This is a genomic window from Gordonia sp. AC31 (assembly GCF_031844505.1).
Taxonomy (GTDB): domain Bacteria; phylum Actinomycetota; class Actinomycetes; order Mycobacteriales; family Mycobacteriaceae; genus Gordonia; species Gordonia hongkongensis.
In genome coordinates this window covers 57,672-115,342 of sequence record NZ_JAUZVK010000015.1, presented here as the reverse complement: position 1 = coordinate 115,342, position 57,671 = coordinate 57,672, and the positions used below count along the sequence as shown (strand labels likewise).

Below are 57,671 nucleotides of genomic sequence, written 5' to 3'. Positions count from 1 at the left end.
TCGACCGCTCGTGCGAGTAGCTGCGTAGCAGGTCGGAGATCAACTGGGATGAGTAGTCGTTCCGCGGTCAACACTGTTCATACACGCGCACAAAGGAGAGATCACGCCGCTGTGGGCTACGTCGTCAACGCAGCCCACAGCGGAAACGGATCTCAGTTGACGGGCTCGCTGCTACCGTCCGCGGAGCCGGTGGAAAGTGTCTCCAGAATCGGTCCGAGGAAATCGATCTCGAGCCTCAGTGGTCCTTCTGCCATGGAAATTCCTCTCTCACGTTCGCACCCCGATTCAGATGCGCGTACCACGAGAGTTTCATTTCGATTGAGGCGCAGATCACATTATGGACCGTTCCTATATCAAATCGTTATGAATGCAAACAAAGCCAGTGAATCTACGCGCGGTCAGATGGCCTCGCCGCAGATCTAGGCCGCGCCGCGGGCACACAGCACCGGTCTCGACAGGTGCTGCCGTTGTCTCCGCATCCCATCGCCGACAGGTCGCCCAAGCCCCCGGCGTAGGACTCCACGAATTCGCCGATCATCGAGATGAACCGCGGATCGGGACCCACGGTGTCGGCGCGGACATAGTCCAGGCCGAGGCGCTCGGCAACCTCCGCGGCCTCGTTGTCGAGATCCCAGATCACCTCGAGATGGTCGGAGATGAACCCGACCGGGTAGACGACCACCCGTCGAACACCCTCCGCGGCAAGGCTCTCCAGATGGTCACAGATGTCCGGCTCCAGCCACGGGATCTGCGGTGGACCCGACCGTGACTGCCAGACCTGATCGAAGTCGGCGACGCCGAGCTCGTCGGCGACCGCCTGCGACGCCGCCAGCACCTGGCGCGAGTACAGCTTCCCGCCGTCGGCCGCCGGACCTGACGCCTCATCGGCCGAGGTCGGGACCGAATGGGCGGTGAACACCAGCCGTGGCGGCTCCTCGCCGGGCCCGAGTGCGTCCAGAGCGCGGCGCACCGCGTCGGCCCCGGCAGCGACGAACGCCGGATGCGACCAGTACTGCGGGAGCTTGCGGAGCACCACCGCACCGTCGGGTTCGCGGCTCGTCGGTTCACGGTCGGCAAGCGCCGTCACCGCCCGGTCGATGTCCTCGTGATACTGCCGGCACCCCGAGTAGCCGCCCCACGCCGAGGTCGGGAACACGAGGATCCGGCGATGACCGGCGCGGTACATCTCGGCCAGGGTGTCCTCGACCATCGGGTGCCAGTTGCGGTTGCCGAAATACACCGGGAGGTCGACACCACGTCGGTCGAGCTCGGCGCGCAGGGCATCGATCATCTCGAGGTTGAGCCGGTTGATGGGTGAGACGCCGCCGAAGTGCAGGTAGTGCTCGGCCACCGACTCGAGCCGTTCGCGCGGGATTCCCCGGCCGCGAGTGACGTTCTCCAGGAATGGCATCACGTCCTCGGGCCCGTCCGGTCCGCCGAACGACAGGAACAGGACGGCATCGAACGGAGCGGGATCGACGGGCGCGGTGTCCCCCGGTGCTGGCGAACTCATGAGCCGGTGGTCATGCCCTCCGGGAACCAGGTGTTGTGGCTGGCGCCACCGTCGACGTAGACGATGGAACCGGTGGTCGCCGGCAGCCAGTCGCTGAGGAGCGCACACACCGACTTCGCGACGACGGTGGGATCGTCGACGTCCCAGCCGATCGGGGACGCGCCGTCCCAGTACTCGTTGAGCATGTTGAGCTGCTTGGCGTCATCGGTCGCGGTACCCGCGATCGCCTTCGCGGCCAGGGTCTTGATCGGGCCGGCGGCCACCAGGTTCGACCGGATGTTCTTCGCGTTGCCCACTTCGCGCGCCACGTACCGGTTCACCGACTCGAGCGCGGCCTTCGCCACACCCATCCAGTTGTAGTACGGCATCGCGGTGCGGGGATCGAAGTCCATGCCCACGATGGAGCCGCCCTCGTTCATGGCGGGGAGCACGGCGCGGGCGAGCGAGGCGTAGCTCCACGCCGAGATCTCGAAGGCCTTGGCGGCGTCGGGGCCCGGCCCCTCCAGGAACGGCTTGGCCTCGGGACCCATCAAGGTGCGCGGCGCGAAGGCGATCGAGTGCATGACGCCGTCGATGCCCTGCGGCGCCAGCTCGGCGAGCTTCCCGGCGAGCGCGCCGAGATCGTCCTCGTTGGTGACGTCGAGCCCGACGGCCGGCGGCACCTCCTTCGGCAACCGCTTGGCGATCCGGTCGATCAACCGGAGCCGTTCCGGGATGCCGGTGATGAGGACCGTGGCGCCCTGCTCCTGCGCCATGGCGGCGGCGTGGAAGGCGATCGACGCATCGGTGATGATGCCCGTGATGAGGACGGTCTTCCCGTCCAGGATTCCGCTCACGAAGATGTGCTCCTGAGTTCGACGTTGATTGACGTGCCTTACGACCGCGCTGTGCGGGTCAGTAGCCGTGCGACCGCGCTCGGCAGTTTCAGTGCCCCATGCCCATTCCGCCGTCGACGGGCAGGACCGCACCGGAGATGTAACCGCCCTCGTCGGAGGCGAGGAAGCTGATGGCCGCCGCGACGTCCTCGGGCTTGCCGGTTCGGCCGAGCGGGATCGCCTGCTTGGCCATCTCGATGTAGCGGTCCTCCATCGACGCGGTCATGTCCGTCTCGATGAACCCGGGCGCCACGACGTTCGCGGTGATGTTGCGCGAGCCGATCTCACGCGCAATCGAGCGCGCCATCCCGATCAGGCCCGCCTTCGAGGCCGCGTAGTTCACCTGGCCCGGGATGCCGGACATCGCGACCACCGAGCCGAGGAAGATCATCCGGCCCCACTTGGCGCGCTGCATCCCCTTGGTGGCGCGCTTGGCGCACCGGAACGCGCCGGTGAGGTTCGCGTCGAGGACCTTCTCGAAGGATTCCTCGGACAGTCGCATGAGGAGCATGTTCTCGGTGATCCCCGCGTTGGCGACGAGGATCTCCACGGGACCCTGATGCGCCTCGACCTCGGCGAAGGCGCGGTCGACCGACTCCGAGTCGGTGACATCGCACTTGACGCCGAACAGTCCGTCCGGGGCTCCGGAACCGCGGTGCGTCACCGCCACCCGGTGACCGTCGGCTGCCAGTCGCTGGGCCACGGCCAGGCCGATTCCGCGGTTGCCGCCGGTCACCAGGACCGAGCGGGAGGGATTCTGCGCTTCGTTGCTAGCTGCCGTCATGGGTGTTCAACTTATCCGTTCTCGTTGCGGGGGTGACACGCGGTCGGCGGGCGGGGCGCACGGCGGCACACCCCGGACACGTCCGCGTCAGGGCAGCCGGCGGTTGATGGCCAGCGCGGCGAACGCCGACACCAGCGCGAACAACGTACCGGCGACCAGCCACGGCTTCGAATTGTCCCCTCGACGGGTTTCGTAACCGATCTCGTCCTGGAGCTGCTCGTAGACCTTGTTCAACTCGTCGAGGCTGGCCGCGGTGAAGAAGTCGCCACCGGACAGGTTGGCGATCTTGCGCAGCGAGTCGTCGTCGACCGGCACCGGCACCCGGTCGCCCTCGAGTTCGACGGTGCCGGTCCGGGTACCGAAGGAGATCGTGGAGACCGGGATCTTCTCCTCCTTGGCCTTCCGGGCCGCGGTGAAGGCACCACGCGGGTCGTCGGGGTCGTCCGGGACGGTCTCCTTACCGTCGGAGAGCAGCACGATCCGCGCGGGTGGTGCGCCCTCGGTCCCGCCGAGCACCGCGTTCAACGTGCTGATCTGCTGCAGGGCCGCGAAGATGCCCTCCCCGGTTGCCGTCTTGTCGTCGAGCCGCAGTTTGTCCACCGCGACCTTGGTGGCGTTGTGGTCCGGCGTCGGCGACACGAGGCTGGCGGCGGTACCGGCGAAGGAGATCAGTCCGAGGTTGATGCCCTCGGTCAGCTCGTCGGCGAACTTCTTCGCCGCCTCCTGCGCCGCGCGGATCCGCGACGGCGACACGTCGGTGGCGTTCATCGACCGCGACACGTCCATCACCAGGACGACGGTCGCCTTGTTGCGCGGCACCTTGCGATCGGCCTGCGGCCCGGACAGCGCGACCGTCAACAGGATCAGCGAGACGATCAGCAGTGCGATCGGCAGGTGCCGCAGACGACTACGGTCCGCGGGCGCGACCGACTTCAGCAGGTCCAGGTTCGCGAAGGTCAGCGCACGCTGCCGCCGCCGGCGCAGCATGTAGACGTACGCGGCGCCGAGCAGCGCCACGACCAGGAGCAGGAGCAACCACCAGGGACTGGACAGCATCGACCTACCCCACCCCCGCCGCGAGGCCGCGGCGGCGTTGTGCGACGAACCTGACGGTGTCGGCGATCCACTCCCGATCCGTGCGCAACGTCAGGATCGCGCCGCCACAGCTGCGCAGGGTGCGGTGGACCCGCTGCTGGTGTGCGCGCGCCGCGGCCGCGAAGTCGCGCCGGAGGTCGTCGGTGATCGTCACGTCGTGGATCTCCCCGGACTCCGCGTCGGCCAGGGTGACCTCCCCGATCGCCGGGAGGTCGAGATCGCGGGGGTCGAGGACCTCGACCGCCAGGAGTTCGTGGTGCGCCCCGATGGCGCGCAGCGAACGCTCCCAGTCGATGGGGCCGAGGAAGTCGCTGATGACGACGGCGAGGCCGCGCCGGCGCTGGGGCCGTCGAAGCGCCTCGATCCCCGCCTTCAGGTCACCCCGGACGCCGGGCGAGCTGCGTCGCGTGGTGGCGATGGTCTTGAGGAGGTTCTGGGCGTGCGCGCGCCCGGCACGGGCCGGTACCCGCACCACGTCGTCACCGGTCACCACCAGCGCGCCGTGCCGGTTGCCGCCGCCGGTCGTGAGGTGGACCAGAGCCGCGGCCGCGGCGACGGCCAGGTCGCGCTTGGTGCAGTCGACGGTGCCGAAGTCGAGGCTGGCCGAGGCGTCGACGACGAGCCAGGTCTCGAGTTCCCGGTCGGCGATCATCTGCCGGACATGCGGCTGGGTCGTGCGTGCGGTGACCGACCACTCCATTCGCCGGACGTCGTCGCCCGGCTGATAGGCCCGCGCCTCCCCTGGTTCCGAACCCGGCCCGGGGATCAGACCCAGGTGCTCGCCCTGGAGCACGCCGTCGAGTTTGCGCCGCACGGTGAGCTCGAGCATCTTCAGCGCCGCCGTCAGCTGCGCCTCGTCGAGCAGCCCGGCGCCGAGACGCGGTAGGTCCCGATTAGCCGCCATACTGAGGTGAATTCCGGTTCGCCGGGGCCGAATTCGGGTCCATCGGACCGGCGGACTGCGGGACCTGCTGTCCCGCATACCCATTCGGCCCGTGTCCGGGATTGGGCGCCTGCTGCTGTCCGGCCGGGTACTGCCCCTGCGGCACCGGCTGCGCGCCGACCTGCGGTAATCCGACGGTCTGCAGGACGCGGGCGATGACCTGGTCGGCATCGATCTCGTCGGCCAGGGCGTCGTAGGACAGCACGAGGCGGTGCCGCAGCACGTCGGGCATGATCTCGACGACGTCCTGCGGGATCACGTAGTCGCGTCCGCGGACCAGCGCCAGGGCGCGGGCAGCGGCCACGATGCCCAGCGTCGCACGAGGCGACGCGCCGTAGGACAGCCACGACGCGACGTCGTTCAGGCCCAGCTCGGCCGGTCGGCGGGTGGCGTTGATGACCCGGACGACGTAGTCGACGAGCGCGTGGTGGACGAAGACGTTCGCCGCGGTCCGCTGCAGGCGCAGCATCGCGGCGGGGTCGAGGACCTGGGAGGCGGTCGGCGGGACGTTGCCCATCCGATAGACGATCTCGCGCTCCTCCTCCACCGACGGGTAGTCGACGAGGACCTTGAACAGGAAGCGGTCCCGCTGCGCCTCGGGCAGCGGGTAGACACCCTCGTTCTCGATCGGGTTCTGCGTCGCCATGACCAGGAACGGATCCGGCATCGAGTACGTCTTGCCGCCGATCGAGACGTGCCGCTCTGCCATCACCTCGAGCAGCGCCGACTGCACCTTCGCGGGTGCGCGGTTGATCTCGTCGGCGAGCAGGAAGTTCGCGACCACCGGGCCGAGCTCGGTGTCGAACTCCTCGCGGCCCTGACGGTAGATACGCGTACCGATCAGGTCGGTGGGCACGAGGTCAGGGGTGAACTGCACTCGCGAGAACGACCCGCCGACGACGCGGGCGAACGTCTCGACAGCGAGCGTCTTCGCGACACCCGGCACGCCTTCGAGCAAGATGTGTCCGCGCGCGAGGAGACCGACGAGAATGCGCTCGACGAGCTGATCCTGGCCGACGATGACGCGCTTGACCTCGTAGATGGCCCGCTCGAGCAGGGCGACGTCGGCGTCGCTCAGCACCGAGCCGTCCGCTCCTGCCGCCGCGGGATCCCCCGTGGCCGCCTTGCCGAGGGAGTGCGATTCGGTCAACCCGTGCTCCTGTTCCTCTGAACTGCTGTTCCGTCGAACCGCGAGGGCCCACGGGCGGCGCGAACGCGCAGCGCGCAGGCGTCGACCCCGCGTGTCTGTGCCAGCCTAGCCGTGCCGGCTGAAAAGGTGCCAAGAAGACTCGGCGGGTGTCGGTCGTTCACAGCTGCCGCCGGAACCACCACGCCTCAGAGCAGACGGACCACGTTCGGCATCGCACCGTTGGTGCGCAGCGGGGACACCTTGACCACGTCACCCGACTGCGGTGCCTCGACCATCTTGTTGTCGCCGAGGTACAGCGCGACGTGCGCACTCGCGTTGGGGCCGTAGAAGATCATGTCGCCGCGTCGCATCTGTGACAGCGGGAACTGCGGCCCCGAGGTGTACTGGTAACCGGTGTAGTGCGGCAGTTCGATCCCGACGCCGGCGAACGCGTAGATCATCAGGCCGGAGCAGTCGAAACCGATCTTGTTGTAGTCGCCGTAGCTGTCGGCCACACCGCCGTCGCGGATTCCCTGCGTCGGGCCGTTCGCGTCGCCACCGCCCCAGGCGTAGGGCACGTTCAGCTGCGAGAGCGCACGGTTGACGGCGATCTCGACGGCTTGCGGACCGCGCAGCCCGGGTCGGACGACGCCGCCCCCGCCCCCGCCGCCGCCGGAGGAACTGCCGAACAGAGAGCCGAGGCTTCCCGAACCGAGTCGCGCACTGAGGGTGTCGCCACCGCTGCTGCCGGTGATGTCCGCACCGCCGATGCCGAGCTCGTTCAGCAACTCGGACTGGGGCAACTGCTGCTGCCCGACCAGACCGGCGAGGATCGACGAACCGACGTCGATGGCGAGGCGCGCCGCGGCCTCCGCCGCGACGGCCAGTGCCTGGTTGTCGGTGGCGGGCGTGGCGGGCAGCGCCTTGAGCGCCCCCTCGGCCGACGGATCCGTCGGGAACAAGTTCGAGAGCAGATCGCTCGTCGACGGCCCCTCGACCGTCTTCTTCGGCACGTATCCGCGAATCGTGTTGAGGCGCTTCTGGACCCGGTCGCGTTCCCCGATCAGGGTGGCCTTGCGCTTCTGCTGCGAAGCGATGGCGGCCTTCGCCTCGGTGACCGCCGCCATGGCGTCGGTCTTGCGCTGTTCGGCGCTCTTGGCCGCGAACGACGCCTGCCGGCGGGTGGCCTCGACGGCGGCGAGTCGGTTGGCCTTCTGGTTGCGGGCCACCTGCAACCGCCGGATCATCTCCTGCTGCTTCTTGCCGACCTGATCGATCAGCTTCATGCGGTCGAGGACGCCCTGCGGGTCTTCGGAGGCAACGTAGTTCGACATCGAACCCTGCTCGGGCCCCTGCTGGTACGCCAAGCGGGCGAACCGGTCGAACTCCTTCTGCGCGTCGACGACGGCCTTGCTCGATCGGTCGAGTTCGGTGCGTGCTCCACGCGCGGCCACCGTGGCGAGGCGCTGCTGCGCGAGCGAGTTCTGGAAGTCGACGATCGATCGGTTCACGTTCTCCTGGCGGGACGCGAGCGCCTGGTCGAGGTCGGCGATGTCCTGGTTGACCGTCGCGATCCGGTTGATCAGACCGGAGATGGGCGACTCGGGCGTCTTCTTGGGCGCCGCGTCGGCATGACCCGCGCCGACCGCGCAGACGAGTGCGACAGCAAGGGCCGCCGAGACGCGCGCCGGCCATGACGCACCAGTTCTTCCTCGCCTCACCTGGAACTCCTCGCGATTCGCGGGGATCTTCCGATCCCCGGTCCGGCGACCGTCCGGGGTGTCTGCACCCGCGGCGATCACGCACTGCACTTCCGCCACATCGGACCCTGTAGAGAACACAGGCATCACACGCGACATCAGAACCGTACGTCACATCAACCACACGAGAAAACCGTGTTCGTGAATTACAAAGGCGTGATTACCTGCGAATATGCCGTGAACTGGCGAAAGATCGAACGGTCGTCAAGGTCTCGAATTGGCAACAGACCGGAAGACACGCCGAGAAGGGTCCCCGCCGCGCGAGAACAAGGTGTCAGCAGCCGGGCCCACCCGCCGCATCGCCGGCCGGCCGAGGCGGCCCGGGCCTGCGTACTACCGGCCGGAAGCGGTCGGCTCGCGACGTGATGCCGACGAGTCATCCGACTCCGCGGCGGTGGCCTGCACGGGTCCCAGCGGGCCGGCGGCCAGGTTCTTGCGGGTGCGGACCTGCCGCAGCCGGGCGAGCACGGCTCCGCCCGCGACGACCAGGATCAGCAGGAGGCCCACGATCGTCCAGTCCACGTTGGGACCGGTCATCGTGTCGATCATCTGTCGCGCCGCACCCGCGGGGTCGGTGAGGGTCAGGCCGTCGGTGGCCTGTTCCTGCACCACCCGGCTGAATTCGGGCGACGAGCTGCCGACCGAGTTGGGGCCGAGCACGATGACGGTGCCGCCGACCTGTTCCTGCAACTGGTTCGCGACGTCGCGGTAGAGAGTGAACCGGGGCTGGACCTGGTCGATGACCACGAAGCTGACGTCATGGCCCTTCGACTGGGCGTATTCGACGACCTCGAGCATGCCGGGCAACTGTTCGGGCGTCGCCCCCGCGACGCCGTCGTCGGCGATGTCCCGCGACAGCTCACCCATGTCGACCCCGACGAGTCCGGTGAGTTCGTTGTTCTCCGCGGGAGCTGCCAGCACCAGCGTCGTCGCCTGCGGACCCATCCGCCACCCCTGCCTCTCGAGATCACCCGGGGTTGCGTGCACGTTGACGGGCGGTATCGCGCCGGCGTCGAGTGTCTCCTCGCCGAACCCCGACCTGCACCGTACGACACAATGGACTCGTCTGGGTATTCCGGTGTCGGCAGGTCCGATCCGGGGTGTCCCGGCCCGAGCTTGGTAACAGTACGCTCGTACTGTTAGACTGGACGACGTTGTCGCGGGTGGCCCTCGCGGACATCCGATGGTGCCGGCGCAGCCCGCCGGTGCAGAACGTCAGCCGGTGCGGCACGACTGCGCCGGATCGACCAGCCCCGCCCGACCGCAAGTGGATCATCGAGTAATCGCCGGCGCAGCCCGCCGGCACACGAGGAGAGTGGATTTAGACGTGAGTATCAATTCCTTCGGCGCCCGCGGCACGCTGGACGTCGGTGACAACAGCTACGAGATCTACCGTCTGAACGCCGTCGAGGGCACCGCCAAGCTCCCCTACGCTCTGAAGGTCCTCGCCGAGAACCTCCTGCGCACCGAGGACGGCGCGAACATCACCAAGGAGCACATCGAGGCCCTGGCGAACTGGGACCCGAACGCCGAACCGAGCGTCGAGATCCAGTTCACGCCTGCCCGCGTGATCATGCAGGACTTCACCGGCGTGCCCTGCATCGTCGACCTCACGACCATGCGCGACGCCGTCAAGGAACTCGGCGGCGACCCGGACAAGGTCAACCCGCTCGCACCGGCCGAGATGGTCATCGACCACTCCGTCATCATCGAGGCCTTCGGCAATGCCCAGGCGTTCGAGCGCAACGTCGAGATCGAGTACCAGCGCAACGAGGAGCGCTACAAGTTCCTCCGCTGGGGTCAGGGCGCCTTCGACGACTTCCGCGTCGTGCCGCCGGGCACCGGCATCGTGCACCAGGTCAACATCGAGCACCTCGCGCGCTCGGTGATGGTCCGTGACGGCGTCGCCTACCCCGACACCTGCATCGGCACCGACTCGCACACCACGATGGAGAACGGCCTCGGCGTCCTGGGCTGGGGCGTCGGCGGCATCGAGGCCGAGGCCGCGATGCTCGGTCAGCCGGTCTCCATGCTCATCCCCCGCGTCGTCGGCTTCAAGCTCACCGGCGCGACCAAGCCGGGCGTCACCGCGACCGACGTGGTCCTCACCATCACCGAGATGCTGCGCAAGCACGGCGTGGTCGGCAAGTTCGTCGAGTTCTACGGCAACGGTGTCGGCGAGGTCCCGCTCGCCAACCGCGCCACCATCGGCAACATGAGCCCCGAGTTCGGCTCGACCTGCGCGATGTTCCCGATCGACGGCGAGACCGTCAACTACCTCCGACTCACCGGGCGCAGCGAGGAGACGCTCGCGCTCGTCGAGGCCTATGCCAAGGAACAGGGCATGTGGCTGGAGAAGGACGCCGAGGAGGCCGTGTACTCGGAGTACCTCGAGCTCGACCTGGCCGACGTCGTCCCGTCGATCGCCGGCCCGAAGCGTCCGCAGGACCGCATCGAGCTGTGGGACGCGAAGAACGCGTTCCGTAAGGACATCCACAACTACGTCGAGAACGGCAACTCCGCTCCGCAGACCAAGCTGGACGAGGCGGTCGAGGAAACCTTCCCGGCGTCCGACCCCGCGACCCTGTCCTTCGCCGACGACGACGCCGAGCCGCTGCACTCGGCCGCCAACGGCGCCGAGGGCCGGCCGACCAATCCGGTCCGGGTGGATTCCGAGGAACGAGGATCGATGATCCTCGACCACGGGATCGTGACCATCGCTTCGATCACCAGCTGCACCAACACCTCCAACCCGTCGGTCATGCTCGGCGCGGCGCTCCTGGCCAAGAAGGCCGTGGAGAAGGGCCTGTCGTCCAAGCCGTGGGTCAAGACGTCGATGGCACCGGGCTCGCAGGTCGTCACCGGTTACTACGACAAGTCCGGTCTCTGGCCGTACCTGGAGAAGCTCGGCTTCTACCTCGTCGGCTACGGCTGCACCACGTGCATCGGCAATTCCGGCCCGCTGCCGGAGGAGATCTCGAAGGCGATCAACGACAACGACCTCACCGCCACCGCGGTGCTGTCGGGCAACCGCAACTTCGAGGGTCGCATCAACCCCGACGTGAAGATGAACTACCTCGCGTCGCCGCCGCTGGTCATCGCCTATGCCCTGGCCGGCACGATGGACTTCGACTTCGAGACCGACGCGCTGGGCAAGGACACCGACGGCAACGACGTGTTCCTCAAGGACATCTGGCCGACCAACGAGGAGATCGAGGCGACCATCGCCTCGTCGATCTCGCCGGAGCAGTACGCCTCGGACTACGCCGACGTCTTCAAGGGTGACGAGCGCTGGCAGAACCTGCCGACCCCGTCGGGCAAGACCTTCGAGTGGGACGACGAGTCCACCTACGTCCGCAAGCCTCCGTACTTCGAGGGCATGCAGCGTGAGCCGTCGCCCGTCTCCGACATCAAGGGCGCACGCGTGCTCGCGAAGCTCGGCGACTCGGTGACCACCGACCACATCTCCCCCGCGTCGACGATCAAGCCCGGCACCCCCGCCGCGCAGTATCTCGATGCCAACGGGGTGGCCCGCAAGGACTACAACTCGCTTGGCGCCCGCCGCGGCAACCATGAGGTGATGATCCGGTCGACCTTCGGCAACATCCGCCTGCAGAACCAGCTGCTGGACGGTGTGACCGGCGGTTACACCCGCGACTTCACCCAGGAGGGTGCACCGCAGTCGTTCATCTACGACGCCGCGCAGAACTACGCCGAGCAGAACATCCCGCTCGTCGTGCTCGGCGGCAAGGAGTACGGCACCGGATCGTCGCGTGACTGGGCGGCCAAGGGCACCAGCCTCCTCGGCGTGAAGGCCGTCATCACCGAGAGCTTCGAGCGCATCCACCGCTCGAACCTCATCGGCATGGGCGTCATCCCGCTGCAGTTCCCGGAGGGCGAGTCGCACAAGTCGCTGGGCCTCGACGGCACCGAGACCTACGACATTGCGGGTATCGAAGAGCTTAACAACGGGACGACGCCGTCGACCGTGCACGTCACCGCCACCAAGGAAGACGGCTCGACGGTGGAGTTCGATGCCAAGGTCCGCATCGACACCCCGGGTGAGGCCGACTACTACCGCAACGGAGGCATCCTGCAGTACGTGCTGCGCAACATGATCAAGAGCTGACAGGAGGCACTCGACGTGCCCAAGGTCAGCGATGACCGGCTTGCCGCGCGTCGTCGGGAGATTCTCGACGGCGCGCGGCATTGCTTCGCGGAGTACGGATACGACGGCGCGACCGTCAAACGGATCGAAGAGTCCACCGGCTTGTCCCGGGGTGCGATCTTCCACCATTACCGGGACAAGGAGGCGCTGTTCCTCGCGCTCGCGCGGGAGGACGCCGAGCGAATGGCCGATGTCGCGGCCGAGCAGGGCCTGGTGCAGGTCATGCGCGACATGCTCACGCGCCCCCAGGATTTCGACTGGCTCGGCACGCGCCTGGAGATCGCGCGGAAACTACGGACGGACAACGGATTCCGTGCGGAGTGGGTGTCCTACGCGGCCGAGGTCGAGCAGGCGACACTCAGCCGGCTGGAGCGGGGTCGGCAGGCGGGGCGCCTGCGCGACGACGTCCCGACCGACGTTCTGCTCAACTACCTCGACCTCGTGCTCGACGGCCTGATCACGCGGTTGGCCACCGGCCAGCCCACCGACGATCTGCACGCGGTGCTCGACCTCGTCGAGGAGTCCGTGCGCGCACACGACTGACCTCAGTCCGGGGCCAGCAGGGACACGACCTCGTCGATCGAACGGTTCGCCGACAACCGGTAGGCCCGCACCGCCTCATCGCCGGTCAGCTGGACAACGGGATCGGCTCTCGTACCTCTCGTCGTCCAGCGTGGCGATCCGGCCACCCCTGACCCCATCGGCCGCAGCTCCGGCACCGGCAAACGGGGGTCGTTCGGGACCGGCGTGAGTCCCTGCACCTGTCGCATACGCATTCCGACGGCCGCGACCAGCCAGCACTCGGCGACGCCGACGGGTCGGATCGACGACAGGACCTGATTCGCCCCGTCGAAGGTCATGGTCATGGTGTCGGCGCGCTGTACCCGCCACATCGAGCCGACCACGTCGAACCGTGCCGTCCGGTCGTTGTGCAGATCGAACTCCGCACCGAAGCCGCGCAGCGCCGCGGTGCACTCGACGGTCAGATACCTTGTCGCCGAATCGCGTTCGCGGCGACGCTCGTCCTCCTCGCGTCGCCGATCACCGATCGGGCGGTACTCGCGTTCGAGGGCGCCCCGGTCCGCCGCGGCCCCCTCGGCGAGGCGCCGATACAGCCACGCCGGGTCGATCTGCAGGAAGTACCGGTAATGAATCCGGCATGGCACGTCGTCCGCGGTCACCGGTCCGTCCCCGACGAGCATCTGCACACCGTGGTCGGCCGACCAGACGGCGGCGACCCGGCCGTCGACGTCGGCCACCCAGGACCAGCCCCGAGCACGGATCCCGGGCGCCGCCGCGGCGAGGACGACACTCAGCGCCGTACCCGGCTCCACAAGGAGTGAATGTGCGTGGGAAGCGACGTCATCCCCCATCGCCACGCTGTCGCGGTCCACCTCGATCTGCAGCGCAGCCGTCACACCCCGGAGCCTAACGTCCCGCGGCCCCGGCCGACTCGCCGATCGCGCACCGCGCCGGACGGCAACACCTTCGCCACGACGACCACCCCGGACAAGCGCGCCGCGTGGTTCGGCAGCCCCGCCGGCGCGAGTGCGGCGAGCGGCCTCCCGGTGGAGCCGTATCCCGGCGTGCTCGACCATGTGATGGGCAACGGCGTCGAGGCCGTGTGCGGCGCAGGCGTCGGCGGCGGGTCGCTCGTGTTCGGCTCCTTCACGCCCGTCCCCCGCCGACAGGACTTCGAGCACATCTCCCGGTGGCCGCCGACTACGCGCAGCTCGCCCAGACCCACTTCCCGCGCGCGAAGGCCGGGCTCGGCGTCTCGCCGCTGCCCGCGGACATCCTCGCGCACCCCGAGTACGTCGGGGCCCGGTCCTGGCTGAAGGTGATCGAGCGCTACGGCGCGTCACCGCACTTCTTCGACTTCGCCATCGACTGGGACATCGTCCGCGACGAACTGGCCGGCCGGGCCACCCCGTCGGTGACCGCGGGCGAACTGAGCTACGGCGTCAACAGCGGCGCCGAGAAGTCTCTCGACCGCAGCTACCTCCTCGCCGCCGAACGGACCGGAAACGTCACCGTCAAGCCGATGCACGAGGTTTTCGACATCCGGCCTCGCTCGCGCCGCGCCGGATTCGTCGTCACCGCACGGGTTCTCGACGAGCAGGGCCGCACGGTACGCACCGTGACCACCGAGGCCGATCACCTCTTCATGGCCGCGGGCTCCTTCCACACCACCCGGCTGCTCGTCGAAGCGCGCGCGCAGGGGCGCCTGCCGCGACTGTCACCGCGAATCGGCGACGGCTTCGGCGTGAACGGCGACTTCCTCACCATCCGGGCGAACCCCCGCGAGGATTTCGGCGCCGTCCAGGCCGGACCGGGCTACGCACGGATCTACGAGGACAACCTGCCCGGCGGACCGGTCTCGATGGTCTATCAGGCCACCCCGCTGCCGGCACCGCTCGGCAAGGCCGCGACCACCCACCTCGTGCAGGCCCACACCGACGAACGCGGCACGATCGATTACGACCATCGCATCCGGCGGGCGCAACTGAACTATCCCCACCCCGCCGACCGCAACGACCTCGACCGCCGCAGCAACGCCTTCATCAAGCGTTTCCACGAACGCACCGAGGGCCGTTTCGGCTTCGCCGCCAACGGAACCCACGTGTCGTCTCGCGCGCTCGGATTCGGTTCCGCGAGTACCTATCACGGGCTCGGCGGCGTCGTCATGGGTGCCGCGGCCGACGCTGACGGCGGAGTCCGGGGCTACGACAACCTGTGGGTCGTCGACGGTTCCTTCGTCCCCGGCGCAGTCGGCCTGGTGAATCCCGCGCTGACGATCACCGCGCTCGCGGAGCGAACCATGGACAGGTTTCTCGCGACGCACTGAGGAACTGCGAAATCGGACACGACGCTAGGGTACTGTGACTCGCAACACCCCGAACGAGCGTTAGATACGGTCGTTCGGGGTGGCCATCCCCTTCGTCACGAGGAGCGTCACTCTTGTTTCCTGGAGTCTTCGCGAAATCCACCCCCGACAAGCCGGCCGTCATCCGGGCCGCTACCGGCGAGGTACTGACCTACCGACAACTGGACGAGAACTCGACCCGGCTCGCCAACTACCTCGACTCCCTCGGACTCCGACGCGGCGACAACATCGCCGTGGTCTCCGCCAACGACTTCCACGTCTTCGAGGTGTACTGGGCGGCCCTGCGCAGCGGTCTGTACGTGACCGCGGTCAACCACCACCTCACCGCGGCGGAGACCAACTACATCCTCTCCGACTGCAACGCGCAGGTCCTGTTCGCCGGCGCCTCGGTCGTCGAGGCCGTGTCGGCCGCCGGCGAGATCGAGGCCCTTGCCGGCCCGGGTCGCCGCATCGTGTGGGGTGGCGATCTCGACGGCTTCGAGAATTACGACAAGGTCCTGGCCAATGCGTCGGCAGAGCCCCGCACCGACCAGCCGCGCGGCACCGACATGCTCTACTCCTCCGGGACCACCGGCCGTCCGAAGGGCATCAAGACACCGATGCCCGAAGGGCAGGTCGACCAGGTGCCCGACGCCTACACCGCGATCTTCGCACCCATGTACGGCTACGACGACTCCGCGGTCTACCTCTCCCCCGCGCCGCTGTATCACGCAGCGCCGCTGCGCTATTGCGGGATGACCAACTCGGTCGGCGGGACCGTCGTCATGATGGACCGGTTCGATCCCGAAGCGGCCCTCGCCGCCATCGAGAAGTACCGCGTGACCCACAGCCAGTGGGTGCCCACCATGTTCATCCGGATGCTGAAGCTGCCCGCGGACGTCCGCTCGAAGTACGACGTCAGCAGCATGAAGATCGCCGTCCACGCGGCCGCGCCCTGCCCGGTCGAGGTGAAGCGGGCGATGATCGAGTGGTGGGGCCCGGTCATCCACGAGTACTACGCATCGACCGAGGCCGCCGGCGCGACGTTCATCGGCCCGCAGGAGGCGCTCGATCATCCCGGCTCGGTGGGCAAACCGCTGCTCGGCGTGGTCCACATCTGCGACGAGGACGGCAAGGAACTCCCGACCGGCGAGGTCGGCCAGGTCTTCTTCGAACGCGAGGACGTGGCGTTCCAGTACCACAACGACCCCGACAAGACCCGCAAGGCCCAGCACCCCGAACACGAGAACTGGTCCACCACAGGGGATGTCGGATACGTCGACGACGAGGGTTATCTGTATCTGACCGACCGCAAGGCGTTCATGATCATCTCCGGCGGCGTCAACATCTACCCGCAGGAGGCCGAGAACGTCCTCATCAATCACCCGGCGGTGTTCGACGTCGCGGTGATCGGTGTCCCCGACCCCGACCTCGGCGAGGTCGCGAAGGCCTGCGTGCAGCTGGCCGACGGCCACGAACCCACCGATCGGCTCGCCGAGCAGCTGATCGCGTTCACCACCGAGAACATCGCGGCCTACAAGGCGCCCCGGTCGGTCGACTTCGTCGACGACCTGCCGCGCACGCCCACCGGGAAGCTCGTGAAAGGCGATCTGCGCAAGCGGTATTGGCCGGAGGCATCAAGCCCGTCAGCTGGTTGAGCCGCCCCACCGCTGGCCGAGCCGCCCGAACGCTGGTCGAGCCGGCACCGAGCGGAGCCGCCGGGCCGAGCAAGCGACGAAGGAGCGCGTCGAGGTCGAGGAGCCGAGTCGAAGCCACCTGGTGACCCGACCGCTCGTCCAGACCACAGCCCTCCGACGCCGTACTTTAGCCTACCCGCCGGGGCGACGGCCGTACTCTCCGCGATCCTGCAGGACTCGGCGGCGCAGTGCCGGGCCAGAGGTCGCACCGGACCGCGGATCGTCACCCCCGCACCGACATTCGAGGGTTTCGCGCTGCTCGCCGAGATGATCGGGCTTGGGATCGACACGACCCCGCTGTTCGACGCCGGGCGTCCCGATATCGGTGCGCTCGCCGCGGCCGCGCGTCCGGACACCGCGGCCGTCATCGTCTGCAGCCCGCACAACCCGACCGGATCGGTCCTCTCCGACACGGAGATCCGTGATCTGCTCATGGCTGTCGACCCGGCGATCCCGGTGATCCTCGACCAGGCGTACGTCGAGTACTGCCGGAACGCACCCGATGTCCGGACGCTGGTCGACGAGTACCCCAACCTGATCGTGGTGCGAAGCCTCTCCAAAGCCCACGGTCTCGCGGGACTGCGGGTCGGTTATGCGATCGGGTCGGCGACGTCCATCGGCGGTGCCCGCCGTCATGAAGTCCCTTTCTTGATCACCGCGGCCGCCGAACACGCGGCGTCGCTGGCACTTGCCGCGTCCGACGAGTTGGCCGGACGGGTCACGGCGATGCGCCGCGAACGCGATCGAATCGCCGACGCGCTGCGCGACTCGGGCCACCCGGCGCTGCCGAGCGAGGCGAATTTCGTGTTCGTGCCGGGCACCGACGGCATCGAGTTCGGGCGGCGGCTGCGGGCCGCGGGGGTCGTCGGCCGGGAGTTCGCCGAACACGGTCACCGGCTGACGGTGCCCGACCGCGCCGGGACCGATCGGGTCATCGAGGCGATCAGGCGAGCTCGATGAGCTCCTGATACTCCTCGCTCCAGTGGTCCTCGGTGCCGTCGGGCAACAGGATCACACGCTGCGGATCGAGCGCGGCGGCGGCGCCCGGATCGTGCGTGACCAGGACGACGGCCCCGGTGTAGCTGCGCAGGGCGTCGAGGACCTGTTCGCGCGAGATCGGGTCGAGGTTGTTGGTCGGCTCGTCGAGGAGCAAGACGTTCGCCGCCGAGGACACCAGCCCGGCCAGCGTGAGCCGGGTCTTCTCACCGCCGGACAGCGTGCCGGCCGGCTGATCGAGCTGGGCGCCGCTGAACATGAACGCGCCCAACAGGCCTCGGAGGTCCTGCTCGCCCGCGTCGGGTGCCGCGTGCCGGATGTTCTCCCACACCGACGCCCGGTCGTCGAGGGTGTCGTGTTCCTGCGCGAAGTAGCCGATCTTCAGACCGAATCCCGGCTCGATCGACCCTGTGTCCGGCTTCTCCACTCCGGCAAGCATTCTCAGCAGCGTCGTCTTGCCCGCGCCGTTGAGGCCGAGGACGACTACGCGACTGCCCTTGTCGATCGCGAGGTCCACCCCGGTGAAGATCTCCAGCGAGCCGTAGCTCTTCGAGAGTCCGGACGTCATCAACGGTGTCTTGCCGCATGCGGCCGGTTCGGGGAACCGGATCCGCGCGGTGCGGTCGGCCACCCGCTCCTCGTCGAGGGCGTCGATCATCCGCTCCGCGCGCTTGAGCATGTTCTGCGCGGCGGTCGCCTTGGTCGCCTTGGCACCGAGCTTCGCGGCCTGCGCGCGCAGGGCGGACGCCTTCTTCTCGGCGTTGGCCCGTTCGCGACGACGGCGCTGCTCGTCGGTCGCCCGGGCATCGAGGTACCGCTTCCAGCTCATGTTGTAGATGTCGGCCTCACCGCGCACCGCGTCGAGGAACCACACCCGGTTCACCACGTCGGCCAGCAGGTCGACGTCGTGACTGATCACGACGAGACCCCCCTCGTGGTTCTGCAGGAAGCTGCGGAGCCAGGCGATCGAGTCGGCGTCGAGGTGGTTGGTCGGTTCGTCGAGCAGGAGGGTGGTGTCGGATTTCCCCGAACCGTCGGACGCCGCGAACAGGATGCGTGCGAGCTCGATCCGTCGGCGCTGACCGCCGGAGAGTGTCCGTAGCGGCTGCTCGAGAACCCGGTCGGGCAGACCCAGGCTGTTGCAGATCCGCGCGGCCTCGGATTCGGCGACGTATCCGCCGAGGGCGGCGAAGCGCTCTTCGAGCCGGCCGTACCGCGCCACGGCCTTGTCCCGCAGCTTGTCGTCGGCGGCCTCGGCCATCTGCGCCTGCTGCTTCTCCATGTCGCGCAAGATCTCGTCGAGACCGCGCGCGGAGAGCACCCGGTCCTTGGCCAGGACGTCGAGGTCGCCCTCTTTGGGGTCCTGCGGGAGGTAACCGAGTTCACCGGACCGGCGGATCGATCCCGCGTAGGGTTCGGTCTCGCCGGCCAGGATGCGCAGCGTGGTGGTCTTGCCGGCACCGTTGCGGCCCACGAGGCCGATCCGGTCGCCGGGCTGGATGCGTAAGGCGTCGCCGGGCGCCGCCAACAGGGTCCGAGCGCCCGCTCGTACCTCCAGGTCGGTCGCGGTGATCACGACGGTCGATTCTACCGGTGCCGCGCCACTGCTTTTCCCACGTGCGGACCCCGGCGCCGTGCGGCCGAGTCGACCACCCCCGTCACGGTGGACCGATACGGTGTGGGACGTGACGCACTCCACAACGATTCCGCAGAACTTCCCGCAGTCCTCCGACTTGACCGGCCGGTCCGCGCTCGTCACCGGTGCCAGTCGCGGCATCGGTGAGGCGATCGCGACGGAACTGGCCCGACGCGGTGCCTCGGTCGTCATCACGAGCCGGAAGGCCGAGCCACTCGAGGAGGCGGCCGGCCGGATCCGGACGGCGGTGCCCGGAGCAACGGTCTCGGCGTGTGCGGGCAACACCGGCGACGCCGACGACCGGACGGCCGCCGTGGCCGCGGCCGTCGCACAGGGCGGCGGAATCCACATCCTGGTCAACAACACCGGGATCGCGCCGCTGGCCGGCCCGCTGATGGGGGCCGACCTCGCCGCGTACCGCAAGACGTTCGACACCAATGTCGTCGCCGCGCTCGGGTTCGTCCAGGAGGCCTACCGGGCGGGCATGAAGGACACCGGCGGGTCGGTCGTCAACATCTCGTCGGTCGCGGGTCTGCGGTCGACGGGCGTGATCGCGGCGTACGGCACGTCGAAGGCGGCGCTGATCCGCCTGACCGCCGAGCTCGCCTGGGAACTCGGTCCGGCCATCCGGGTCAACGCGATCGCCCCGTCCGTCGTGCGCACGAAGTTCGCCTCCGGGCTGATCGAGGGCGAGAACGAGGCCCGCGCGGCGAACTCGTACCCGATGAAGCGGATCGGGGAACCCGAGGACGTCGCCCGGGCGGTCGCCTTCCTCGCGAGCGACGAGTCGGCGTGGATCACCGGCGAGACCCTGGCCGTCGACGGTGGCATGCTCGCCACCGGCGGTTCGTGACGTCCCAGCCCGACGACGCGTCACCGTCCGGATCGTCGCCCGCGCCGAAGGACAGGATGTGAGTTCCGGAGTCATCGTCGCGGGGGCCGGGCCGGCCGGCCGCGCCCTCGTCCACCGCCTGGCCCGTGCCGGCGTACCGGTCACCCTGGTCGATCCGTCCCCCGACCGGGTCTGGCGGTCCACGTTCGCCTGCTGGTCCGACGAGTTGCCCGAGTGGGTCGAGCAGTCCGCCGTCGCCGCCCGGACCGAGCGCATCGGGATCGCGGGCCGCGAACTCGAGGAGGTGGCCCGCGGGTACACCGTCTTCGACACCCCCGGCCTGCAACGGTCACTGACCCTCGACGGGGTTCCGACCCGTTCCGCCCGGGTGGTCGAGATCGACGGCGCGCGTGTGCATCTCGATGACGGTTCGGTCCTGACCGGCGATGTCGTGGTCGACTGTCGCGGTGCGCTCCCCCACGACGCACCTCGACAGACCGCGTACGGGATCATCGTCGACGCGGAGGTGGCCGCACCCGTGCTGGACGGACACGAGGCACTGCTCATGGACTGGCGGGGTGGCGCGACAGACCGCCGGGCGCTGCCGTCCTTTCTGTATGTCGTGCCGCTCGGCGGGGGCGAGTACCTCCTCGAGGAGACCTGCCTCGCCGGGCATCCCGCCCTCGGTCTCGACGAACTCGAGCGCCGCCTGGCCGCGCGGCTCGGCGGGATGCCGTCGGGGATCCGGCGGGTCGAGCACGTCGACTTCCCGCTGACCGGCTCGTCACCACACCCCTGGCGCGATCCCGTTTTCCGGTTCGGCGCCGCGGGCGGTTTCAAGAACCCGACGACCGGCTACAGCGTCGCGACATCGTTCATGTGCACCGACGCCGTGGTGGCCGCTCTCGCCGCGGGTCGAGAACCCGCCAAGGATCTGTGGCCGCCGTCCACCCGTGCGGTACACAACCTGCGTCTCCGTGGGCTCAGCGCTCTGCTGGGGCTCGGTCCGTCGCAGACGGTCGCCTTCTTCGAGGCGTTCTTCACGATGCCCCTTGCCGCACAACGCAGTTACCTGAGCAAACGGGACGATCTCACCGGCACGATGAGCGCGATGACCAGGGTCATCGCTGCGGTCGACATGCGTACTCGCGTCGTGGTGGCGCGCGGTGCCATGTCCACCCCGGCGTGGGCCGGCGACGCCGGCTGATCACCGCCGCAGAGCCCGCCAGCGTCGGATCACGTCATCGACGTCGACGGTGTGCGCCACGACGCTGTGCGGCAACGCCATCTGGCGGGAGGCGAGATGTGCCTCTCGCACACGGCGATTGAACTCGACGAGGATGTCGCGGACCGCGTCCTCGTCGGCGATGTGGCGCAGCGACTCCGGGAAATCCTGTGCCTCCCGGCGCAACAGCAGCGGCGCCGGGAGCAACGCGGACGAGTCGAGGTTCTCCTCGCGGATCTTGCGTTTGACCCACCAGTCGGGATCGTCGCTGTCGGTCAGGTCCAACGGCTTCCCCGCGCCCGGCAGGTTGTCGAACTCGCCGCGTTCGGTGGCCTCGCGGATCATCCGCTCGACCCGCGACTCGAAACGCCTCATGCGATCAACTCCCCGCACGGAAGTGCCCTGTCGACGAACAAGCGCCGGACCCGGTCGTCGATCATGACCGGGGCCGGCGCAGTGGTGTGTCCGATCGTCGGTCAGACGGTGAAGCCGAGGGCGCGGAGCTGCTCGCGACCGTCGTCGGTGATCTTGTCCGGACCCCACGGCGGCAGCCAGACCCAGTTGATCTCCATGTCGGTGCACAGACCGCTGGAGACCAGCGCACCGCGCGACTGATCCTCGATCACGTCGGTCAGCGGACAGGCCGCCGAGGTGAGGGTCATGTCGATCTTCGCGACCGCGTCGTCGGTCACCTCGATGCCGTAGACCAAGCCGAGGTCGACGACGTTGATCCCCAGTTCGGGGTCGACCACGTCGCGCATCGCCTCCTCGACGTCCTCGATGGCCGGCAGCGACGTCGCGGGCGCGGCGGGTGTCCCCGTCACGCCGGTGTCGGTGGCCTCGGTCGTCGGCTCGGTCGTCGGTGTGTCCGTGGTGGCTGTGTCGTCACTCATGCTGTCTCCGCTCGTGTCTCGTGGCTGTCCATCGTCTGCGCGAGTGCGTCCTTGAAGGCCATCCAGCCCAGGAGCGCGCATTTGACGCGTGCCGGGTATTTGCTCACCCCGGCGAAGGCGATCCCGTCGCCGATGACGTCCTCGTCGCCGGCGTCCTTGCCGCGGGAGGTCATCATCGCGTTGAACGACTCGACGGTGGCCAGTGCTTCCCCGACCGGCCGGCCGACGATGAGGTCGTGCAACACCGACGTCGACGCCTGCGAGATCGAGCATCCCTGCCCGTCGTAGGACACGTCGTCGATGCTCGAACCGTCGTCGGAGACCGCCACGCGCAGGGTGACCTCGTCACCACAGGTCGGGTTGACGTGGTGGACCTCGGCACCGAACGGTTCACGGAGTCCGCGCCCGTGTGGGTGTTTGTAGTGGTCCAGGATCACTTCCTGGTACATCTGTTCCATCCGCATGGCTCAGACCGTCCCGAAGAACTTCTGCGCCGTGACGATCGCGGCGGCGAGCGCATCGACCTCGGCGAACGTGTTGTACGCGGCGAACGACGCACGCGCGGTGGCGGCGACGCCGAAGCGCCGGTGCAGCGGCCACGTGCAGTGGTGACCCACCCGGATGGCCACGCCCTCGTCGTCGAGGATCTGACCGAGATCGTGGGCGTGGATGCCGTCGACGAGGAAGGCTACGGCGCCGCCGCGGTTCTCCGGGGTCGAGGGCCCGATGATCCGCAGGCCCTCGATGTCGCCGAGATGCTCCAGCGCCCGCGCGGTCAGCGCATGCTCATGCGCGGCGACGGCGTCCATGCCGAGGTCGGTCAGGTAGCGCACCGCGGCACCGAGTCCGACGACCTGCGAGGTCATCGGCACGCCCGCCTCGAACCGTTGCGGCGGCGGGGCGTAGGTCGACCCCTCCATGGTCACGGTCTCGATCATCGAGCCGCCGGTGATGAACGGCGGCAACGCATTCAGCAGATCGGACTTGCCGTACAGCGCTCCGACGCCACTGGGCCCGAACATCTTGTGCCCGGAGAAGGCGGCGAAGTCGACGTCGAGTGCACGGAAGTCGACCGGCATGTGCGGCACCGACTGGCAGGCGTCGAGCACGACGAGTGCGCCGACCGCGCGTGCGCGCGAGACCAGCTCGGCCACATCGGCGACCGCCCCGGTCACATTCGATTGATGGGTGAACGAGACGACCTTCACCGACTCGTCGAGGGTCAGCGAATCCAGGTCGATCCGGCCCTCGTCGGTGACCCCGAACCAGCGGAGCGTCGCGCCCGTGCGGCCGCAGAGCTCCTGCCACGGAACGAGATTGGCGTGATGCTCCAGCTCGGTGATGACGACGGTGTCGCCGGGCCCGAGCGCCGAACCCCCGAGGACGTCCGCGGACCGCGGGTCGCCGAGGGTGTAGGTCACGAGGTTGAGTGCCTCGGTCGCGTTCTTGGTGAACACGAGCTCGTCGGCGGACGCCCCCACGAACGCCGCGATGACCTCCCGGGCGTCCTCATACGCATCGGTCGCCTCTTCGGCGAGCTGATGCGCGCCGCGATGCACCGCCGCGTTGTGGTGCGTGAGGAAGTACCGTTCGGCGTCGAGCACCTGGACCGGACGCTGCGAGGTCGCCCCGGAATCCAGGTACACCAGCGGCTTTCCGTCGCGCACGGTGCGCGAGAGGATCGGGAAGTCGGCGCGCAGCGAATCGACGTCCAGGGCGGTGGAAACCTCTGTCGAGACTGTCACCTGGTACACCTCCTGTGCTGGTCGGCTCGGATCGGTCGGGCGGTCTCAGCCGGCCTTGGCAGCCGAGGTGAAACGCTCGTAACCCTTCTCCTCGAGCTCGTCGGCGAGTTCGGGACCGGCGGATTCGACGACGCGGCCGTTGACGAAGACGTGCACGAACTCCGGCTTGATGTAGCGGAGGATGCGCGTGTAGTGCGTGATCAGCAGGATCCCGCCGTTGTCGCGCTCCTTGTAGCGGTTCACGCCCTCGCTGACCACCCGCAGGGCGTCGACGTCGAGTCCCGAGTCGGTCTCGTCGAGGATCGCGATCCGCGGCTTGAGCAGATCGAGCTGGAGGATCTCGTGACGCTTCTTCTCACCGCCGGAGAAACCCTCGTTGACACTGCGCTCGGAGAACGACGGATCGATGTCGAGCGAGGTCATCGCCTCCTTGGTCTCCTTGACCCAGTGGCGCAGCTTCGGCGCCTCACCGCGCACGGCGGTGGCGGCGGTCCGCAGGAAGTTCGACATCGAGACGCCGGGCACCTCGACGGGGTACTGCATGGCGAGGAACAGTCCGGCGCGGGCGCGCTCGTCGACGCTCATCTCCAGGACGTCCTCACCGTCGAGGGTGATCGACCCCGAGGTCACCTCGTACTTGGGGTGGCCGGCGATGGCGTAGGACAGCGTCGACTTGCCGGAACCGTTGGGGCCCATGATCGCGTGCGTCTCGCCCGACTTCACGGTCAGGTCGACACCCTTGAGGATGTGGATGGGCTCGGCGTCGGCGTCGGTCTGCGCGACGTCGACGTGCAGGTCACGGATTTCCAGTGTGGTCATAGTCTCAGGATTTCTTTCTCCGGGCTGGGGACGTTCGTATGGCGAGGGTGGTCGACGGTCAGGCGCCGGCGAGTTCGAGTTCCTGCTCGACCGCGGCCGAGAGACGCTCGCGCAGCTCGGGCACACCGATCTTGGCGATCACCTCGCCGAAGAAGCCGCGGATGACGAGGCGTCGGGCCTGGTCCTCGGGGATGCCGCGGGCCTGCAGGTAGAACAGTTGCTCGTCGTCGAAACGGCCGGTGGCGCTGGCATGTCCGGCGCCGACGATCTCGCCGGTCTCGATCTCGAGGTTCGGCACCGAGTCGGCGCGCGCGTTGTCGGTGAGCACCAGGTTGCGGTTGAGCTCGAAGGTGTCGGTGCCCTCGGCCTCGGCGCGGATCAGCACGTCGCCGACCCACACGGTGTGGGCCTCACGGCTGCGATCGCCGGAGACGTCGCCCTGCAGCGCGCCCTTGTAGACGACGTTCGAGCGGCAGTGCGGCTGGCTGTGGTCGACGAGGAGTCGCTGCTCGAGATGCTGGCCGGCGTCGGCGAAGTACAGACCCCACATCTCGACGTCGCCACCGGGCGCGTCGTAGTGGACGATCGGCGACAGCCGAACCAGGTTGCCGCCGAAGCTGATCGCGAAGTGGCGGACCACGGAGTCACGGCCGGCACGCACGTGATGCGTCGCGACGTGGACGGCGTCGTCCTCCCAGTCGTGGATGTTCACGACGGTCAGTGCGGCACTGTCGCCGACGACGAATTCGACGTTCTCCGCGAACGTGCCGCTGCCCTTCTGATCGAGGACGACGACGGCGCGCGCGAACGCCTCGAGCCGGATCTGGGTGTGGCCGAAGGCGGTCTCGCCCTCGCCGGGACCGGTGACCGTGACGGTGACGGGCTCGGCGAGCTCGACCTCGCGGCCGACGGTCACCACGGTCGCCTGCGTGAACGACGAATACGCCTGCGCGGCAACACGGTCGAACGGCACGCCGCCCTCACCGAGCCGCTTGTCGTCGCGACCGACGGTCTCGACGGTCACACCCTCGACGGCCCCGGCAACCTCTACGCCGGCCTCGCCGGTCCGTTGCGCGGACCCGTCGTGCAACCCGCGGAGGCGACGGAACGGGGTGAACCGCCACGCCTCCTCGCGGGGACTCGGCACCTCGAAGGCGTCGACGTCGAACGAGGTGAACATCTCGCCCTTGTTGACGACGGGCGCCGCCGAGCCGGGAGTGGTCACGGGCAATGTGGGATCGGCCATCAGCCGACAGCTCCTTCCATCTGGAGCTCGATCAGGCGGTTGAGCTCGAGCGCGTATTCCATCGGGAGTTCCTTGGCGATCGGCTCGACGAAGCCGCGGACCACCATGGCCATCGCCTCGTCCTCGGTCAGACCGCGGCTCATCAGGTAGAAGAGCTGATCGTCGCTGACCTTCGAGACGGTCGCCTCGTGGCCCATCGTCACGTCGTCCTCGCGGATGTCGACGTACGGGTAGGTGTCGCTGCGCGAGATGGTGTCCACCAGCAGCGCGTCGCATTTCACCGTCGACCGGCTGCCGTGCGCGCCGTTGTTGATCTTGATCAGACCGCGGTACGACGCCCGGCCACCGCCACGGGCCACCGACTTGGAGACGATGTTGCTCGAGGTGTTCGGCGCGAGGTGGACCATCTTGGAACCGGTGTCCTGGTGCTGGCCCTCACCCGCGAACGCGACCGAGAGGACCTCGCCCTTGGCGTGCTCGCCGGTCAGCCAGACCGCCGGGTACTTCATGGTGACCTTGGAACCGATGTTGCCGTCGATCCACTCCATGGTCGCACCGGCCTCGGCCTTCGCGCGCTTGGTCACCAGGTTGTAGACGTTGTTCGACCAGTTCTGGATGGTCGTGTAGCGGCAGCGGCCGCCCTTCTTCACGATGATCTCGACGACCGCGGAGTGCAGCGAGTCCGTCTTGTAGATCGGCGCGGTACAGCCCTCGACGTAGTGCACATAGGCACCCTCGTCGACGATGATCAGCGTGCGCTCGAACTGGCCCATGTTCTCGGTGTTGATCCGGAAGTAGGCCTGCAGCGGGATGTCGACGTGGACACCCGGCGGCACGTAGATGAAGGACCCACCCGACCACACCGCGGTGTTGAGCGCGGAGAACTTGTTGTCGCCCGCCGGGATGACGGTCCCGAAGTACTGCTGGAAGATCTCCGGGTGCTCCTTGAGCGCGGTGTCGGTGTCGAGGAAGATCACGCCCTGCTTCTCGAGGTCCTCACGGATCGAGTGGTACACGACCTCGGACTCGTACTGCGCCGCGACACCGGAGACGAGACGCTGCTTCTCCGCCTCGGGGATGCCGAGCTTGTCGTAGGTGTTCTTGATGTCCTCGGGCAGGTCGTCCCACGTGGCGGCCTGCTTCTCGCTGGAGCGCACGAAGTACTTGATGTTGTCGAAGTCGATGCCCTCGAGCCCCGCACCCCAGCCGGGCATGGGCTTCTTGTCGAAGATCTTGAGGGCCTTGAGGCGCTGCTCGAGCATCCACTCGGGCTCGCTCTTCTTCGCCGAGATGTCGGCGACGACCGCCGGGGACAGTCCGCGCTTGGCGCTCGCGCCCGCGACGTCGGAATCGGCCCAGCCGTAGCCGTACTTGCCGAGGGCGGCGATCGTCTCCTCCTGGGTGAGGGGCGCCGCTGGGGTCGGGGTGGCCGGATCGGTGACAGTCATCGCGTGGCCTTTCGGGTTGTCGTGGCGGTCGGTGTCTGGTTCGGGGTGGCGCGGGGCGATACGGGCTGCATATCGGGGTCCGCGACGGCCCCGGGTCGGTGTTCGGTGGTCCCACCCGGCGGTGGGTGGATCGGCACATGGGTGGTGCAGGCGCAGTCACCGTTGGCGATGGTCGCCAGACGCTGCACGTGCGTGCCGAGCAGTTCGGTGAAGACCGCGGTCTCCGCCTCACACAGCTCCGGGAACTCGGTGGCAACGTGCGCCACCGGGCAATGGTGCTGGCAGATCTGCATGCCGGTCCCGACCTGACGCGTGTTGGTCGAGTACCCCGCGCTGGTGAGCGCGTCGGCGATCTCGTCGACCGTGTCGGCGACGGTCACCGGGCCGGTGCTGGGACGGACGCCGGCCACGATGCGTTCGACGCGCTCGCGGGCGAACTCGGCGACCGCGTCGGTGCCGCCGAGATCACGCAGCTTACGCATCGCCGCACCGGCCAGGTCGTCGTAGGCGTGGCGCATCTTGCCGCGTCCGGAAGCGGTGAGCTGAAAGTACTTGGCTGGTCGGCCCCGGCCTCGCTGACCGAACCCCGGCGAGGCGACCTCGATGTCCCCGGCGCCGGTCAGGGCGTCGAGATGGCGACGCACGCCGGCCGCCGAGATGCCGAGGCGCTCGCCGATGTCGCCGGCGGTGAGCGGGCCGTCTTCGACGAGCAGGGTGACCACGGCCTCCCGGGTCTGACCGTCATGGTGCGCGTCGACACCGCCGGTCACTCCGGCACCCGTACCAGCGGAGGGCACGGCGCCGGCACTGCCAGAAGGCAGCACAACATCGTTCCGCATGGTTTTCACAACACGAGTGTGACGTAATTACTTCCCTACTGCCAGCAAGGGTGCCCTTATCGCAGGGGGTCGAGAGGCCACCACGCCCGGCGATTACAGTCGTCGTGTGCCCGAAACCACAGCTCCGCGCCGCGTGCCGGACTACTTCGGACTCGTGTGGACCCGGTTGGTCGCCCTGCTCGACTATCTCGGACTGCGCAAACAGCGCCCTGCCGCTGCCGGCGCCGAACCCGGCGACTACGGCAAGACCGTGGCCCGCCTACACGACGACGAGCGCGAGGTCGGCCCGCTCAACGCCGAGGAGACCCGCCGGCTCCGCCGGATCAAGCTCTTCGGCGCCACCGGCTCGGTACTGATCCTCATCGGCGCCCTCGGGACCGGTGCGGTACCCGTACTGCAGAACCCCGTTGCCGGGATGCGCGTCCTGTCGTTGCCGTCACGCATGTTCGGCACCGCCCTCGCGCTGTCCATCGGCGGCGCGATCACCCTGGTCGTCGCGTGGTTGTTGCTCGGCCGGTTCGCAGTCGGCCGGTTCAGCATCGAGGTCCGCCACGGCCGGAGCCCGGAGCGCCGTATGAGCCGCCGCCAGGCCGACCGGACCCTCATGCTGTGGATCGCCCCGATCATCGTGGCGCCGCCGCTGCTGAGCAAGGACATCTACTCGTATCTCGCGCAGAGCGCCATCGCCTTCCGGGGCATGGATCCGTACTCGGTCAGTCCGGTCCGCGGACTCGGCGTGGACCACATCCTGACCAGGTCGGTGCCCAACCTCTGGCGTGACACCCCCGCGCCTTACGGCCCCTTCTTCCTGTGGATCGGCGAGGGCATCACCAAGGTCACCGGCGACAACATCACCGCCGCGATCTTCCTGCACCGTGTCGTCGCACTGATCGGCGTCGCGCTCATCGTCTGGGCACTCCCCCGCCTGGCCCGCCGCTGCGGGGTCTCGTCGGTGGCCGCACTCTGGCTGGGCGCGATGAACCCGCTGGTCATCCTGCATCTCGTCGGGGGCATCCACAACGAGGCCCTCATGCTCGGCCTGATGCTGGTCGGTCTCGAGTTGAGTTTCCGCGCCATCTACGGCGCCGAACGACTCCGCCGACCCGGGACCCTCGTCCCCACCCGAGCGGGCTGGTTGCTCATCGGCGGCGGTGCGGTGCTCGCGGCGTCGGCGATGATCAAGGTCACCTCGATGCTCGCCCTGGGCTTCGTCGGCATCGCCCTGGCCATGCGGTGGGGCGCCACCCTGCCCGTGCTCCGCCACACGCCGATCCGGGAATGGTGGGGTCGCTCCCGGTGGTCGGTGTACATGCTGAGCGCGTCGGCGGCCTTCTACGTGGTGGTCCTGGGCATCGTGATGATGGGAATCTCCCTCGGCACCGGGCTCGGCTTCGGCTGGACGGGCACGTTGTCGACGGGCGAGATCGTCCGCTCGTGGATGTCGATGCCGACCCTGTTGTCGGTGACCACCGGCCGGATCGGTGTCACCCTCGGCCTCGGTGAGCACACGCAGGCGATCCTCGAGGTGGCCCGGCCCATCGGCCAGCTCGTCGCCGCCCTGTTCATCGTCCGGTGGATGCTCGCCACGCTCGGCGGCCGGCTCCACCCACTCGGCGCACTCGGTGTGTCGATGGCCACAGTCGTGCTGTTCTTCCCGTTCGTGCAGGCCTGGTACCTCCTGTGGGCCGTGATCCCGCTGGCCGCGTGGGCCACCGGCGCCTGGTTCCGGATCTCCACCATCGCGGCGTCGGCGATCATCGCCATCGTGGTGATGCCCACGAGTTCCAACACGAGCGGAGTGGTTCTGGCACAAGGACTTCTGGCCGGTGTGATCATGGTCGCGGTTCTCACCGCCCTGTTCTTCGAGGACCGCGCGCCCCGTCGGCGACGCCGCCGCGGGCCCGTGTCGGACGACGACGAGGCGACGGCCGGGTCGGCGTCGGCACGACGATGAGCGCATGCGCCGTGTGCCCGGTCACCGCTTTTCGTCCCTGGGCTCCGAGCGCCTAGTCTGACCAGTGTGCGCAGCACGACCTCTCGGCAGATCAACGACGACGATCGGGTGAACGATCGTCGGCTCCGCGATCCCGGGTCAGCCGCCTCCGCCGGCACCCCGGCCGCCACTGCGGCGGCCGTCGAGGTCCGCGGTCTTATCAAGCGCTTCGGTGATCGCACCGCGGTCGATCGGCTCGATCTCACCCTCGAACGCGGCGAGATCCTCGCCCTGCTCGGTCCCAACGGCGCGGGCAAGACCACGACCGTCGAGATCTGCGAGGGCTTCACCGCACCCGACGCCGGCAGTGTCCGCGTCCTGGGTCTCGATCCCATCGCCGACAACGACGCGCTCAGGCGCCGCATCGGCGTCATGCTGCAAGGCGGTGGCGCCTACCCGGGAGCCCGGGCCGAGGAGATGCTGGGCCTGGTGGCCGCGTATTCGGCCGATCCCATCGATCCCGATTTCCTGCTCGACGCACTCGGGCTGACCGAGGTGCGTCGTACGTCCTACCGACGTCTGTCCGGTGGCCAGCAGCAGCGCCTGGCCCTCGCCTGCGCGGTCGTCAGCCGCCCCGAACTGGTCTTCCTCGACGAACCGACCGCCGGACTCGATGCCCACGCCCGCCTTGTCGTGTGGGAACTCATCGGCCGGCTCCGGGCCGACGGAGCATCCGTCCTGCTCACGACTCATCTGATGGACGAGGCCGAGGAACTCGCCGACCACGTCGCGATCATCGATCACGGCCACGTCGTCGCCGACGGGACACCCGCCGACCTCACCAGCACCGGCGCCGAGAACGAACTGCGCTTCACCGCACCACGTGGACTCGACCTGTCGATGCTGGTGCTGGCCCTGCCCGAGGACTACCACTGCACGGAGGCCACCCCCGGCTCGTATCTGGTCATCGGTCCGATGACGCCGCAGGTGCTGGCCACGGTGACCGCCTGGTGCGCCAAGATCAACGTCCTCGCGACCGATCTGCGCGTGGAGACCCGCAGCCTCGAAGACGTCTTCCTCGATCTCACCGGACGGACCCTTCGACCGTGACCTCATCCGCACCCACCGGGCTCCCCCGCCCCGCCGACCGTGCTGCCGGAACATTCCCCGACGGCCTGTTCCGCCCCGCTCCCCGGGCGGCGTCGCTGCCGGCGATGATCGCCGCGCAGAGCGGCCTCGAACTCAAGCTCCTGCTCCGCAACGGCGAGCAGTTGCTCCTCACGATGTTCATCCCGATCACGCTGCTCGTCGGTCTGTGCCTGCTGCCGATCGACACCGGGTTCGGCGACGGCCCCGCCGAGCGGGCGGCGCTGTTCGTCCCGGCGATCCTGACCGTCGCGGTGATGTCGACGGCGTTCACCGGACAGGCGATCGCCGTCGGCTTCGACCGTCGCTACGGCGCGCTGAAACGCCTCGGCGCGACGCCGATACCGCGCTGGGGCATCATCGCCGGCAAGTCGATCGCGGTCCTCGTGGTGGTCGCGCTGCAGTCGGTGATCCTCGGTGGGATCGGCGCCGCGTTCGGCTGGCGACCGAGCCCCGTCGGTCTGCTCATCGGTGCGGTGGTCCTCGCGGTCGGCACCGCGTGCTTCGCGGCTCTCGGGCTGCTGCTCGGCGGCACCTTGAAGGCCGAGGTCGTGCTGGCACTGGCGAACCTGCTGTGGTTCGCGTTCATCGGCCTCGGCAGTCTCGTCGTCGTCGACTCCAACATCCCCGACGCCGTGCACTGGATCGCGCGGTGCATCCCGTCGGGGGCACTGAGCGAGGCGCTCGAGATGGCCTCGGAGGGTTCGTTCGACGCCTTCGGGGTGGGTGTCTTGCTGGTGTGGGCCGCGGTGGCCGGCACCTTGGCGGTGAGGTGGTTCCGATTCCGATGACATCCGATACTTCGAACGCCCCGGCCACGGCCCGGTCGGGCGATCATGCCGCGGCCGCCGGCGACGCGCGCCGGCCGCTGACCGGTCCGTGGCGGTTCGTCCCCGGCTTCGGCCGGCCGACGGCACGATTCGTGCATCGCTGGGCCATCGCCCTGCTCGTCTCGAACGTGGGCATCGTGGTCACCGGCGGCGCCGTGCGCGTGACCGCCTCGGGCCTCGGTTGCCCGACCTGGCCGCGGTGCACCGACGAGTCGTTCGTGCCGCACGGCGAACTGGGCATGCACGGCGCGATCGAGTTCGGCAACCGTCTGCTCACCTTCGTGCTGATCGTCATCGCGATCGCGACCTGGGTCGCCGTCCTGCGGTCGGCCGGAGCGGCGCGCCGGGACAAGTGGCTGGTCACCCTCATCGCGCTCGGTATCCCGTTCCAGGGGGTGATCGGCGGGATCACGGTCCTGACCCAGCTCAACCCGTGGGTCGTCGCGCTGCATTTCCTGCTGTCCATGGCGTTGGTCTCCGCATCCACCGTGCTCGTCTACCGGATGCGTCCGTATCCGACGCCCACCGCGCCCGATGCCGACGCCCCCTCGACCGCCACGCGCCGGCTCGGCATCTACCTCGCCTGGCTGGTCTATCTCGTCACCTGGGGCACGATCTACCTCGGCACGGTCGTGACCGGTTCCGGCCCGCACGCCGGCGATGTGGACGCCCCGCGGAACGGTCTCGACCCCGGCAACGCGACACAGCTGCACGCCGACGCCGTCTTCACCCTCGTCGGGCTCGCGATCGCGGCCCTCGTCTACGCACGGGTCTTCGCACGGCCGCAACAGCGCTCGGCAGTGGTGTTCATGCTGCTCCTGCTGCTCCAGGGCCTGATCGGGTTCGTGCAGTTCGCCACCGATCTGCCCATCGCCCTCGTCATCGCGCACATGTTCGGCAGTGCGGTCCTGCTCATCGGCGCCACCTGGCAGCTCCTGATCGCGCGGAACCCGATCGTCAAGGATCCGGCGACGAAAAAGGCAGACCCGCTGCGCGAGCCTGCCTGATCGAACTCCGGCCTCAGAGGATGGCGCGGTTGCGCGCACGCGGGAAGCGCTTCTGCCGCGCGACCCAACCCGCCATCTTGCGGTAGTGCGACGTCGACACCGTGGTCTCCGAGGTGAGGTCACGGTCCCATTCGGCGATCTCGAGACCGTCGACGGCGTCGACCACGGCCTGCGCGGTCGCGAGGTCGGGCACGACCCGGTCCCCGAGGATGCCGTTGGCGTCGCCGACGAGCGTGATCCGCACACCGGCGTCCCCGATCGCCTGGAGGACGACCTTCGCGCTGCCACCTTCGCGTTCGACGAACTTGCGTACCGAGGCGACGACCTCGGTGGGCGCCTCGACCTTCTGCTGTGTGCCCGACTTCTCGTCGTCGGTGGTGTTCGTCATGGGGGTCAGCATACCGGGGCGATCCCGGCGTGTAGAACGGTGTCGTGCGAGCTATCCAGGTGACCCGCCACGGCGGACCCGACGTCCTGACCTTCGGCAGTGTCGACGATCCCATCCCGGCCGCCGACGAGGTGATCGTCCGGACCGCAGCGGTGGGCGTGAACTTCATCGACACCTATCTGCGCCGGGGCCTGTACCCCTCCACACCGCCCTACATCCCCGGTACCGAGGGCGCGGGCGTCGTCGTCGCGACCGGCTCGGATGTGACGTCGCTGCAGGAAGGTCAGCGGGTCGCCTGGTGTGCGGCCCCGGGTTCGTACGCCGAGCTTGTCGCGGTCCCGGCCTCGAAGGCGGTCCCGGTACCCGACGCGGTCGACGACGCGGTGGCCGGTTCGTCGTTGCTCCGCGGTCTCACCGCGCACTATCTCCTCGACGGGAGTGCTCATCCCCAAGCCGGCGATCCGATCCTCGTGCACGCCGGTGGCGGCGGTGTCGGACTGATCCTCACCCAGCTCGCCAAGCGCCGCGGACTGACGGTCATCACGACGGTCTCGTCCGATGAGAAGGCGGAACTCTCGCGCGCCGCCGGGGCGGATCACGTTCTGCGCTACGGAGAGGACCTGAGTTCCCGCGTCCGCGACCTCACCGACGGGCGCGGCGTGCCGGTGGTCTACGACGGCGTCGGCGCCGACACCTTCGAGCAGTCGCTGGCGTCGACCGCGGTCCGGGGGATCATCGTGCTCTTCGGGGCGGCGAGCGGGCCGGTTCCGCCGTTCGACCTCCAGCGTCTCAACGCCGCGGGGTCGTTGTCGGTGACGCGGCCGACACTGGCGCACTTCACTGACACGGCCGACGAACTGAACCGCCGGGCCGGTGAGTACTTCGAGGCGATCGTCGACGGCAGTGTCGAGGTGCGCGTCGGCCAGCGTTACCGATTGGCCGACGCGGCTGCCGCACACACCGACCTGGAGGCACGTGTCACCACGGGTTCGACGGTGCTGTTGCCGGCCGGGACGTGAGCCGCGCTCAGAAGTAGGACGAGATGGTCTGCAGTCCGACGACCGCGTCGATCGCGAGTCCGCAGAACACGATGGCGAGGTACTCGTTGGACTGTAGGAACACCTTCAGCGGTGCCACCTCGGCACCGCGCTTGGTGTCGCGGTACAGCTTGGTCACCCGCTCCAGGAACCAGCCGCCGGCGGTCAGCGCGATCACGGTGTAGATCCAGCTCGTCGCCGGGATCAGCAGCAGTGAGGTCACCACGGTGAGAACCGTGTAGATCAGCATCTGGCGGGTGACGCGTTCCTCGGTCGCGATGACCGGGAGCATCGGCACACCGGCCGCCTTGTAGTCCTCCTTGTAGCGCATCGCCAGCGCCCAGGTGTGCGGCGGCGTCCAGAAGAAGATGACCGCGAAGAGGACGATCGGCTGCCAGCTCAGCGACCCGGTGACCGCGGCCCAACCCACCAGGGTCGGCATACAGCCCGCGGCGCCGCCCCAGACCACGTTCTGCCAGGTCCGACGCTTGAGAATCAGCGTGTAGACCCCGACGTAGAACAGGATCGTCGCCGAGACCAGCAGCGCCGAGAGGAGGTTGGCGGCGAAGTACAGGACCGCGAACGACGCCGCCCACAACGCGAGACCGAAGATGAGCGCGCTCCGCGGCGCGACCGCGCGGCGGGCCAGCGGACGCCGGGCGGTGCGCTTCATCTTCTTGTCGATGTCTGCGTCGGCGACCATGTTGAGGGTGTTGGCACTGCCGGCACCGAGCCAGCCGCCGATCAGCGTGAACGCGATGACCGCGATGTCGACGTGACCGCGATCGGCTTGCAGCATGACCGGGATCGTCGCGACGAGAAGCAACTCGATGACACGCGGCTTGGTCAGTGCGATGTAGGCGAGCACCGTCGCACGCACGCGCCCGGCCCACGACTGATCTCCCGGTGCGACCGGATCGGTCGATACCTGCGGATTCGATGCGGTGTCGGTCGAGTGAGATGCGGCGGAACTGTCCCCGCTCACACGCTCCCCTATCCTCACGAACACTCCTCGTCCGCCCGCACAGACGCCCGCGGGCTACTACAGAGCATGGTAGACGTTTGCCTTTGCGAACCGTGAATCGAGGCATGGCGACGCCGGCTGCGGCACCGCGACCGGCGACGACACCTGAACTCGCCGGTAACCATCGGTCGGCGCGCAGCTCGGGCCCGGCGCCGATTACTCTGGACTCATACACGCCGACGATCGTCGGTTGCCCGAAGACGGATGGCCCCGGTACCGATCGCCCCGGGTACCGATCGCCATGTGTCCGAGACGGACCGAGTACACAAGCACCGAGCAGGCACAGGAGACAATCAGCATCGTGGCCGACACCGACGAGATCCGCGCATTGACCACCCCCCGCCACCCGGACGACTGGACCGAACTCGACACCCGCGCCGTCGACACGGCCCGGCTGCTGGCGGCTGACGCAGTGCAGAAGTGCGGAAGCGGGCACCCCGGCACCGCGATGAGCCTCGCTCCCCTCGCCTACACCCTGTTCCAGCGGGTGATGCGCCACGACCCCACCGACACCGACTGGGCCGGCCGCGACCGCTTCGTGCTGTCGTGCGGTCATTCGAGCCTCACGCTGTACATCCAGCTCTACCTCGGCGGGTTCGGTCTCGAGCTCTCCGACATCGAGGCGCTGCGTACCTGGGATTCCCTCACGCCCGGCCACCCGGAGTTCCGCCACACGCGCGGTGTGGAGATCACCACCGGTCCCCTGGGTCAGGGTTTGGCCTCGTCGGTCGGCATGGCGATGGCAGCCCGACGCGAGCGCGGCCTGTTCGACCCCGATGCGGCCCCGGGAAAGAGTCCGTTCGACCACTACATCTATGTCATCGCGTCCGACGGTGACATCGAAGAAGGTGTGACCTCCGAGGCCAGCTCGCTGGCCGGAACGCAGCAGCTCGGCAACCTGATCGTGTTCTACGACCAGAACCAGATCTCGATCGAGGACGACACCGACATCGCGTTGTCGGAGGATGTCGCGAAGCGCTACGAGGCCTACGGATGGCACGTGCAGACCGTGGAGGGCGGCGAGGACATCGTCGCCATCGAGGCGGCGATCGAGGCGGCCCAGCAGGTCATCGACCGGCCGTCGATCATCTGTCTGCGCACCATCATCGGCTACCCCGCCCCCAACATGATGAACACCGGTATGGCCCACGGCGCGGCGCTCGGTGAGGACGAGGTCGCGGCGACGAAGAAGGTCCTCGGTTTCGACCCGGAGAAGAACTTCGAGGTCACCGACGAGGTGATCGGCCACACCCGCAAGCTCATCGACCGCGGCGCTGAGGAGCGCACGGCGTGGACGTCGTCGTTCGATGCCTGGGCGGAGAAGAACCCCGACGCCAAGAAGCTGTTCGACCGGCTCACCGCCCACGAACTGCCCGAGGGCTGGACCGACGTGCTGCCCAGCTGGAACGTCGGCGACAAGGATGTCGCGACCCGCAGCGCCTCGGGCAAGGTGCTCGGCGCGCTCGCGCCCGTGCTGCCCGAGCTGTGGGGCGGTTCGGCCGACCTGGCCGGCTCCAACAACACCACCATGGACGGCGAGCCGTCGTTCGGACCGACCTCGATCAGCACCAAGAAGTGGTCGGCCAACCCCTACGGCCGCACCCTGCACTTCGGTGTCCGTGAGCACGCGATGGGATCGATCCTCTCGGGCATCGCCCTGCACGGGCCGACCCGCGCCTACGGAGGTACCTTCCTGCAGTTCGCCGACTACATGCGTCCCGCCGTGCGCCTCGCGGCACTGATGGAGATCGATCCGATCTACGTCTGGACCCACGACTCGATCGGCCTCGGCGAGGACGGCCCGACCCATCAGCCGATCGAGCACCTCGCCGCACTGCGGGCGATCCCGAACCTCGACGTCGTGCGTCCTGCCGACGCCAACGAGACCGCGTACGCCTGGCAGCACCTGCTGACCCGCCGCAACCACCCGGTCGGCCTGGCGCTCACCCGCCAGAACATCCCGATCCTCGAGGGCACCTCGGCGCAGGGCGTCGCCAACGGCGGATACGTCCTGAGCGATTCCGAAGGCGACCCGCAGGTCGTACTCATCGGCACCGGTTCCGAGGTGTACCTGGCCGTGGACGCGCAGAAGGCGTTGGCGGAGAAGGGAATCAAGGCCCGCGTCGTCTCGATGCCCTGTGTCGAGTGGTTCGACGAGCAGCCGCAGGGCTACCGCGACCACGTGCTGCCGCCGTCGGTTCCGCGCGTCGCCGTCGAAGCCGGCATCGCCATGCCCTGGTACCGCATCGTCGGCGCCGGCGGCGAGATCGTCTCGATCGAGCACTTCGGCGCCTCCGCCGACTACAAGGTGCTGTTCACGAAGTTCGGCATCACCGCCGAGGCCGTGACCGCAGCCGCCGAGCGCGCTGTCGCCGGCTGAGCGCACCACAACCCGAAGAGGAGAGAATGGTGACCCAGAACGAGAAGCTCGCCGAATTGTCCGCCGCCGGAGTGTCGGTGTGGCTGGACGACCTGTCCCGGGACCTGATCAGCTCAGGTGACCTCGCCGAACTCATCAGCACCAAGTCGGTCGTCGGGGTGACCACCAACCCGTCGATCTTCCAGGCCGCGCTGTCGTCGGGCAATGCCTACGACGACCAGGTCAACGAACTGGCCGCACGGGGCGCCGACGTCGACGCCACCATCCGGACGGTCACCACCGACGACGTGCGCAACGCCTGTGACGTGCTCGCCGCGACCTACGAGTCGACCGACGGCGTCGACGGACGCGTGTCGATCGAGGTCGATCCGCGCCTCGCCCACGACACCGACGCCACGGTGGCACAGGCCGTCGAGCTGTGGAAGATCGTCGACCGGCCGAACCTGCTCATCAAGATCCCGGCCACCGAGGCCGGGCTCCCCGCGATCAGCAAGGTCATCGCCGAGGGCATCAGCGTGAACGTGACGCTGATCTTCTCGGTCGAGCGCTACGAGAAGGTCATCGCCGCCTACCTCGACGGCCTCGACGCCGCCGCCCAGGCCGGCCACGACCTCTCCCGCATCCACTCCGTCGCCTCGTTCTTCGTGTCGCGGGTGGACACCGAGATCGACAAGCGACTCGACGCCATCGGCACCCCGGAGGCCACCGAGCTCAAGGGCAAGGCAGCACTGGCCAATGCCCGTCTCGCCTACTCGGCCTACCAGCAGGTCTTCGAGGTCGAGTCCCGGTTCCCCGAGCTGCTGGCCAAGGGCGCCCGCCCGCAGCGCGCACTCTGGGCGTCGACGGGCGTCAAGAACCCCGACTACCCCGACACCCTGTATGTGAGCGAACTGGTCGCGCCCAACACGGTCAACACGATGCCGGGCAAGACGATGGACGCCTTCGCCGACCACGGCTGGGTGAACACCGAGTCCATCATCGGTCTCGCCGCCGAGTCGCAGGAGATCTTCGACAAGCTCGTCGCCGTGGGCGTCGACCTGACCGACGTCTTCCTGGTCCTGGAGAACGAGGGCGTCAGCAAGTTCGAGGACGCGTGGAACGACCTGCTCAGCGCGACCGCCGAGCAACTGTCCGCGGCGAACAAGGGCTGACCCCAGGTGGCGGGAGGCGAGGAGTCAACCGGGACCGGTTCGTGGACCAATCCGCTCCGTGACCCGCAGGACAAACGGCTGCCGCGCATCGCGGGACCATGCAGCCTGGTCATCTTCGGGGTCACCGGCGACCTCGCCCGCAAGAAGTTGATGCCGGCGGTCTACGACCTCGCCAACCGCGGCCTCCTGCCACCGTCGTTCGCCCTCGTCGGCTTCGCTCGGCGCGACTGGACCGACGAGGACTTCGGCGCCATCGTCCACGACGCCGTCCGTGAACACGCACGGACCGGATTCCGCGAAGAGGTGTGGGAACGCCTCGCCGAGGGATTCCGGTTCGTGCAGGGCGCATTCGATGACGACGCCGCCTTCGACAGGCTGCGCGACACGCTCAAGTCGCTCGATGTCGAACGCGGGACCGACGGCAATCACGCGTTCTACCTGTCGATTCCGCCGGGGGCCTTCCCGACGGTCTGCGAGCAGCTCGAGCGCAGCGGTCTCGCCACGCCGACGGGCGACAGCTGGCGACGGGTGGTGATCGAGAAGCCGTTCGGTCACGATCTCGAGTCCGCACGCGAACTCAACGCGATCGTCAACAACGTCTTCCCCGAGTCGTCGGTGTTCCGGATCGACCACTATCTGGGCAAGGAGACCGTCCAGAACATCCTGGCCCTGCGGTTCGCCAATCAGTTGTTCGATCCGCTGTGGAGTTCGCATTACGTCGACCACGTCCAGATCACCATGGCCGAGGACATCGGACTCGGCGGCCGGGCGGGCTACTACGACGGGATCGGCGCGGCGCGCGACGTCATCCAGAACCACCTGCTGCAGCTCATGGCCCTGGTCGCGATGGAAGAGCCGATCTCCTTCGAGCCCAAGCAATTACAGGCCGAGAAGATCAAGGTCCTCGCCGCGACGCGCAACGTCCTGCCGATCGACGAGAACACCGCCCGCGGTCAGTACGGACCGGGTTGGCAGGGCAGCGAGAAGGTGCCGGGCCTCAAGGAGGAGGAGGGTTTCGCGAAGGACTCGAAAACCGAGACCTTCGCCGCCATCGCCCTCGAGGTCGACTCCCGCCGCTGGGCAGGGGTCCCGTTCTATCTGCGCACCGGAAAGCGCCTGGGCCGTCGCGTCACCGAGATCGCACTGGTCTTCAAGCGCGCTCCGCACCTGCCGTTCGACCAGACCATGACCGAGGAACTGAGTCAGAACGCCTTGGTGATCCGGGTCCAGCCGGACGAGGGCATCACCTTGCGGTTCGGTTCCAAGGTCCCCGGGTCGAGCATGGAGGTCCGGGACGTCAACATGGACTTCAGCTACGGCACCGCCTTCACCGAGGCCTCGCCAGAAGCGTACGAGCGTCTCATCCTCGACGTCCTGCTGGGTGAACCCTCGCTGTTCCCCGTCAACGAGGAAGTCGAACTGTCGTGGCGCATCCTCGATCCGGTGCTCGACCACTGGGCCGGGTCGGGGTCGCCCGACACCTACGAGTCCGGGACGTGGGGGCCGCGTTCGGCCGAGGAGATGATGGCCCGCACGGGTCGCGCGTGGCGTCGGCCGTGACGAGACGTCCGTACGCCCGCACCGTCCGATCCGTTCAGGAGGCCTCCCGATGATCGTCGAACTGCCCGACACGTCGACCGGAAAGGTCGCCAAGAAGATCATCGAGGTGCGCGCCGCGGGCGGCGCGCTGAGTCTGGGTCGCGTGCTCACCCTGGTCGTGTGCGTCGAACTCGGTGAGCCGATGGAGGGGGCCATCGAGGCGGCGGTCGGCGCGAGCCGCGAGCACCCGAGCCGCGTCATCGTCGTGTATCGCGGTGTGCGCGAAGGCGACTCACGGCTCGATGCCCAGATCCGCGTGGGCGGCGATGCCGGCGCCTCCGAGGTGGTCGTGCTGTCGCTGCAGGGCGAACTCGCCGACCATCCGGACAGCGTGGTGACCCCCTTCCTCCTCCCCGACACCCCGGTCGTCACCTGGTGGCCGGGCAAGGGGCCACGACGCCCCGCAGACGATCCGCTCGGCAAACTCGGGCACCGGCGCATCGTCGACGCGAGCAAGGCGGGCGACTCGCTCGCGGTGCTGGCGCAGCGCCTCGAGACCTACTCCCCCGGCGACACCGACCTCGCCTGGACCCACATCACCCACTGGCGCGCGATCCTCGCGTCCGCGGTCGACCGGCCGCCGCACACCCCGATCACCGAGGTCGTGGTCACCGGGTCGCAGAACTCGCCCTCGGTGGACCTGATCGCCGGTTGGCTGCGGTCCACCCTGAACGTCCCGACGCGACGCCGCCGCGGCAGTTTCGAGATCCGACTCCACCGCGACGAGGGTCCGACCATCCTCGCCGTCGACGAGGAGAACAACGCCGTGCTGACGATGCCCGGCAAACCCGATGGACGCGTCGCCATGGGCCGACGTGAACTTCCCGCGTGTATCGCGGAGGAACTACGACGACTCGACACCGACGAGGTGTACATCGAAGCACTCAAGGGTGTGCCCGAGGTCGAGTTCACAGATGACACCGAAGGAGTTGCCGCCCGATGACCACCGAGACCCTCGTCTTCGACTCCAAGCAGGAACTCGTCGAGACCGCCGCGACCCGGTTCGTGGACCTCGTGACCCGGGCCCAAGCCGAACGCGGCGTCGCGAGTGTGGTGCTGACCGGCGGCAGCAACGGGATCGGCCTCCTGTCGGCGCTCGCCGCCGACAGCGGCACCATCGACTGGTCCAAGGTCGACATCTACTGGGGCGACGACCGTTTCGTCCCCGCCGACGATCCGGAACGCAATTCGGGTCAGGCGCGCGAGGCGCTGCTCGACACCGTGCCCGTCGACCCGTCGCGGGTGTTCCCGATGGCGCCGTCGGACGGACCGCTCGGCGACGACATCGAGGCCGCCGCCGCGGATTACGCCGCGATTCTCGCCGGCCGGTCGAGCGACGGCGTGGCGCCGGAGTTCGATCTCCATCTGCTCGGCATGGGCGGTGAGGGACACATCAACTCGTTGTTCCCGCACACTGCGGCCACCGCGGAGACCACGAAGTCGGTGGTCGCCGTCGAGGATTCGCCGAAGCCGCCGCCGCGCCGGATCACCCTGACCCTGCCCGTCGTCAACCGTTCCCGGCAGGTGTGGTTCCTGGTCGCCGGCGCCGACAAGGCCGAGGCGGTCGGTGCCGCACACGGTGGCGCGGACCCGGCCGACTGGCCCGCCGCCGGGGCGCGCGGCACCGAGGAGACCATCTGGTTCCTCGACGACGCGGCCGCCGCCGACATCCGGTGACCGTCCGCTAGCCCGAGTTCCGCAGCGCGGTGGCGAGGCCGTTCATCGTGAGCTGGATCCCGCGCCGCACGATCGGGGTGTCCTCCCCCGCACGGAAGCGCCGCAGCAACTCGACCTGCAGCAGGTTGAGCGGCTCGAGATACGGGAAGCGGTTGTAGACCGACCGCTTCAGCGCGGCGTTGTCGTGGAGCAGGTCGTCGGTGCCGGTGATCTTCGCGCACATCGCGATCGTCCGCTCGTGTTCGTCGACGATCATCCCGAACACCCGCTCGCGCAGCTCCTCGTCGGGCACCAGCTGTGCGTACCGGTGGGCCAGGCCCATGTCCGACTTCGCCAGTACCTGAGCCATGTTCGACATCACGGTGCGGAAGAACGGCCACTTGGCGTAGTACCGCCGCAACGTCTCCAACCGCTCCGGATCGTCCCCGACCCATTCCTCGAACGCCGAGCCCGTGCCGTACCAGCCGGGCAGCATCACGCGCGACTGCGTCCACGAGAGCACCCACGGGATGGCCCGCAGATCGGAGATCTTCTCGGTCTGCTTGCGCGACGCCGGCCGGCTGCCGATGTTGAGGGCACCGATCTCCGACAGGGGCGTCGAGGTGGTGAAGTACTCGACGAATCCCGGGGTCTCGTGGACCAGCCGGCTGTACGCGGCTCGCGCCTTCGCCGCGATGTCGTCCATGATTTCGTAGGCCGAATCGGATTCGTCGCCGAGGCCTTCGGTGTCCAGGAGCGAGGACTCGATGGTTGCGGCGAGCAGCGTCTCCAGGTTGCGCCGCGCCGTGACCGGTTCGGCGTACTTCGCGGCGATGATCTCGCCCTGCTCGGTGATGCGCAGCGAGCCCTGAACCGCACCGGGCGGCTGGGCCAGGATGGCGTCGTAACTGGGACCGCCGCCGCGCCCGACGGTCCCGCCGCGCCCATGGAACAGACGCAACCTGATGCCCGACCGCGACGCCACGTCGACCAGATCGAGCTCGGCGCGGTAGAGCGCCCAGTTCGCGGCCATGTAGCCGCCGTCCTTGTTCGAGTCCGAGTAGCCGAGCATGATCTCCTGAATCCCGTTCTGGGACTCGACCATCGCCCGATAGAACGGGACGTCGAGAACGGCGAGGAGGGTCGCTGCGCCCTGCTGGAGATCCTCGATCGTCTCGAACAGCGGAACCACGCGGACACTACACCGCGGAGAACCGTCATTCGCGTCGTAGAGGCCTGCCTCCTTGAGCAGGATCAGCGCCTCGAGCATGTCACTGACCGACGTGCACATGCTGATCACATAGTTGGGCACGGCCGCGGGACCGAAGGTCGCGACCGCCCTGGCGGCGGCCCGGACGATTCCGAGTTCCTTGGTGGCCAGCTCGCTCAGCTCGGCGTCGGGACTGGTCAACGGTCGACGCGCACGCAGTTCCGCGGAGAGGATCTCGACGCGCTCGGTCTCGTCGAGCGACGCATAGTCCGGATGCACACCCGCCCACGCGAGCAGCTCGGCGACCACTTCCTCGTGCATGTCGGAGTTCTGCCGCATGTCCAGTCCGGACAGGTGGAACCCGAAGGTGCGCACGGCTTCTCGCAGGGCGAGCAACCGGTCGTCGGCGATCGTGTCGTCGTTGTTCGCGCGCAGCGCGCCGTCGATCACATCGAGGTCGGCGAGGAGTTCGGCGGCGTCGCCGTACGGCTGTTTCCCGTCGATGAGGAAGAGGTCGCTCGAGGTGAGGAAGTCGTCGTCGAACATCTCCCGGGCGGTCGCCACCAGACGGGACCGGATGGAGCGCAGGGCGAGCCGGAAGGGCTCGTCGGCCCCCGGGTCGTCGGCGTCGGCCCCGGCGAGGTCGAACAGGGTGTCGCTGGCGTCGATGAGCCGGGCCGACATGCTGAGTTCCTGTGCGAGACTCTCGAGTTCGGCCAGGTGATGTCCGACTGCGGTCTGCGCGGCGAGCGTGGTGGCCAGGGTCACCACCTCGGAGTTCACGAACGGATTGCCGTCGCGGTCGCCGCCGATCCAGGACCCCATCCGGATCATCGGTTCGTCGGCGAGTCCGGCGTCGGGGTATGTCGAGCGCAGCGCGGTGCGTACCGCGGTGTTGATGGCGGGCACGACCTCGAAGAACGAGGCGTCGTAATAGCGGAGCCCGGAACGGATCTCGTCCTGGATGGTGAGACGTTCGAGGCGGATGAGGGCGGTCTGCCAGAGTGTCAGGATCTGACGCCGGATGGACTCGGTGACCTCCGCGTCCTCGTCCGGCATCAGCTCGGTGCGGCCGCGGAATCGCATCAGCTCGGTGATGCGGTTCTGGGCCTCGAAGACGGTGCGGCGGCGGGTCTCGGTGGGGTGTGCGGTGATGACCGGGATCACCGCGGCGTCGGTCAGGGCTCGACCGACCTCGTCGTCGCCGAGACCCGCCTCGGCGAGCTTGCGGTAGGTGGCGGCGAGGCTGCTGTCCTGGGGCGGGTCACCGGCCCGGACGTGGATGGCGCGGCGCCGCTCACGGTGGATGTCCTCGGCCAGGTTCGCCAGCAGGGCGAAGTGGCTGAACGCGCGGATGACCGGGACCGCGGTGGAGATGTCCAGATCAACGAACATGTCGGCGAGTTCGGTGCGGTCGATCTCGTTGCGGCGCACCCGGAATGCGGCCACGCGGGCGGCTTCGACGAGGTCGAAGACGTCGCTGCCGGAGTGTTCGCGGACGACGTCACCCAGGATTCCGCCGAGAAGGCGGATGTCCTCCCGTAGGGGTTCGGTGAGTGCTCGGCCCTCGTCGTCGACGACGATGTGGTCGACGATGGAGATCGATGGGCGCCAGTCCGGGACTCCCCGCGCGGGGACGGTTTCACTCATGCCGTCAAGTATCCCGGCAACTCACGGGCGCGGCATCCCGAGGCGCGTACGGTGGCTAGCCGGACAGTTTGATGTCGACGCCCACGCCGACGATGAAGATCACCCAGATGAGCCCGACGAAGATCGTCAACCGGTCCAAGTTGCGTTCGACGACGCTCGAGCCCGAGAGGCTGGACTGGACACCGCCGCCGAACAGCGACGACAGACCGCCACCCTTGCCGCGGTGCAGCAGGATGAGCACGATCAGCAACACGCTGGTCACGATCAATCCGATGTCGAGTGCACCTTGCACAGTCACGAGTCGCAACGCCCTTCCGTAAAGCCCCTACATACAGCTGTGGCAGGTCAACCCCCGAAAAGAGGCCAACCTGCCACAGTGTACGCGTGGGTGCGACCCGTCAGGGCAAGGGGCCACCCGCGGCGATCGCCGACAGCGTCGCGAACTCGTCGGACTTCAGCGATGCACCGCCGACCAACGCGCCGTCGACGTCGGGACGTCCGACGATGTCGCCGACGTTCTTGGCATTGACCGATCCGCCGTAGAGGATCCGCACCGATGCCGCGGTCTCGGCGTCGGCGATCTCCGCCAGCGCCTCACGGATCGCCTTGCACACCTCCTGGGCGTCGTCCGCACTCGCCACCCGGCCGGTGCCGATCGCCCAGACCGGCTCGTACGCGATGACGGTCTGAGCGATCTCGGCCGCGGACAGACCGGCGAGCGATCCCTTGAGCTGCGCCACGTTGTAGGCCACGTGGTCGCCGGCCTCGCGGACGTCGAGCCCCTCACCGATGCACACGATCGGGGTGAGTTCGTGCTTGAGCGCCGCCTTCGTCTTGGCCAGCACGACCTCATCGGTCTCGTTGTGCAGGGTGCGACGCTCGGAGTGCCCGACCACCACGAAGGTGCAGCCGAGTTTCGCGAGGAACGCACCGCTGATCTCGCCGGTGTAGGCGCCCGAGTCGTGCGCCGACAGGTCTTGCGCACCGTAGGTGAGCAGGAGCTTGTCGCCGTCGACGACCGTCTGCACGCTGCGGATGTCGGTGAACGGCGGGATGACCGTCACATCGACCTTGTCGAAGTACTTCGCCGGGAGGGCGAAGGCGATCTTCTGAACCAGCGCGATGGCCTCGAGGTGGTTCAGATTCATCTTCCAGTTGCCCGCGATGAGCGGTTTACGAGTTGCCATGGATCAGCTCTCCAGAACCTTCAGTCCGGGGAGTTCCTTGCCCTCGAGGTACTCCAGCGATGCGCCACCTCCGGTGGAGATGTGCGAGAAATCGGAGTCGGGCAGACCCAGAGTGCGGACCGCGGCCGCCGAGTCGCCGCCGCCGACCACGGTGAACGCGCCGTTGCCCGTCGCACCGGCGATGGCCTCGGCGACACCGCGGGTGCCCGCCGAGAACTTCTCGAACTCGAACACGCCCGACGGGCCGTTCCAGAAGATGGTCTTGGCACCCGAGAGGACCGCGGCGAATCGCTTCACCGATTCCGGTCCGATGTCGAGCCCCATCCAGCCGTCGGGAATGGCGTCTGACGCCACCGTGTCCGATTCGGCGTCGGCGGCGAACTTGTCGGCCACCACGACGTCGACCGGCAGGTGGATGACGTCACCGAACCGCTCGAGCAGGCTCTTGCAGACGTCGATCTGATCTTCCTGCAGCAGCGAGGAGCCCACCGAATGCCCTTGTGCGGCAAGGAAGGTGAACGCCATACCGCCGCCGATGACCAGCGTGTCGACCTTGGGTGCCAACGCCTCGATGACGCCGAGTTTGTCCGACACCTTCGATCCGCCGAGGACGACGGCGTAGGGTCGCGTCACCTCTTCGGTGAGCTTGGACAGCACGTCGACCTCGGCCGCCACCAGCTCGCCCGCGTAGTGCGGGAGCAGCTTGGCGACGTCGTAGACCGAGGCCTGCTTGCGGTGCACCACTCCGAAGCCGTCGGAGACGAACGCGCCGTCGTCGCCGACGAGCTCGACCAGCGCTTTGGCGAGCGCCTCGCGCTCGGCGTCGTCCTTGGCGGTCTCCCGCGGATCGAAGCGGATGTTCTCCAGCAGCAGGACGTCGCCGTCGGTGAGTCCTTCCGCGCGGGCCAGCGCGTCGGTGCCGACGACGTCCCCGGCGAGCTGCACGTTGCGGCCGAGTTCCTCACCGAGGCGGGCGGCCACCGGCGCCAGCGAGAACTTCGGATCCGGCTCGCCCTTCGGACGACCCAGGTGCGCGGTGATGATCACCTTGGCACCGGCGTCGATGAGCGCGTTGAGCGTCGGCAGGGACGCGAGGATGCGACCCGGATCGGTGATCGTCGACCCGTCGAGCGGGACGTTGAAATCCGACCGGACCAGCACACCCCTGCCCGAAACACCTTCGTCCAGAAGGTCTTTCAGAGTGGGAACACCCATGAGGCGTTGACTCCTAAGGTCGTTGGGGGTGGGTCAGAGCGACTTGCCGACGAGACCGATGAGGTCGACGAGGCGGTTGGAGTAGCCCCACTCGTTGTCGTACCAGGACACGACCTTGGCCTGGTCGTCGATCACCTTGGTCAGGCCGGCGTCGAACAGCGAGCTGTGCGGGTCGGTGACGATGTCGGACGAGACGATCGGTGCGTCGTAGTACTTCAGGATGCCCTTGAGCGGACCGTCGGCAGCGGCCTTGAGCGCGGCGTTGATCTGCTCGGCGGTGGCGGTCTTCGACAGCTGGGCGGTGAGGTCGGTGACCGAACCGGTGGGGATCGGGACACGCAGCGCGTAGCCGTCGAGCTTGCCCTTCAGCTCCGGGAGCACCAGGCCGATGGCCTTGGCGGCACCGGTCGAGGTCGGCACGATGTTGATGGCGGCGGCGCGCGCGCGACGCAGGTCCTTGTGCGGGCCGTCCTGCAGGTTCTGGTCCTGGGTGTAGGCGTGGATCGTGGTCATGAGGCCCTTGACGATGCCGAACTCGTCGTTGAGGACCTTGGCCAGCGGGCCGAGGCAGTTGGTGGTGCACGAGGCGTTCGAGATGATGTTCTGGCTGCCGTCGTACTTGTCGTCGTTGACGCCCATCACGATGGTGATGTCCTCGTCCGAGGCGGGGGCGGAGATGATGACCTTCTTGGCGCCGGCATCGAGGTGTCCCTGAGCCTTGGCGCGGGCGGTGAAGATGCCGGTCGACTCGACGACCACGTCGACGCCCAGGTCGCCCCACGGGATGGCGGCCGGACCTTCCTTGACCTCGAGGGCCTTGATCTTCTGCTCACCGACGACGATGGTGTCGTCGCCCTCGAGGGTGACGTCGTCGGACAGGCGACCGAGGATGGAGTCGAACTTCAGCAGGTGCGCGAGGGTCGCGTTGTCGGTCAGGTCGTTGACCGCGACGATCTCGATGTCGGTGGTGCCCAAAGCTTTTTGCGCTTCGACGGCACGGAAGAAGTTGCGGCCGATCCGGCCGAATCCGTTGACGCCTACCCGAACAGTCACAGTTGTGCTCCTTAGCGGTATTCATGGTCGGGCCTGGTGGTCAAGCCCGGTCTGGCCGCGCGTGAGCGGTCAGCGAAGCACACCTGAGTGGTCACGCCTCCGCCCACGTCGCCACCAGCCTAGTAGGCGACCCTCTGCTCGGCACACCGCAGGTCCGTGTCAGGCCTCGTCGAGCAGCTCGGAGGTCACCGCGGATTCGGTGTCGGGGATGCCGTCCTGGCGGGCCTTCTTGTCGGCCATCGACAGCAGGCGGCGGATGCGCCCGGCGACGGCGTCCTTGGTCATCGGCGGGTCGGCGAGCTGACCGAGCTCCTCCAGCGACGCCTGCCGATGGGTGATCCGGAGCTGTCCGGCCGCGATCAGATGGTCGGGCACCTCGTCGCCGAGGATGTCCAGCGCGCGTTCCACGCGGGCCGCGGCGGCGACCGCCGCACGCGCCGATCGACGCAGATTGGCGTCGTCGAAGTTGGCCAGGCGGTTGGCGGTGGCGCGCACCTCGCGGCGCATCCGGCGTTCCTCCCACACGAGCCTCGTGTCGTGGGCCCCCATCCGGGTCAGCAACGCCCCGATGGCCTCGCCGTCGCGGATGACGACGCGGTCGGCTCCGCGGACCTCGCGGGCCTTGGCCGTGACACCGAGGCGTCGGGCCGCGCCGACGAGGGCGAGCGCCGCCTCCGGCCCGGGACAGCTGACCTCCAGGGCCGACGACCGGCCCGGCTCGGTGAGCGAGCCGTGCGCGAGAAATGCTCCGCGCCAGGCGGCCTCGGCGTCGGCGACACTACCGCCGACGACCTGGGCGGGCAGGCCGCGCACCGGGCGGCCGCGCAGGTCGAGCAGCCCGGTCTGTCGTGCCAGGCCTTCGCCGTCCTTGGTGATCCGCACGATGTAGCGCGCCGACTTCCGCAGCCCGCCACCGCGCAGGACGTGGACGTCCGAGGCGTAGCCGTAGAGGTCGTGGATCTCGCGGCGCAGTCGGCGCGCCACGTTGCCCATGTCCACCTCGGCCTCGACCACCACGCGACCCGCGACGATGTGCAGACCGCCGGCGAAACGCAGCAGCGCGGACACCTCGGCTCTCCGGCAACTCACCTGAGTCACCGACAGGCGACTGAGTTCGTCCTTCACCGCCGCCGTCATCGCCACCGGTACCTGTCCTCCTGTCAACAGACCACACGTCCCTCGAGTGAAATCGCGGAGACATCGCCCGAATCAGGCGTCCGCTCGGTCAGAGTAACGGGTCAGTTCACCTTCGCACAGTTCGTTCACCACGGCGGCGACTTTCGCCGGGTCATGGACCTGCCGGCCCGGCACCGCGACGTCTCCGACATTCAGCTCCGCGCCGAACAATCCGGCCGCACGCACGAGGTGATCGCGTTCTCGCCCGGCGGGCACCGACGACGCGTCCACGAGGACGTGGTCGACGCGGAAGGTGTTCGCATGGGCGTGCAGGACGTGGAGGTGGCGCTCGACCGAGAACCCCGGGGTCTCCCCCGGCTCGGGGGCCAGATTGACCACGAGGACCTTGCGAGCGCTGCTGCGCTGCAAGGCCTTCAACTGTTCGGGGACGAGCACGTGCGGGATCACGCTCGAGAACCAGGAGCCCGGCCCCAGCATCAGCAGGTCGGCCGATTCTATTGCGGTCAGCGCCGATTCGCAGGCCGGTGGGTCGCCGGGCAACAGCCGGACGCGGCGCACCTTGCCGGGCGTGGTGGCCACCGCGACCTGTCCCCGGATCTCGCGACTGATGCGTGGATCGGCCTCGAGTCCCGAGACGTCGGCCTCGATGTCGAGGGGCACGGTCGACATCGGCAGCACGTGCCCCGTGATGCCGAAGATCTCCCGCAACTCGGCGAGGGCCCCCACGGTGTCGCCGAGCACCTCGGTGAGTCCGGCGAGAAGCAGATTGCCGATCGGATGCCCGGCGAGCGCCCCACGGCCGCCGAAGCGGTGCTGGAGCACCTCGGCCCACAGTTCGTGCCGGCGGCGGGCCGCCGGGCCGTCGGCGGCCTGTGCGTCCGGCAACCCGTCGGGCGTACTCATCAAGGCGGCGAGCGCCATTCGCAGGTCGCCGGGCGGGATGAGTCCGAGTTCGGCGCGCAACCGTCCCGACGACCCCCCGTCGTCGGCGACGGTGACCACCGCGGTGATGTCGGCGCTCAGATAGCGCATCGCGGTCAGCGTCGCGTACAGGCCGTGACCGCCGCCGAGCGCGACGATCCGGGGCTCCCGGGAACTCATTCGCGCCCCAGATCACGATGCATGACCCGGACGTCATAGGACGCGTGGCCGGCGTCGTCGACGGCGCGGCGCAACCGAGCCGACAGTTCCTCGGCGATGGCGACACTGCGGTGCTTGCCGCCGGTGCAGCCGACGCTGATGGTCATGTAGCGCTTGCCTTCCCGCAGGTAACCGCGGCCGACGATCGAGACCAGGCCGGTGTAGAGGTCGAGGAATCCGTCGGCGTCCGGTTGGCCGAGGACATAGTCGCGGACCGGCGCCTCCCGGCCGTTGTGATCGCGCAGTTCGTCGATCCAGTGCGGATTGGGCAGGAAGCGGACGTCGGCGACGAGATCGGAATCGATGGGCAGACCGTACTTGAAGCCGAACGACTGCACCGCGATCGACAGCCGCGGTTCGGTGTCGCCCGGCGCGACGCCCTCGACGATCGCGCGCAGCTTGGCCGCGGTCAGCGCCGACGTCTCCACCACCAGATCGGCCACGTTCTTGATCGGGGCGAGGATCGCCCGTTCGCGGGCGATCCCCTCGACGAGGGTTTCCTTGCCCTGCAACGGATGTCGGCGACGAACCTGCTCGAAACGGCGAACCAGCACCTGGTCGCTGGCGTCGAGGTAGAGGAGCCGGGTCCGGATCCCGGACTCTTCGAGACGGTCCCGCAGCTGTTCGAGCTGATGGGCCAGGTTGGCGTCGGACGCGCGCAAGACCATGGCGAGCCGGGTGATCGCCGGATCGTCTTCGCGGACCATCCCGACCATCGTCGAGATCAGCGAGGGAGGCACGTTGTCGGCGACGTACCAGCCGTCGTCCTCGAGCACGTTCGCCGCGGTGGAGCGTCCCGCGCCGGACATCCCCGTCACGAACAGGACGGTGAAGTCGGTGTCGTTCGCCTCGGCGATCGCCGCGCTCTGCACTTCGGTGTGGTCACTCATCGGCACCTCGTCCCGCGTCACCGGTCGCCACCGTCATCTCCTTCTCGGCCCGCTCCGGGATCGGGGCCGGGTTCGGGGTCTGGTCGGGCGCCGCCACCTCGCCGGAGAGCGCGGTCTGGACCGCACGCGCCGTGGTGAGGCCGATCCCGGGCACCTGGGATATCTCATCCAACGATGCCTCGCGCAGGCGCGCAACCGAACCGAAGTGGGTCACCAGCGCGGTGCGGCGGGTTCGGCCGAGGCCGGGGACCCCGTCGAGCACCGACTCGGTCATGCGCTTGCTGCGCTTGCTGCGGTGGAACGTGATGGCGAACCGATGGGCCTCGTCGCGCACCCGTTGCAGCAGGAACAGTGCCTGGCTGTTGCGCGGCAGGATCATCGGGTCGTCGTCGCCGGGCACCCACACCTCCTCGAGGCGTTTGGCGAGCCCGATCACCGAGACGTCGGTGATGCCGAGTTCGTCGAGGACCGCCGCGGCGGCGTGCACCTGGGGCGCACCGCCGTCGACGACGAAGAGGTTCGGCGGGTAGGCGAACTTTCGCGGTTGCGCCGCTGTGTCGGCCGCCGCGCTGATCTCGCCGGACACCGGTGGCGGCGCATCGCGGTCGGTGCGGTGGCGCAGGAACCGGCGTCGGGTGACCTCGGCGATGGACGCGACGTCGTCGGATCGGCCCTCGCCGGCGGCGTGCCGGATCGAGTAGTGCCGATAGTCGGACTTACGCGGCAGACCGTCTTCGAAGACCACGAGGGAGGCGACCACATCGGTGCCCTGCACGTGCGAGATGTCGACGCACTCGATGCGCAGCGGCGCCTGATCGAGCAGTAGCGACTCCTGCAGTTCGGTGAGCGCCGCCGATCGGGTCGTGAGATCGCCCGCGCGTCGGAGTTTGTGCTGCGCCAGGGCTTCGCCGGCATTGCGGGCGACGGTCTCGAACAGCGCCTTCTTGTCGCCGCGCTGGGGCACCCGCAACCGCACCCGGCTGCCGCGGAGACCGGACAGCCACTCCTCGAGCTCCTCGGCGTCGGACGGCAACTCTGGCACCAGCACCTCACGGGGTATGGACTCCCCGTGTGCCCGATCGGTCCCGACGTCGACGGTGGCGTCGAAATCGACCTGGGCGCCGTAGAACTGGGTGATGAACTCCCCCACCACATCGCCGTCGGTGCCGTTGTCGCTGCGCTCGACCACCCATCCGCGCTGGCCGCGCACCCGTCCGTCGCGGACGTGGAACACCTGGACCGACACCTCGAGCTGATCACCGGCGAGCGCGATCACGTCGGCGGTGGTGCCGTCGCCGAGCACGACCGCCTGCTTCTCCATGGCGCGTCGCATCGCACCGATGTCGTCACGCAACCGTGCGGCACGCTCGAAGTCGAGCTCCTCGGCCGCGACGTTCATGTCCCGTTCCATCTTGCGGATCATCAGGTCGGTGCGGCCGGCGAGGAAATCGCAGAAGTCCTCGACGATCTCCCGGTGTTCCTCGGCGTCCACCCGCCCCACGCAGGGGGCGGAGCACTTGTCGATGTAGCCGAGCAGACACGGGCGGTCGATCTGCCGGTGCCGTTTGAACACTCCGGCCGAGCAGGTCCGGGCCGGGAAGACCCGGGTCAGCAGGTCGACCGTCTCGCGGATCGCCCACGCGTGAGCGTACGGACCGAAGTAGCGCACGCCGCGCCGGCGCGGACCCCGATACACGAAGAGGCGCGGATACTCCTCGTTCAGGGTGACCGCGAGCATCGGGTAGCTCTTGTCGTCGCGGTAGCGGACGTTGAAGCGCGGGTCGAATTCCTTGATCCAGTTGTATTCGAGCTGCAGCGCCTCGACCTCGGTGCCGACCACCGTCCACTCGACGGAAGCGGCCGTCGTCACCATCTGACGGGTGCGGGGGTGCAGCGAGGCGCTGTCGGCGAAGTACGACGTCAGCCTCGACCGGAGGTTCTTGGCCTTACCCACGTAGATGACACGACGATGCTCGTCGCGGAACTTGTACACCCCGGGATCGGTCGGGATGGACCCCGGGGCGGGTCGGTAGGTAGTCGGGTCGGCCACGTGTTCCAGGCTAGTGTCCGGGCCGGACAGTCCCGCGGTAGCGCTCCTCGAGCTCGCGGAATCGACCCATCGCGTCGATGGCGCGCTGACCGTCACCGGCCTGAACCGCCAGGACGGTGATGTGTTCGTCGGCCGGGAAGAGCAGCCACGCCCCGAAACCCTGCTCCGGGTAGGTGAGACCGAGAACACGGTCCCATTCGAAGAGCCGCGCCGACACCAGGTTGCGCACCTCGACGCCGGCGGCTCCGACGCGCAGTCGCGGGCGGGTGAACAGCAGGATGGCTGCCGAGATGAGCACGCCGATGAGGATGATCGCGATCTGGTCGGAACCGCCGAGATTGCGGACTCCGACGTCGTCGATCGTGAGCAGCAGACCGAACGTGATGTGGATGGCCATCACCACGACCGCGGCGGCGATGGCCCATCGCGGTAGGTTGCGGGGCCGGTAGACCAGGTCCCAGCCGGCGGAGTCGGTCGGCGGGGTGTCCGCGGGACTCACGCCGATGCTCCTCCGACCGCCACCGGGAGGGTTTCGCCACGCGCGAGCGCGCGCAGGGTCAGCGCCGACGCCAGCGCGGCGACCGTCGCCTGGGCGCCCTTGTCCTCCGTCGAGCCCGGGAGTCCGGCCCGTGCGATCGCCTGGTCCTCGGTGAGCACGGTCAGGACTCCGTTGCCGACCGGGGTCGACTCGTCGAGCGACACCCGTGTCAGGCCGGCGGTCACCGCGTCACACACATACTCGAAATGCGGTGTCTCACCCTTGATCACGACGCCCAGCGCGACGACCGCGTCGTGCGTCCGCGCCAGTGCCTGCACGATGACGGGCAGCTCGATGGCGCCGGCCACCTGCACGATGGTCGGGTCGACGACGCCGTTGTCGCGCGCGGCCCGGATGGCGCCGTCGAGTAGCGCGCCGCAGACGACCTCGTGCCACTGCGACGAGACGATCGCCAGGCGCAGCGAGCCGGCGTCGGCGAGTTCGAGGGTCGGCTCTCCGTGGCCGCTCATGCAGGTGCTCCTTCGGACGCGCCGTCGGTGGGCTGGACGTGATCGTCGAGCCCGATCAGATCGTGGCCCATCCGGTCGCGCTTGGTACGCAGGTACCGCAGGTTCTCGGCGTTGGCGCGCACCGGCATCGGGACCCGGTCGACGATGTGCAGACCGTATCCGTCGAGCCCCACGCGCTTGGCGGGGTTGTTGGTCAGCAGACGCATCGACCGTACGCCGAGGTCGACGAGGATCTGGGCACCGAGTCCGTAGTCCCGCGAATCGGCGGGCAGGCCCAGTTCCAGGTTGGCGTCGACGGTGTCGGACCCCGCGTCCTGCAGCTGGTAGGCCTGCAGTTTGTGCAACAGCCCGATCCCGCGACCCTCGTGCCCGCGCATGTACAGGATGATCCCGCGGCCCTCGTCGGCCACCATCTCCATCGCGGCGTCCAACTGCGGGCCGCAGTCGCAGCGCAGCGATCCGAAGACGTCGCCCGTCAGGCACTCCGAGTGCACCCGGACCAGGACGTCGTGGCCCTCGCCGTCCTCGCCGGTGACGTCTCCCTTGACGAGCGCGACGTGTTCGACGTCGTCGTAGACGCTGGAGTAGCCGACGGCACGGAAGTCGCCGTGCCGGGTGGGAATCCGGGCGTCGGCGACGCGGACCACGTGCTTCTCGTGACGGCGGCGCCACGCGATGAGGTCGGCGATCGAGATCAGTGCGAGGTCGTGCTCGTCGGCGAACACACGCAGCTCGTCGGTCTGCGCCATCGAGCCGACGTCCTTTTGGCTGACGATCTCGCAGATCACGCCGGCCGGGGCGAGGTCGGCCAGGCGGGCGAGGTCGACCGCGGCCTCGGTGTGCCCGGGACGACGCAGCACGCCGCCCTCCTTGGCTCGCAGCGGCACGACATGGCCGGGCCGGGTGAAGTCGGCGGCCGCGGCGTCGGGGTCGGCCAGCAGACGCATGGTGGTGGCGCGGTCGGCGGCGCTGATGCCGGTACCGATGCCTTCACGGGCATCGACGGTCACGGTGTAGGCGGTGCCGTGCTTGTCCTGGTTCATCGAGTACATCGGCGGCAGGCCGAGCCGGTCGCAGGCGTCGCCGTCGAGCGGGACACACAGGTAGCCGGAGGTGTAGCGCACCATGAACGCCACCAGTTCGGGGGTCGCCTTCTCCGCCGCGAAGATCAGGTCGCCCTCGTTCTCACGATCCTCGTCGTCGACCACGACGACCGCCTTGCCGGCGGCGATGTCGGCGATGGCGCGCTCGATCGTGTCGAAGGCGACGGCGCCGCCACCCTCGGTTGCCGTCGCGTCGTTCCCCTCGCGCGGTGACTCGCTCATCAGAACCTCACTCGTTGTGCTCATTTCGCCCCCGCTACATCAGGAGTACCAGTCGTGTCCGAACCCAGGTGAAGGCGCTCGACGTATTTCGCGATGACATCGACTTCGAGGTTGACCACGGTGCCGGGTCGGGCGGCGCCGAAGTTGGTCTCGTTGAGGGTCGTCGGGATCAGGGAGATCTCGAACCAGGAGTCGTCGCCGGACCCGCCGACCGCGGACACGGTGAGGGACACCCCGTCCACGGTGATGGAACCCTTCTCGACGAGATACCGGGTGAGCGCCGCGGGCACGGCGATCCGTACGACCGTCCAGTTCTCCGACGGGCTCACCGCGGCGATCGTCCCGGTGCCGTCGACGTGCCCCTGCACGATGTGGCCGCCGAAGCGGCCGTTCGCGGGCATGGCGCGTTCGAGGTTGACGGTGCTCCCGGCGGCGAGGTCGGATAGCGAACTGCGGCGCAGCGTCTCGCCCATCACGTCGACGGTGAACTCACCGGGACGGAGGTCGACGACCGTCAGACACACGCCGTTGACGGCGATGGAGTCGCCGTGACCGGCGTCGGCGGTGACCACGGGCCCGCGGACGGTGAATCGGGCGGCATCGGAGAGATCCTCGCGGTCGGCGATGACGCCGAGTTCTTCCACGATTCCGGTGAACACGCACTCCTCCTGCTCGCTCGGAGCAGACAGGGCGGCCTCGTGTCGCCTGTTCTCTCGCATCCGGACTATGACCGTCGGCTTCGGATTCGCACCGAATCTGCTGTCCCTGCCTGGTGGCAGGCGCTCGCGGGCTGGACGATGCGGATCCACCGCACCCTCATCACCGCCGGTGGGGATTTCCACCCCGCCCCGAGAACTGGTGACATCGACGCTAGCACGGTCGGGGATGTCAGTCGCATTGCGATTCCGGTGAGCGAAATGCGTCGCGGGCATGTCGTCTCGCTCAGCTGTCGCGCGGGGTGGTCGACGGCCGCGACAGTGTGACGAGGACGTCCTCCCCGAGTCGGGTCACCGATCTCGTGCTGAACCGCTGGCCGTCGTCGAGGGTGGTCACGCCCGGGATCTCGACCGAACTGCGACCGGCACCCAGCACCAGCGGGGCGACGTAGGCGTGCACCTCGTCGACGAGGCCCGCCGCGAAGAACGC

At 68.5% G+C, this 57,671-nt stretch carries 50 protein-coding genes, 1 pseudogene and 1 riboswitch (1 of these 52 only partly in view); of the genes and pseudogenes, 17 read left to right on the top strand and 34 right to left on the bottom strand.

The features are described from left to right. Positions 1 to 388: 388 nt before the first annotated feature. The 8 genes from Q9R39_RS17815 to Q9R39_RS17780 form a co-directional block, all read right to left on the bottom strand. Positions 389 to 1,513: a ferrochelatase gene (locus Q9R39_RS17815; RefSeq protein WP_311277894.1), complete on the bottom strand. Its 1,125-nt coding sequence runs from the start codon at positions 1,511 to 1,513 to the stop codon at positions 389 to 391. Further along, the gene (gene inhA / locus Q9R39_RS17810) at positions 1,510 to 2,349 is read right to left on the bottom strand and encodes an NADH-dependent enoyl-ACP reductase InhA (RefSeq protein ID WP_058250395.1); all 840 of its coding nucleotides are present in this window, start codon (positions 2,347 to 2,349) and stop codon (positions 1,510 to 1,512) included. The genes Q9R39_RS17815 and inhA overlap by 4 nt, the downstream gene beginning before the upstream one ends. Before the next feature lie 88 nt (positions 2,350 to 2,437). Continuing rightward, the gene (gene fabG1, locus Q9R39_RS17805) at positions 2,438 to 3,172 is read right to left on the bottom strand and encodes a 3-oxoacyl-ACP reductase FabG1 (RefSeq protein ID WP_065632177.1); all 735 of its coding nucleotides are present in this window, start codon (positions 3,170 to 3,172) and stop codon (positions 2,438 to 2,440) included. A gap of 87 nt (positions 3,173 to 3,259) precedes the next feature. Beyond that, positions 3,260 to 4,228, bottom strand: coding sequence for a VWA domain-containing protein (locus tag Q9R39_RS17800; RefSeq protein WP_068971571.1), 969 nt, complete (start codon positions 4,226 to 4,228; stop codon positions 3,260 to 3,262). A 4-nt stretch (positions 4,229 to 4,232) separates the two neighbouring features. Continuing rightward, on the bottom strand, positions 4,233 to 5,171 hold the full coding sequence (locus Q9R39_RS17795; RefSeq protein ID WP_311277893.1) for a DUF58 domain-containing protein: 939 nt from the start codon (positions 5,169 to 5,171) through the stop codon (positions 4,233 to 4,235). Next, positions 5,161 to 6,360, bottom strand: coding sequence for a MoxR family ATPase (locus Q9R39_RS17790; protein WP_137810555.1), 1,200 nt, complete (start codon positions 6,358 to 6,360; stop codon positions 5,161 to 5,163). Before Q9R39_RS17790 ends, Q9R39_RS17795 begins: the two co-directional genes overlap by 11 nt. 185 nt (positions 6,361 to 6,545) lie before the next feature. Then, positions 6,546 to 8,060, bottom strand: a complete 1,515-nt coding sequence (locus Q9R39_RS17785; protein ID WP_058250573.1) for an NlpC/P60 family protein — start codon at positions 8,058 to 8,060, stop codon at positions 6,546 to 6,548. 372 nt (positions 8,061 to 8,432) lie between these two features. Further along, positions 8,433 to 9,044 (bottom strand): DUF6676 family protein, encoded by a 612-nt coding sequence (locus Q9R39_RS17780; RefSeq protein ID WP_058250390.1) that lies wholly within the window; start codon positions 9,042 to 9,044, stop codon positions 8,433 to 8,435. 382 nt (positions 9,045 to 9,426) lie between these two features. On the opposite strand from Q9R39_RS17780, the gene Q9R39_RS17775 reads away from it, so the two are divergent. After that, the gene (locus Q9R39_RS17775; RefSeq protein ID WP_058250389.1) at positions 9,427 to 12,228 is read left to right on the top strand and encodes an aconitate hydratase; all 2,802 of its coding nucleotides are present in this window, start codon (positions 9,427 to 9,429) and stop codon (positions 12,226 to 12,228) included. 15 nt (positions 12,229 to 12,243) lie between these two features. Continuing rightward, positions 12,244 to 12,810, top strand: a complete 567-nt coding sequence (locus Q9R39_RS17770; protein WP_058250388.1) for a TetR/AcrR family transcriptional regulator — start codon at positions 12,244 to 12,246, stop codon at positions 12,808 to 12,810. Positions 12,811 to 12,812: 2 nt separating this feature from the next. On the opposite strand, the gene Q9R39_RS17765 is transcribed toward Q9R39_RS17770, so the two are convergent. Then, positions 12,813 to 13,685, bottom strand: coding sequence for a hypothetical protein (locus Q9R39_RS17765; protein WP_058250387.1), 873 nt, complete (start codon positions 13,683 to 13,685; stop codon positions 12,813 to 12,815). A gap of 36 nt (positions 13,686 to 13,721) precedes the next feature. Here Q9R39_RS17765 and Q9R39_RS17760 point away from each other — a divergent pair. The 3 genes and pseudogenes from Q9R39_RS17760 to Q9R39_RS17750 form a co-directional block, all read left to right on the top strand. Further along, positions 13,722 to 15,115, top strand: a pseudogene (locus Q9R39_RS17760) (GMC oxidoreductase); the annotation flags it as partial. A gap of 113 nt (positions 15,116 to 15,228) precedes the next feature. Beyond that, on the top strand, positions 15,229 to 16,791 hold the full coding sequence (locus Q9R39_RS17755) for an AMP-binding protein (protein WP_078112388.1): 1,563 nt from the start codon (positions 15,229 to 15,231) through the stop codon (positions 16,789 to 16,791). A gap of 12 nt (positions 16,792 to 16,803) precedes the next feature. Then, positions 16,804 to 17,790 carry a histidinol-phosphate transaminase gene (locus tag Q9R39_RS17750; protein ID WP_139362995.1) on the top strand — a complete coding sequence of 329 codons (987 nt, stop codon included), beginning with the start codon at positions 16,804 to 16,806 and terminating at the stop codon, positions 17,788 to 17,790. Here the strand turns inward: Q9R39_RS17750 and Q9R39_RS17745 are convergent. Then, on the bottom strand, positions 17,774 to 19,402 hold the full coding sequence (locus tag Q9R39_RS17745; RefSeq protein ID WP_065632168.1) for an ABC-F family ATP-binding cassette domain-containing protein: 1,629 nt from the start codon (positions 19,400 to 19,402) through the stop codon (positions 17,774 to 17,776). The genes Q9R39_RS17750 and Q9R39_RS17745 overlap by 17 nt on opposite strands. Before the next feature lie 100 nt (positions 19,403 to 19,502). Here Q9R39_RS17745 and Q9R39_RS17740 point away from each other — a divergent pair, with 100 nt between their 5' ends. Both Q9R39_RS17740 and Q9R39_RS17735 read left to right on the top strand, forming a co-directional pair. Continuing rightward, complete coding sequence (locus Q9R39_RS17740) at positions 19,503 to 20,315, top strand: SDR family oxidoreductase (protein ID WP_078112386.1); 813 nt, start codon at positions 19,503 to 19,505, stop codon at positions 20,313 to 20,315. Positions 20,316 to 20,373: 58 nt separating this feature from the next. Next, on the top strand, positions 20,374 to 21,501 hold the full coding sequence (locus tag Q9R39_RS17735) for a lycopene cyclase family protein (protein WP_311277892.1): 1,128 nt from the start codon (positions 20,374 to 20,376) through the stop codon (positions 21,499 to 21,501). On the opposite strand, the gene Q9R39_RS17730 is transcribed toward Q9R39_RS17735, so the two are convergent. The 8 genes from Q9R39_RS17730 to Q9R39_RS17695 form a co-directional block, all read right to left on the bottom strand. Then, positions 21,502 to 21,894 (bottom strand): DUF1992 domain-containing protein, encoded by a 393-nt coding sequence (locus Q9R39_RS17730; RefSeq protein WP_078112385.1) that lies wholly within the window; start codon positions 21,892 to 21,894, stop codon positions 21,502 to 21,504. It abuts the gene before it with no gap. 101 nt (positions 21,895 to 21,995) lie between these two features. Then, on the bottom strand, positions 21,996 to 22,412 hold the full coding sequence (locus tag Q9R39_RS17725; RefSeq protein ID WP_078112384.1) for a metal-sulfur cluster assembly factor: 417 nt from the start codon (positions 22,410 to 22,412) through the stop codon (positions 21,996 to 21,998). Beyond that, positions 22,409 to 22,876, bottom strand: a complete 468-nt coding sequence (sufU, locus tag Q9R39_RS17720; protein WP_058250382.1) for a Fe-S cluster assembly sulfur transfer protein SufU — start codon at positions 22,874 to 22,876, stop codon at positions 22,409 to 22,411. Before sufU ends, Q9R39_RS17725 begins: the two co-directional genes overlap by 4 nt. A 3-nt stretch (positions 22,877 to 22,879) precedes the next feature. Beyond that, positions 22,880 to 24,157: a cysteine desulfurase gene (locus tag Q9R39_RS17715; RefSeq protein ID WP_078112460.1), complete on the bottom strand. Its 1,278-nt coding sequence runs from the start codon at positions 24,155 to 24,157 to the stop codon at positions 22,880 to 22,882. A 45-nt stretch (positions 24,158 to 24,202) separates the two neighbouring features. Then, on the bottom strand, positions 24,203 to 24,976 hold the full coding sequence (gene sufC, locus Q9R39_RS17710; protein ID WP_058250381.1) for a Fe-S cluster assembly ATPase SufC: 774 nt from the start codon (positions 24,974 to 24,976) through the stop codon (positions 24,203 to 24,205). 58 nt (positions 24,977 to 25,034) lie between these two features. Beyond that, on the bottom strand, positions 25,035 to 26,222 hold the full coding sequence (gene sufD / locus Q9R39_RS17705; protein WP_078112383.1) for a Fe-S cluster assembly protein SufD: 1,188 nt from the start codon (positions 26,220 to 26,222) through the stop codon (positions 25,035 to 25,037). Continuing rightward, positions 26,222 to 27,670 (bottom strand): Fe-S cluster assembly protein SufB, encoded by a 1,449-nt coding sequence (sufB, locus tag Q9R39_RS17700; protein WP_058250379.1) that lies wholly within the window; start codon positions 27,668 to 27,670, stop codon positions 26,222 to 26,224. The genes sufD and sufB overlap by 1 nt, the downstream gene beginning before the upstream one ends. Beyond that, entirely contained in the window at positions 27,667 to 28,509 is an 843-nt protein-coding gene (locus Q9R39_RS17695) for a metalloregulator ArsR/SmtB family transcription factor (protein ID WP_078112382.1), read from the bottom strand. The genes sufB and Q9R39_RS17695 overlap by 4 nt, the downstream gene beginning before the upstream one ends. Positions 28,510 to 28,642: 133 nt before the next feature. On the opposite strand from Q9R39_RS17695, the gene mptB reads away from it, so the two are divergent. The 4 genes from mptB (at position 28,643) to Q9R39_RS17675 (ending at position 33,425) form a co-directional block, all read left to right on the top strand. Further along, complete coding sequence (gene mptB, locus Q9R39_RS17690) at positions 28,643 to 30,463, top strand: polyprenol phosphomannose-dependent alpha 1,6 mannosyltransferase MptB (protein WP_078112381.1); 1,821 nt, start codon at positions 28,643 to 28,645, stop codon at positions 30,461 to 30,463. Positions 30,464 to 30,571: 108 nt separating this feature from the next. Continuing rightward, the gene (locus tag Q9R39_RS17685; RefSeq protein WP_396275683.1) at positions 30,572 to 31,552 is read left to right on the top strand and encodes an ABC transporter ATP-binding protein; all 981 of its coding nucleotides are present in this window, start codon (positions 30,572 to 30,574) and stop codon (positions 31,550 to 31,552) included. Then, complete coding sequence (locus Q9R39_RS17680; protein WP_058250375.1) at positions 31,549 to 32,379, top strand: ABC transporter permease; 831 nt, start codon at positions 31,549 to 31,551, stop codon at positions 32,377 to 32,379. Before Q9R39_RS17685 ends, Q9R39_RS17680 begins: the two co-directional genes overlap by 4 nt. After that, on the top strand, positions 32,376 to 33,425 hold the full coding sequence (locus Q9R39_RS17675; protein ID WP_058250569.1) for a heme A synthase: 1,050 nt from the start codon (positions 32,376 to 32,378) through the stop codon (positions 33,423 to 33,425). The genes Q9R39_RS17680 and Q9R39_RS17675 overlap by 4 nt, the downstream gene beginning before the upstream one ends. 13 nt (positions 33,426 to 33,438) lie before the next feature. On the opposite strand, the gene Q9R39_RS17670 is transcribed toward Q9R39_RS17675, so the two are convergent. After that, the gene (locus tag Q9R39_RS17670; RefSeq protein WP_058250374.1) at positions 33,439 to 33,825 is read right to left on the bottom strand and encodes a hypothetical protein; all 387 of its coding nucleotides are present in this window, start codon (positions 33,823 to 33,825) and stop codon (positions 33,439 to 33,441) included. Positions 33,826 to 33,857: 32 nt separating this feature from the next. Here Q9R39_RS17670 and Q9R39_RS17665 point away from each other — a divergent pair, with 32 nt between their 5' ends. Next, entirely contained in the window at positions 33,858 to 34,832 is a 975-nt protein-coding gene (locus Q9R39_RS17665) for a quinone oxidoreductase (RefSeq protein ID WP_078112379.1), read from the top strand. A 7-nt stretch (positions 34,833 to 34,839) separates the two neighbouring features. Here Q9R39_RS17665 and Q9R39_RS17660 read toward each other — a convergent pair whose 3' ends face one another. Beyond that, complete coding sequence (locus Q9R39_RS17660; RefSeq protein WP_078112378.1) at positions 34,840 to 35,835, bottom strand: heme o synthase; 996 nt, start codon at positions 35,833 to 35,835, stop codon at positions 34,840 to 34,842. Positions 35,836 to 36,175: 340 nt separating this feature from the next. On the opposite strand from Q9R39_RS17660, the gene tkt reads away from it, so the two are divergent. From tkt to pgl, 5 genes are read left to right on the top strand one after another with little or no spacing between them, the layout of a single operon-like run. Continuing rightward, on the top strand, positions 36,176 to 38,254 hold the full coding sequence (gene tkt / locus Q9R39_RS17655; RefSeq protein WP_058250568.1) for a transketolase: 2,079 nt from the start codon (positions 36,176 to 36,178) through the stop codon (positions 38,252 to 38,254). Between the two features lie 29 nt (positions 38,255 to 38,283). Then, positions 38,284 to 39,405, top strand: a complete 1,122-nt coding sequence (tal, locus tag Q9R39_RS17650) for a transaldolase (RefSeq protein WP_058250567.1) — start codon at positions 38,284 to 38,286, stop codon at positions 39,403 to 39,405. 6 nt (positions 39,406 to 39,411) lie between these two features. Beyond that, positions 39,412 to 40,965, top strand: coding sequence for a glucose-6-phosphate dehydrogenase (gene zwf / locus Q9R39_RS17645; protein WP_058250371.1), 1,554 nt, complete (start codon positions 39,412 to 39,414; stop codon positions 40,963 to 40,965). 49 nt (positions 40,966 to 41,014) lie between these two features. Then, the gene (locus Q9R39_RS17640; protein ID WP_058250370.1) at positions 41,015 to 41,947 is read left to right on the top strand and encodes a glucose-6-phosphate dehydrogenase assembly protein OpcA; all 933 of its coding nucleotides are present in this window, start codon (positions 41,015 to 41,017) and stop codon (positions 41,945 to 41,947) included. Further along, positions 41,944 to 42,681, top strand: a complete 738-nt coding sequence (pgl, locus tag Q9R39_RS17635) for a 6-phosphogluconolactonase (RefSeq protein ID WP_058250369.1) — start codon at positions 41,944 to 41,946, stop codon at positions 42,679 to 42,681. The genes Q9R39_RS17640 and pgl overlap by 4 nt, the downstream gene beginning before the upstream one ends. 7 nt (positions 42,682 to 42,688) lie before the next feature. Here pgl and ppc read toward each other — a convergent pair whose 3' ends face one another. The 14 genes from ppc to ribD all read right to left on the bottom strand — a co-directional run. Further along, entirely contained in the window at positions 42,689 to 45,520 is a 2,832-nt protein-coding gene (ppc, locus tag Q9R39_RS17630) for a phosphoenolpyruvate carboxylase (RefSeq protein ID WP_311277891.1), read from the bottom strand. A gap of 55 nt (positions 45,521 to 45,575) precedes the next feature. Then, positions 45,576 to 45,812, bottom strand: coding sequence for a preprotein translocase subunit SecG (gene secG / locus Q9R39_RS17625; RefSeq protein ID WP_010841002.1), 237 nt, complete (start codon positions 45,810 to 45,812; stop codon positions 45,576 to 45,578). Between the two features lie 106 nt (positions 45,813 to 45,918). Next, positions 45,919 to 46,707 (bottom strand): triose-phosphate isomerase, encoded by a 789-nt coding sequence (gene tpiA, locus Q9R39_RS17620; protein WP_058250367.1) that lies wholly within the window; start codon positions 46,705 to 46,707, stop codon positions 45,919 to 45,921. Between the two features lie 3 nt (positions 46,708 to 46,710). Next, positions 46,711 to 47,922 (bottom strand): phosphoglycerate kinase, encoded by a 1,212-nt coding sequence (locus Q9R39_RS17615; protein ID WP_058250366.1) that lies wholly within the window; start codon positions 47,920 to 47,922, stop codon positions 46,711 to 46,713. Between the two features lie 33 nt (positions 47,923 to 47,955). Further along, entirely contained in the window at positions 47,956 to 48,975 is a 1,020-nt protein-coding gene (gene gap, locus Q9R39_RS17610; protein WP_058250365.1) for a type I glyceraldehyde-3-phosphate dehydrogenase, read from the bottom strand. A 159-nt stretch (positions 48,976 to 49,134) separates the two neighbouring features. Next, positions 49,135 to 50,112, bottom strand: a complete 978-nt coding sequence (gene whiA / locus Q9R39_RS17605; protein WP_174316851.1) for a DNA-binding protein WhiA — start codon at positions 50,110 to 50,112, stop codon at positions 49,135 to 49,137. Between the two features lie 72 nt (positions 50,113 to 50,184). Further along, positions 50,185 to 51,213 carry a uridine diphosphate-N-acetylglucosamine-binding protein YvcK gene (gene yvcK, locus Q9R39_RS17600; RefSeq protein WP_058250364.1) on the bottom strand — a complete coding sequence of 343 codons (1,029 nt, stop codon included), beginning with the start codon at positions 51,211 to 51,213 and terminating at the stop codon, positions 50,185 to 50,187. Then, the gene (gene rapZ / locus Q9R39_RS17595; RefSeq protein WP_065632222.1) at positions 51,210 to 52,142 is read right to left on the bottom strand and encodes an RNase adapter RapZ; all 933 of its coding nucleotides are present in this window, start codon (positions 52,140 to 52,142) and stop codon (positions 51,210 to 51,212) included. The genes yvcK and rapZ overlap by 4 nt, the downstream gene beginning before the upstream one ends. After that, positions 52,135 to 54,192: an excinuclease ABC subunit UvrC gene (uvrC, locus tag Q9R39_RS17590; RefSeq protein WP_211539971.1), complete on the bottom strand. Its 2,058-nt coding sequence runs from the start codon at positions 54,190 to 54,192 to the stop codon at positions 52,135 to 52,137. Before uvrC ends, rapZ begins: the two co-directional genes overlap by 8 nt. A 10-nt stretch (positions 54,193 to 54,202) precedes the next feature. After that, positions 54,203 to 54,691, bottom strand: coding sequence for a PH domain-containing protein (locus tag Q9R39_RS17585; protein WP_068971584.1), 489 nt, complete (start codon positions 54,689 to 54,691; stop codon positions 54,203 to 54,205). Continuing rightward, entirely contained in the window at positions 54,688 to 55,200 is a 513-nt protein-coding gene (gene ribH, locus Q9R39_RS17580) for a 6,7-dimethyl-8-ribityllumazine synthase (protein ID WP_058250361.1), read from the bottom strand. The genes Q9R39_RS17585 and ribH overlap by 4 nt, the downstream gene beginning before the upstream one ends. Then, entirely contained in the window at positions 55,197 to 56,525 is a 1,329-nt protein-coding gene (locus tag Q9R39_RS17575; RefSeq protein ID WP_058250565.1) for a bifunctional 3,4-dihydroxy-2-butanone-4-phosphate synthase/GTP cyclohydrolase II, read from the bottom strand. Before Q9R39_RS17575 ends, ribH begins: the two co-directional genes overlap by 4 nt. Positions 56,526 to 56,545: 20 nt before the next feature. Beyond that, positions 56,546 to 57,184, bottom strand: coding sequence for a riboflavin synthase (locus tag Q9R39_RS17570; RefSeq protein WP_211539970.1), 639 nt, complete (start codon positions 57,182 to 57,184; stop codon positions 56,546 to 56,548). A gap of 44 nt (positions 57,185 to 57,228) precedes the next feature. After that, positions 57,229 to 57,385, bottom strand: a riboswitch (FMN riboswitch). Between the two features lie 82 nt (positions 57,386 to 57,467). Beyond that, positions 57,468 to 57,671 carry the final stretch of a bifunctional diaminohydroxyphosphoribosylaminopyrimidine deaminase/5-amino-6-(5-phosphoribosylamino)uracil reductase RibD gene (ribD, locus tag Q9R39_RS17565; RefSeq protein ID WP_211539969.1) on the bottom strand. Its footprint extends 822 nt past the window's final position, so the window shows 204 of its 1,026 coding nt (coding positions 823–1,026); its start codon lies beyond the right edge, outside the window; its stop codon occupies positions 57,468 to 57,470.

Bases quoted from the DNA above. Each gene is read 5' to 3' on its own strand.
- rapZ (WP_065632222.1), bottom strand. From the start codon at position 52,142: ATGAGTGACCACACCGAAGTGCAGAGCGCGGCGATCGCCGAGGCGAAC.
- Q9R39_RS17815 (WP_311277894.1), bottom strand. From the start codon at position 1,513: ATGAGTTCGCCAGCACCGGGGGACACCGCGCCCGTCGATCCCGCTCCG.
- sufD (WP_078112383.1), bottom strand. From the start codon at position 26,222: ATGGCCGATCCCACATTGCCCGTGACCACTCCCGGCTCGGCGGCGCCC.
- Q9R39_RS17615 (WP_058250366.1), bottom strand. From the start codon at position 47,922: ATGGGTGTTCCCACTCTGAAAGACCTTCTGGACGAAGGTGTTTCGGGC.
- Q9R39_RS17725 (WP_078112384.1), bottom strand. From the start codon at position 22,412: ATGAGTGACGACACAGCCACCACGGACACACCGACGACCGAGCCGACG.
- sufC (WP_058250381.1), bottom strand. From the start codon at position 24,976: ATGACCACACTGGAAATCCGTGACCTGCACGTCGACGTCGCGCAGACC.
- pgl (WP_058250369.1), top strand. From the start codon at position 41,944: ATGACCACCGAGACCCTCGTCTTCGACTCCAAGCAGGAACTCGTCGAG.
- fabG1 (WP_065632177.1), bottom strand. From the start codon at position 3,172: ATGACGGCAGCTAGCAACGAAGCGCAGAATCCCTCCCGCTCGGTCCTG.
- Q9R39_RS17795 (WP_311277893.1), bottom strand. From the start codon at position 5,171: ATGGCGGCTAATCGGGACCTACCGCGTCTCGGCGCCGGGCTGCTCGAC.
- Q9R39_RS17640 (WP_058250370.1), top strand. From the start codon at position 41,015: ATGATCGTCGAACTGCCCGACACGTCGACCGGAAAGGTCGCCAAGAAG.
- Q9R39_RS17800 (WP_068971571.1), bottom strand. From the start codon at position 4,228: ATGCTGTCCAGTCCCTGGTGGTTGCTCCTGCTCCTGGTCGTGGCGCTG.
- ribH (WP_058250361.1), bottom strand. From the start codon at position 55,200: ATGAGCGGCCACGGAGAGCCGACCCTCGAACTCGCCGACGCCGGCTCG.
- yvcK (WP_058250364.1), bottom strand. From the start codon at position 51,213: ATGAGTTCCCGGGAGCCCCGGATCGTCGCGCTCGGCGGCGGTCACGGC.
- ppc (WP_311277891.1), bottom strand. From the start codon at position 45,520: ATGAGTGAAACCGTCCCCGCGCGGGGAGTCCCGGACTGGCGCCCATCG.
- Q9R39_RS17730 (WP_078112385.1), bottom strand. From the start codon at position 21,894: ATGAGGCGTTTCGAGTCGCGGGTCGAGCGGATGATCCGCGAGGCCACC.
- Q9R39_RS17575 (WP_058250565.1), bottom strand. From the start codon at position 56,525: ATGAGCGAGTCACCGCGCGAGGGGAACGACGCGACGGCAACCGAGGGT.
- tpiA (WP_058250367.1), bottom strand. From the start codon at position 46,707: ATGGCAACTCGTAAACCGCTCATCGCGGGCAACTGGAAGATGAATCTG.
- sufB (WP_058250379.1), bottom strand. From the start codon at position 27,670: ATGACTGTCACCGATCCGGCCACCCCGACCCCAGCGGCGCCCCTCACC.
- Q9R39_RS17670 (WP_058250374.1), bottom strand. From the start codon at position 33,825: ATGCTGACCCCCATGACGAACACCACCGACGACGAGAAGTCGGGCACA.
- Q9R39_RS17695 (WP_078112382.1), bottom strand. From the start codon at position 28,509: ATGCGGAACGATGTTGTGCTGCCTTCTGGCAGTGCCGGCGCCGTGCCC.
- sufU (WP_058250382.1), bottom strand. From the start codon at position 22,876: ATGCGGATGGAACAGATGTACCAGGAAGTGATCCTGGACCACTACAAA.
- Q9R39_RS17675 (WP_058250569.1), top strand. From the start codon at position 32,376: ATGACATCCGATACTTCGAACGCCCCGGCCACGGCCCGGTCGGGCGAT.
- Q9R39_RS17780 (WP_058250390.1), bottom strand. From the start codon at position 9,044: ATGGGTCCGCAGGCGACGACGCTGGTGCTGGCAGCTCCCGCGGAGAAC.
- whiA (WP_174316851.1), bottom strand. From the start codon at position 50,112: ATGACGGCGGCGGTGAAGGACGAACTCAGTCGCCTGTCGGTGACTCAG.